Origin of the sequence: Moorena sp. SIO4A1 (assembly GCF_010672065.1) — a bacterium.
Lineage (GTDB): Bacteria > Cyanobacteriota > Cyanobacteriia > Cyanobacteriales > Coleofasciculaceae > Moorena.
In genome coordinates this window covers 1-45,426 of sequence record NZ_JAAHHX010000053.1, presented here as the reverse complement: position 1 = coordinate 45,426, position 45,426 = coordinate 1, and the positions used below count along the sequence as shown (strand labels likewise).

Sequence of the window (45,426 nt, the reverse complement as noted above, 5' to 3'; positions counted from 1 at the left end):
TACCTAGAGTCTGACGTATATAAACCGACTACACAGGATTTATAGGTTTGTTTTCCCTGGCGTTGAGAGGTCGTGCCTCTAGGTTGCTCAGAATCTTGTTCTGTCCTTTGCCGTACCGCTCAAGCTAGATTAATTATAACACAATTTGTCGTTCCTTGACCCCCACCTGAACGTTCGCGCAGCGTGGCCGTAGGCCAGGTGGGGGAATGCGTCACAAAATCTGTTCAAGATTCATAAAGTGGAAGAAATAAGTCGAATCTCTATCAAAACTAATGCACTTATTAGACCTCTTGCAAAAATATGTTTAGTTACAATAGACCTCTTGCAAAAGTATTTTTATAATAGTGTTCTTGATGCAGTCGCTCATGGGGGAAACCCCCAAGACCGCGCTGCATCGCTTTGCGCCAATTCTTGTCCACTGTTCCCTGTTCCCTGTTCCCTGTTCCCGACTTCTGCCGCGAAGTCTAATGTGTGATAAGACAACTATTTGCGGTGAAAGAATATTGTCTTAATCATCCATTTGTTAAGACACAACCGCTGCTGAAATAATGCCTTGCTCCTCAAGCACTGCAGCAACTCTAAGAATCATTGCTTCATGGTAGGGTGCAGCAATAATTTGTACCCCTAAGGGCATTTGACCAGGACGGTGAATTGGTACCGATAAGACCGGTAAGCCAATGAAGGATAAGGGTTGAGTAAATAATCCTAAGTTTGGACGAACCAACACTTCTTCCCCGGCAATGACCATTTTTTCTTGACCCAGTAGGGGAGCAACACAGGGTGTAGTGGGAGCAAGGATAATATCGACATCTTGGAAGACTTCCCGAATGCGATCGCGAAACCATTGTCGAAACCGTTGCGCTTGAATATACCAAGTCCCTGGAATTAGGGCACCTGCTAAAAAGCGATCGCGTGTAGCTGGATCAAAATCATCGGGACGTTTACGCAAATTGTCCAAATGCAGGTTTGACCCTTCATTAGCTGTAATAATATAAGCTGCTGCTCTGGCTCGCTTGGCTTCTGGGATAGTAACCGAGGCAGTTACATCCAAGCTACTAGCGACTTTAGCGACAGCATCCAAGACTTCTGGTTCTGCCCCTTGAGCAAAATAGCCATCCGCAACTCCAATCCGTAACCCGTCAATCCCCTGGTTAAGCTGGGGGACACAAAGTTCTGGGAGACGATTGGTACAAACTGGATCAGTGGGATCTGCTCCCTGAAGGATATCAAAGATAGTAGCAATATCCCGTACAGAACGAGCAAACGGACCGATATGATCCAAACTAGCAGAAAACAAGAAAACCCCTGCGCGAGACAATCGTCCGTAGGTAGGTTTGAAGCCAAAAGTACCACACAACGCAGCTGGTACCCGGATTGAACCATTGGTATCAGAACCGAGAGTGATTGGTACTAATCCCGCTGCCACTGCTGCTGCCGAGCCGCCAGAGGAACCACCAGCAATGCGAGTGAGATCATGGGGGTTATGAGTTGCACCGTAATGGCTATTTTCCGTTACAAAGCCATAGGCGTACTCATCCATATTTAATGCTCCGACTAGGATAGCACCCGCTTGTTTGAGTTTAGTTACAGCAGTAGCATCACGGGAAGCAGGAGGATTTTCAGCATTAATTTTTGACCCAGCTAATGTTATTAAGCCAGCGATATCATATAAGTTTTTAACCGCAAAAGGAACTCCTGCCAATGGACCGGGATTGTTCCCTTTAGCAATAGCATGATCAATGTGTTCAGCATCGGATAAGGCTTGGTCAGTGGTAACCGTTGTGAAACAGTTAAGGGATTGGTTACGGACAGTTATTTTTTCGAGACAGTTAGTAATGACTGTTTTGGCGGTGACTTGACCTTCTCGAATCGCAGTGGTAATTCCAATGGCATCAGTTGGGTTCACGGTTAGCATCCTAATTTCAACTATTATGATGATTGAGTAACGCTGATCAACCAATAAACTAGATAATTTGATAGTCAAAAATTATCAGCATCCTAAGGTTCAAATACAGGAGCAGCTGCGATATCATCAGGTAAGCTAAATTCTGTGACTAGAGATGCGATCGCATAAATTTTAGCGAAGTTTTTGATAACACCAGGACGGTGTTCGGGCTTAAGGTCTAAATCAATGAGTTGCGCCGTTGCTTCGACATAGGTAGCAGTTTCAAGTTTTTTGGGCATCATTACTAGTTATTCTTTAAGAATTTAGTAGTTAAAATTAATTATAATCTATAAATATAATATAATTTTAAAAGCTGTCGTTATTACTCAAAACTCAACCATCAAAAATCGGCAGTCTCTTCAAAACTATCTTCAAAAAAACAAAGTTAAGTTTTTCGTTACCTTAAGGATATAAAGACACCCGATATGGCTATGACTCAAACGAAAGCCGAAGCGATTATCCGATGGGAAAAACTCCCCGATGAATTTCAATTACCCGATGACCCAGTGGATGATATCTATCATCCCTTATTAGCGGCTATCCTCCGAGAGATTCTGGAATTAGCCGGATTTATCACTAAATCAATGTTGATTGCGTCCAACTTTGGACTCTGTGCCAATGTGGACGGTAAAACAGTAGTCAAAGCACCGGACTGGTTTTATGTACCTTCCGTGTTTCCAGTCTTACCAGGGGTGATTCGCCGGAGCTATACCCCTCACACGGAAGGAGAGTTACCAGCAGTGGTTATGGAGTTCTTATCCGAGAAGGAGCAAGGAGAATATTCCATGAACCCTCGTTACCCCTATGGCAAATGGTACTTTTACGAGCAAATCCTACAAGTACCAATTTATGTGATTTTTGACCCAGCCTCCGGAAGTTTGGAAATGCGATCGCTTAACTCAGGAAGCTATACCCTCCAACAACCCGATGCTAATGGACGCTACTGGATTGAATCCATGGGTTTGTTTCTGGGAGTATGGTATGGCAAAAAATCAGAAATCACTAACTATTGGTTACGGTGGTGGGATAGCTCTGGAAATTTATTACCTTGGGGAGAGGAGAAAGTCCAACAAAGTCTACAGCAAGGCTTACAGCAAGGCTTACAGCAAGGCTTACAGCAAGGAAAACTGGAGCTAATTATGCGTCAGTTGACACGCCAGGTTGGAACAATCGAGCCTAGTCTAGAATCACTCATCAACAACTTATCTGTTGCTGATTTAGATCAATTGAGTGAAGCATTGTTCGATTTTTCCGATGGGTCGGATTTATCCAGTTGGTTAGAGGGACTTAAAGGCTAATCAGATGTAAGCATATGCGCTACGCGCACGCTACGCGAACAGCCGTCAGCTGTCAGCTGTCAGCCCTTGGCTTAAAACAAGCTATCCGGCTTAGGAGTTCAACGGACTCAAAGCCAAATACAATGAATTCCTTGGCCGAAAGGCCAAGGAACTTAGATTAAACCAATGCTTACCTCTTTTATTCAAAAGCACCTCAAGTAGCACCTCAAGTAGCGCATAAGCTGATAGCTGATAGCTGATAACTGATAGCTGATAGCTGATAGCTGATAGCTGATAGCTGATAGCTGAATGCTTACAATCAGCAACGTCTACGAATCGGCTCAACTAAATAATCATACATCAGTTGATATTGAGCTTCTGGTTTTTGCTGCCATCTCATCACTAAACCTGATTTGATCAATAGCTCTAGGACAAAATCTAAGTTGTCAGTGGATAACTGTAACTCTGCTCCTAAGTCATGTTTTGTTCGGAATGGTCGAGTGCCATGCTTATCCGTTAACAAACCCAAAATTTTCCAAGCCGCGTTTTGGTTTTCTGAACCACAATCAGAAACAACCCCTTCCAAATAGCGCTCCACAAGCTTTTCTTTTGATCCCCTTTGTCGATAAGCCGCTAAAGTAGTGATTTGCTCAGTTTGCAGCTGCACTCCCACTATCTGTAATTCAATCGGGCTTACTTCTGCCACTGGTTCATTCTTAGCTAGGTCGTTTACCAACTCATCAAGTAATGCATCCTCTAGGTAAAATTTAGCTTTAGTGGTTAGATTAGAAATAATCGATTTTGCCTCGTCTGGAGAAAAATTACCGACATAATAAAGGATACCTTTATTAAGAATATCATTATTAATGGCATCCAAATCTACCTGACGAGCGCACTTTAATAATAGGTGTAGATAATCCTCCCGTAAACACAGGATAACTTTGAGATAGGGAATATTAAGACAGTCACGGAAAAACTCAAAGAAGCGTTTTTGTTCAGCTGGCTCTCGGCAAGCAAAGAAAAACTCTTCAAATTGGTCAAAAATCAGGATGTTTATCTGGTTTTGCCGTTGATTTTTTTGCAACTGATCTAGAAGATTAGCCGTTTTAAGGTTGTTTTTATAACCTTCAACCTTTAAACCTTCAACCTTTAAACCTTCAACCTTTAAACCTTCAACCTTCAAACTTTCACTCTTCGACTCTAGGATACGTTTACCCAACTCTTTTTCCCAGTCAGTGTAAACCTTCAACCTAATCGGGACTACATCACGCTTACCAATAGGTTGCTGTTTTAGGGCGGGGATTAGCCCAGCTTCTAGTAAGGAACTCTTGCCCACTCCAGCTTGACCATAAATTACAGTTAGTTTGTGCTGGGTACTGGCAATGCGTTGCACTAGCTCTTTTACTTTGTGTTGCCAATCGGAAGCAGTCATGGCCTGAGATACGGTAGCGCTACCTTTACTCTTGGTCTGTGGTAACGGATTCTGTGGTAACGGATTCTGTGGTAACGGATTCTGTTGGGAGGATTTGAGTTTAACTGCACCGATAAAAGCAAGTAAACCATTCTGTTGTGCGATCGCAAGCCGTTCTTGTTTTAATCTAAATGCTGCTTGATATCGTTTTTGTTGCCAGTAGAGGGTTCCTAGAGTTTCCAGGATTTCCAGGTACAGTTTCGGGTCATCACCAATGCCTAACTCCCTAGCCCGTTCCAGATGGCTAATCGCTTCGGAATGTTGACCCAAGTGTTGTTGCGCTTGAGCCAGAAGTAACAGATAGCGACCAACGGGAGATTTATTTGTATATTTCTGGCTAATCTTATCTATATTGACTACTCCATTGAGGCAATATAAAGCAGAATTTTCCTGATAGCTGGAGTACTGTTGCTGTTGTTGGGCTTGGATACTTGCGGGATAATAGGAAAATTTTTTACTTCCCCCTGTTCCCCCTGTTCCATAGGCCAACAAATCTTCCCTATCCTGTGCAACACCCTGTTCTTCTGTGACTTTTGTGATAATTACATTGGCATATTGAGCGTTTGTGTAAGCCTCCTGCCAGCGGGATTTGTGTAGCGCCACTTTTGCTATAAATCCATAATCCTGAGCGATTTGAACAGGAGCAGAGTAGTTTCTGTGTAGCGCTAGAGACTTTTTAGCTAGACTTTCCAAATCCTCCCAGGCTTGCAGAGATTGCAGTATCTCACCGAGCTGATTAATAAACTTAGCCACTAAATCCGGTCGTTGCTCTTGTTCGAACACCACCAGACACTGCTCTAAATACTCCTTAGCCTTGTGCCAATTTTCTCCATAGCTAGGGTCTCCCGCTGGATATTGCTTAGCCTGATCGCAATAGCACAATCCTAGGTGAAACAGGATAACTGCTTCTCGCTCCCGAGGTGGAGGGGTAATGGGTTTACGGGATCTGAAGGTAGGCACACCAAGTCCGGGGAGAATCTCACCGTTGTTTTCGGGCTTGCTCTGGTGCTTGCGGGGTTCCTGTTGCCAGAATTCTAAACTTTTCTGATAGTGGGTGATAGCAACATCAATCTTGCCCAATCCATACGCCTCTCGACCCCAGACAAAGTTTAGACTGGCTAGCAACTGTGGTGGCAACTCGTGGTTACCACTTTCCAAATCCCGTAAGGCAAACTTAATTTCCTGACTATAACCAGCACCTAAGATAGCATCATTGGGGCAAATTTCACTGGCACCTAATTCCAAGACTTTGCTAAATAAAGAATTGGCTTTTTGTTGTAGGTTGCTAATTAGGCTTGAGGTTGGGATTTGAAACATAACCGTTGTTGCCCAACTGTGGAAATCTGGTGTGATGCGAATCAGCTTACACAGCACCTCATCGTTAATCCACAACACTAATGGAAACTGGAAATTTTTGCGAAACTCTTCTCTAACTTGGTTAGTGGCGATTAACAGTTCATCAAGGTCCGTGACTGACTCTAAACCAAACACCATCAAGGCAGCTGGCTGTTCCTCCCCGATTTCCTGTCGGAGGGTGGTGTAGAGTGTACAAGCAGATTGGTCTAGGAATACTTCCCGGATTGGGACAGAAGAAATTTTGTGTAGCTTGCGCACCACTCGCTTACGCCACTTGGCATAATTACAGTGTGCTAACATCAGCAAAAACTGTCCCTCACTAGCAGCTATTGCCCAGGCTAGTTCTTCTACAGCATCCCGGTGGTGAGTAGCTACAGGGTCGAGTAGGGGTGAGTTAGTCATGATTTTAAGGATATTGCTTATGCCAGCAAGTACTTATGCCAGCCAGTGAGGTAATTATATTATCAGCAAATTAAATTCTATCCTGGTAGCAAAATGGCAATTTTTTGTGATTTTTTTGTGATTAGTCATGATATGATTAACTTTTAAGTAGTAACACTTAAATACCTAAAACTACTACAGACTACTTAGCAATACTACTTAAAACTTATTAAAATTGCCATAGTGGTTTCCAGTCCCATTCCAGACTGCTTCTGACGGAATCAGGACTTCAGCACTGACGCACTAACGACACCAACGAAGATCCCTCTTATTTACATTAGTATTGTGCTTCAGATAATCCTGTAGCCAATCGCAAGCAAGGGACTGCAGTTGATCAGGATGTCTGATAGTCTCTAAATTCCATATAATTACTCTAGCAGATGAATCTGAAGAAGCAATAGTCTGGCCATCGGGACTAAAACTGAGGCTAACTACAGCACCATCATGGCCAGAAAAGGTTTGAGGTTGTTTACCTTTGGTGTTCCAAAGCTTGACAGTTTTGTCAGCACTAGCGGTAGCAATGGTTTCACCATCGGGGCTAAACACCACACTCCAGACGGTATTGTCATGACCTTTAAGAGTTTTTAGTTCATTACCATCACTAACATTCCAGAGTTTAACCATCTTATCCCTGGTAGCAGAGGCCAGGGTTTTACCATCGGGGCTGAAACCGACACTCAGAACCCAATCCTTATGACCATCGAGGGTTTGCAGCTCCTTGCCATCACTAACATTCCAAAGTTTGGCAGTCTTGTCTGCACTAGCCGTAGCAATAGTCTCACCATCAGGACTGAACCTGACGCTGTTGATCCAATTTTCATGACCAGTCAGAGTTCTAATCAGGATACCATTCTGATTCCAGAGTTTAACTGTTTTGTCCCTACTAGCCGTAGCGATAATTTGGCCATCGGGACTGAAAGCGATACTCCTGACCACATCCTTATGGTCAGATAGGGTGTGCAGTAACTTACCATTCTTATTCCAGATTTTGGCAGTCTTGTCTGCACTAGCGCTAGCAATAGTCTTACCATCAGGGCTGAAGCTAACACCCCAAACCCAACCGGTATGACCAGTCAGAGTTCGCTGCAATTGACCGTTTAAGCTCCAGATTTGGATAGTGTTGTTCTTGCTAGCGGTAGCAATAGTCTGACCGTCGGGGCTATAACTGACGTTGTAAACGGTATTCTCATCCCCTGTGGGAATAGGGAGTTCATTACCGTATCGACTCCAAAGTTTAACCGTGTTGTCAGCACTAGCGCTAGCAAGGGTCTGGCTGTCGGGGCTGAAATTAACGCTCCATACCGTACTTTCATGACCGGTAAGGGTTTCGAGTAGCTGGCCATTTCGATTCCAAAGTTTGACGGTATTGTCAGCACTAGCGCTAGCAAGGGTCTGACCGTCGGGACTGAAACTGATGGTAGTCACAGTACTTTGATGACTTTCATGGTCATCGGTTCCCAATGTCTGATACCGAGTACCGTCAAGTTTCCAGAGTTTGACAGTTTTATCCTTACTACCAGTAGCAATCAGTTTACCTTTGGGACTGAAACTGACGCTGAAAACCGCATCCTCATGGGCTTGTATGGTTAGAGGCTTTCTCTTGTACAAGCCATTCCGGTCTCTACGCCAGAGTTTAACCGTTTTGTCAAAACTCCCGGTTGCCAGCACCTTGCTATCGGGGCTGAAACTAATACTGAGCACTGCTTTATCATGGGCTTTGAAGATTTGGGGTTTTTTGCCTTCGAGGCTCCAGATGATAACTTTTCCATCCTCGCTAGAAGCAGCAAGGCTTTTGCGATCAGGGCTAAAACGCACGCTCCAAACTAAATCAGTATGCCCTGTCAGGGTTTGAATATACTTACCATTCCGTTGCCAAACTTTAACAGTTTGATCTTTACTAGCGGTAGCAATCAACTTCCCATCAGGACTGAAGGTAACACTCTTGATTTCATCCTTATGTCCATGCTTTCCTGCTAACGTGTAGAGTTGTTTGCCTTCCTTGGACCAGATTTTGACAGTTTTGTCGGAACTAGCCGTAGCAATTAGCTCACCGTCGGGACTGAAACTAACAGTGTTGACTGTATTATCATGACCTTCTAAGCGATTGCGCTCTCTAACCCCATAAAAGGCTTGCTGTAGAGAACTCATCGCTATATCCTTAGTGTCAGAGCTGACCCGAACTGACCACTTGAGTTTTTTTCCTGCCTGTAAGGCATCTTTTAGTGGATCGAGGGCATGATTATTCGAACCGTAAAGGGCTTCTGAGGATTTAATCAAAGCTGTGATTTCGTTGTTTCTAGCAAGAGCCCAAAATATAGCAGCAGAAACGGTTGAGACCGCTAACATGCCAACTAGAACAATGGAGCCGGTCAGTGCTATCTTCGACTTCTGTAACCGGGCTTGAGAAAGCCGATGTTGCTCTTGGACTTCCTTAAGTTTGGCGAGTAATTCGCTATCTTGCTGCTGGCGAATCACAGAAACTAGATAATCATGAACCAGTTGATAGCGGTTAAGGGGACTTTCTCGTAAGAGCACCACTAATCCTGATTCGACTAGGATATTTAAGACTAAATCTAACTGGTCTATTTTTTCTATCGCTAAATCCACTGCCAAGGATTTTAAGTCTTTTTCCAAATCCTGGCGGGTCTTAGGCGGGCGGGTGTTATTTTCTTCAGTTAGTAAATACAAGATCAGTTCAGCAGCTTTTTCATTCTCGGAGCCACAATCTGCGATCACTTCTTGCAGGTAACGCTGCACCAATTTTTCTTTAGGACCTTTTCTCCGATAATGAGCTAGGGTAGTAATTCCTTCAGTCTGTAGTTGAGCTCCTACTATCTGTAATTCAATGGGACGAACTTCTCCTTCACTGCTACCTAGTTCCTGCACTAAGGTGTTTACTAAGGCTTCTTCTAAATAAACTTGAGAGCGCTCGGTTAGTCGTTGAATAATAGATTTAGCATCCTCTAGGGAGAAATTACCTAAATAATAAAGAATAGTTTTGTTGAGAATATTATTGTTGATTGAATCAAAATTTTTATGACGAATTCCCTGCAACAAAAAATACAAATCATTTTCCCGTAATGACAAGATAACCTTGACGAAAGGAATCTGAAGACACTCCCGGAAAAAATCAAAGAAGCGTTTTCTTTCAGTAGGATTATCCGAAATCAAGAAAAACTCTTCAAACTGGTCAAAAATCAGCACCGTTAGCAAATTGCTATGTTCATTTTGTCGCAATTGCTCTAAAAGGGTTGAATGTTGCAGGTTAGTTTGGGTTGAATGTTGCAGGTTAGTTTGGGTTGAATGTTGCAGGTTAGTTTGGGTTGAATGTTGCAGGTGAGAAGACTGCTGTGAACCTTGGCCTTTCGGCCACGCTTTCGCCGTAGGCGACGCTCCGCGAACGCGAACAACCTTCAACGGGTCAACCTTCAACCCAGAAAACCCTTCACCGTTCAACGGGTCAACTTCCAACTGAGAAGATGCTAAGGATTTCCAGACTTCCCTGACCCAATCGGTGTAAACCCTTACCAAAATTGGTACGACATCACGGGTTCCAATTACCTTAGTTTTGAGAGTGGGGACTAATCCAGCTTCTAGCAGGGAACTCTTACCTACCCCTGACTGACCGTAAATCACTGTCAGTTTGTGCTGGGTGCTGCCAATACGTTCCACTAAGCGCTCTACATCGTTCTGACGTACAGAAGCAGTGATTTCCTCCGCAGCAGTTTCCTGCTCTAGGAGTAAGGTAGAAGTTTGGCGTAGATGAGGTTTAAGCCGACCAGGTCCGATAAAGGCACGGAAACCGTACTGCTGCTCAACGGAGAATCGTTCTTGTTTGACCCGAAAGGCTTCTAGATACTGCTTTTGCCGGAAATAAAGCGTCCGCAATTTTTCCAAAATGCGAATATAAAGTTGTGGGGCATCCATTGGACCGGTTTCCTTAGCCCTTTCCAGGATAGTGATCGCCTCCTCCGACTGACCCAAATGCCCCTTCGCTTTAGCCAGAAGCAGTAGATAGGACATTTGATACTGTCCGGAGGTATTAGTTAACCGTGTTAGGAGTTCTAAAGCTTTCCTAGCTGCTTGCTGAGCGCCCATCCAACGGCAGTCTTGAAGGGCGACTGCAGCGATAAATCCATAATCTTGAGACAGTTGCAGTGAATTTCCATAGGTTCTGTGCAGTACCAGGGAGCGTTGCGCCAGACCTTGTAAGTCTTTCCAAGCTTCCAGTCGTTGTAGGGTTTCGCCAAGTTTAGTAATAAACTTGGCGATTAAATCTGGGCGTTTTGCTTGTTCAAATGTATCGATACATTTTTGAAAATACCCTCTGGCTGTGATCCAGTGGTGACGAGTTTGGGAGCGATTGAGTTCAGCCAGGTTCAGATAACACAAACCGATATGAAACAGCAGTAGAGCTTGACGTTCTACTGGTGAAGGGGTTGAGGGGTCTCTCGGCAACGTCCGGAGGGAAGTAGGTATTTGGGTAGTTCGACCCAGTCTGGAGGTAAAACTAGTCTGCTGTTGTGTTTTCTGCTGTTGTGTTTCGCAGCTCCTAGATTGCTGCTGCCAAAAGGCTAAACTTTGCTGATAATACTCTAACGCCTGTTCGATCTGACCATTAATATAAGCTTCTCGACCAAGGACAAATGGCAAACTAGCTTCTTGGGTTATGTCTAAGACATCTCCACGAGTTTGCAAATCCCTCAAAGCTGAGTCCAATTCTCGGCAATAGCTGGAACCGAAAATAGCGGTATTGGGTAGGAACTGATCCCCACCGGCATCCAAAATACGAGTAAATAAATAACTCTCTCGCTCTGCTAGAGCTTCAATCAATTGACTAGAGGAGAGGACAAAATCTGTGCTTGTTGCCCAACTCTCTAAATCTGGCACAAACCGAATCAGCGTTTGCAATACCTCGTCATTTACCCATAACACTAGAGGGAAGGGGCAATGCTTGCGAAACTCCTCCCGCACTTGGTTGGTAGTGATTAGTACTTGCGACCGGTTGCTCAGGGACTCTAAACCAAAGACCATCACCGCAGCTGGCTGTTGATCCCCTAGCTGCTCCAAGATAGTGGTATAGAGACTCTTAACCTTAACCGACTGGTTCAGGTATATTTCCTGGAACTCAACAGCACAGACTTGCCGCAACTTCCGGACAATGTACTCCTGTAAAGCTTCATAGTTGCGGCGGGCTAAAATCAGGGAAAACTCCCCTTGGGACGTCTCAATCGCCCAGGCGAGTTCCTGCATTGAATTAAAGTTGTAGGCATCCGCATCTTCTACGCGGTATAAGCTAGGCATGATTTGAATCCTTCCGCTTCTGCCAAAATGGGATTAACGTCAAACCAAGACCCATCTTGGTCTCGGTACTCATAGACGAACATGCTGCGGATCAAGACTTGGTAACCTTCATCTCCAACTACCTTCTTGTGTTTAGCAACATGACACAATAGTTCCCACTCATCGTCTGAGATGGGTAGGGTTAGTTCATTGCGGCGGTCTCGAATTACAGTTTCTAACATGCCTTGAGACAGAGGTAATCGTCTTTCTTTCTTGATCCAGGTACTGAGGAACCGGAGCAAATTCCGCACATGACCCCCGCTAGCGTAACACAGGCGGTCTAAAGTGTCAGGGGAGTCGAACACCTCTTTTACTCTAGCAAGACGCGACCCAGGCTCTAAATCAGGGAAGGCTCTAGCGAGTACCATTTGTCGCAGCAGAGCCATGCCCTGTTCATGGGGAGTGCCATCTCGTAACCTTACCGGTACCATTGGTAACACTTTGGGATCTACCACAAAGCGTTGAGTCAAGGCACTATAGTCATTAGAAAATCGTAGCGCTAGGGGCATGGTATAGACCACATGACAGTGTAACCCCTTTAACTGGGCTCCGCGATCCACAAATAGATATTCCGGCTGATCACGTCCCCAAGGCTTCTGGGAAGCATCCACCCGATCGAGGTTATCTACAATTACCACTAGCCCTTGTTTCCCCACTTGTTGGAGGTTTGCGATCGCAGGTTCGAGCAACTCTTGGTTAATCACTTCTAACAACCGATTGGTTTGAGGTTCGAGATATTGCCGTAACCGACTGCGCAGATCCGGGCTATCCTTAGCCTTAGCCGTAATCTCACCAATCCCAACGGCTAGGGAAACCGCCCCCTCCGTGTCTACTCCAACCTCACCAATCCCAGGAACTCCTACCCGACCGCTTAATTCAATTTCAGTGAGCAATAGTTTAGCCGCACCTGCCAGTAATTTTTTAAAGCCTTTCGGTTCACCTAGCTTAATTTTGTCTAAGCTTTCACTGACTCGACGAGCAATAGCGAGTAAAATGTCACCAACATCTACATCTCCCATTTCCAAGTCTTGAGAAGACTCAAAATAGACCACGTGAAAGTCAGCTTCTTCCAATTCCGCTTTCAGCCGCAGTAATTCCGTAGATTTACCACAACCAATATGTCCAGTAAATAGCTCACAGGTCGGCTCATCCATGGAGAAGAAGGTGATATTGTCCTTCAACTCTTCAATGATCTTGCCCCCTCGCACTGAGGAAAAATCGATATAATAATTAAGGTCTTCAGGCTGTTCTACCGTTAAGGTTTTGCTGGGATTACAGGCTTTATATAATTTTTGGATGTTTACTGTCATAGGTTTCCTTTCTCATTAGTCATTACTCATATTATCTGGCCCCAAGTTTAAAATTTACCTGTCAAGGTAGGGAATCGGGAATCGGAACCCACCCCTAACCCCTCCCAGGATGGTAACGGGAATCGGGAATCGGGAACAGGTAAAAGTCATAAAATTTGAGGATTTTATAACTGATTATATATCCAATACTATTAGTCATTAGTTAGTTTGGCTTAGTTTTTTTTTATTATGTTGTGACTAATTATGGGATTATGATTTACTTGTTATTCCCCATTCCAGTTTATCACTTCCTCTAGGTATCAGTGTAGGAATTGTGATAATTTTTGATGCCATATTCCCTGCTCCCTACTCCCTACTCCCTGCTCCCTACTCCCTGCTCCGCTGTTCCCTTTGCTATAACAATTTCAAACTGTAACTGATGGCTGTCTATAAAATCATGGGTAAAATGATCGACGACATTGGTATCAGCAAGTTCCAAATTGTAGAAATCTATAAATTCTTGGTCAAAATAGGGACCAGCATGCCAAGTTCCTACTTCTAATTTAATAAAGCAGTTACCTGGAATCCGAAAAGCGGCGATATCCTCTAAAACTGGTTGGTCATCCTGAGTGGGAGGAGCTACAGCCATGAACCAGTCTTTCCCTTCTAGAGAACCGAGACACTGAGTACATTGGACGTGGCGAGTAATTTTATCAAACTTACGACCTTTGTGGTGTAGCCGCATGATATAAAACCGGGATGTCCCATTGTCGAGGTTTAACTGAGCATCATCTTGATCATAGGGTTTGCCATCTTCACTGGCAAAGATGACTTGACCGTAGGGCTGAAAGTTCTCTGATGTCACCCATTCCGCGTGTAGTTTTTGAATCGTCTTGACTTTACTCATCCTTAGGCTCCAGCGTCAGTAGTTAAGAATTAACAGCTTATTGATTTTAGCTTGTGCAAGTGCCTTGCTGTTACTCTGGCAACTATTCTTTACTCTTTTTATATGATATCCTTTATAGGGGATTTAAAAAAATCATCAGTTTCATCTTTATGGTTAGGGTTGGCGTCCATTATTTATATTATAGTCGATTAATCTATCTCTATTAATCTCTAACTATAAAAATAGTATTGGATATAATATTTAATCAAGCCACTAATCGGACTTAATAAAAAAGGTTAAAATACCTTTATTTTCCCATTCAAAATGCCCTAACTATTAAGGTTAATTTATGACTTTTATTGGCTCAAACCAAGACAACGTGCTCTATCGCTTCTGGAAACTGGCGATCATCAATATTCTGTCTAATCTGACGGTACCCCTTGCGGGTTTAATCAGCGTGGCTTTCTTAGGTCATTTAGATCAAATCCGCCACTTAGCTGGAGTCGTTATCGCCACTATCCTGTTTAACTTCATCTACAAAAGTTTGGGGTTTTTACGGATGGGAACTACTGGAGTAACCGCTCAAGCCGTCGGACGAAATGACCGAGATGCTATGTTGCTGGTGGGACTTCGTAATGGCTTAATTGCTCTGATTTTAGGTGTAGTTATCTTAAGTTTACAGTATCCTATTAGAGAGCTGGGATTTGCTCTGTTAAGTGCTACACCAGATGTCAAATTTTCCGGTATTGCCTATTTTAACGCTCGGATTTGGGGAGCTCCGGCAACATTACTCAATTTTGTAGTCATTGGTTGGTTTCTCGGTAGAGAAATGAGTGGTAAGGTTTTGCTGTTGTCCATTATCGGTAACTGCGCTAATATAGTTTGCGATTACTTCACTATTGTTCGGTGGGGTTGGGAAAGCACTGGCGCTGGATTATCGGTAGCAGTTAGTCAATACGTGATGGTTTTAGTGGGACTAGTTTTAGTTAGCCAAGAAATCCAGTGGCAAGAGCTAAGAGCAGTAGCAAAACGAATTTGGAAATTGTCAGAAATAATAGCTACTTTTACCCTAAATAGTAATCTTTTTATTAGAACCTTAGCGATTATTTTTACCTTGTCTATTTTTACCAATATGAGCTCAGCTTTGGGTACCACAATCTTGGCGGAAAATGCTTTAATATTAGAGGTGTTCATGCTGGCTGCTTATTTTATTGATGGATTGGCATTTGCTACTGAAACTCTGACGGGTAATTTACAAGGTAAGGGAGCAAAAGAGCAGTTATTCCCTTTATTGAGAATGGCTGGAGGAAGCTGTTTGCTATTAGGAATTAACCTTGCTTTCCTGTTTATGCTGTTTCCCCAGACACTCTTTGGCCTGTTAACAAACCACACTGAGGTGATCGAATCTATTACTGTCTATGTTCCTTGGTTACTCCTGGTGTTAGGGTTTGGTTCCATTGCGTTTATGCTGGATGGTTATTTTCTGGGCTTAGCCGCAGGACAGACCTTACGTAATTCTACCGTAATCGCCTTGGTGGTGGGATTTGCACCTATGGCTGTGGCGTCTTGGCAGTTTCAAAGTGTTCATCTTCTTTGGTTAGCTTTATCCTTGTTTATGGCAGGAAGAGCGATATTACTGGGCGTAAAGTTACCAAGCACCTTGAAGTGAAATATAGGGTTTGTATTTGAGATGTAAACCTATAGCAATTATCATAGCTATGAGGTAAAATTTTATGGATTTTAGGGAACAGGGAACAGGGAACAGGGAACAGGGAAGAGAAAAGAGGGAACACGTAAAAAATCCTGTGTATCTCATTAGGTTAAAAACCGCTATATAGGGTTTGTATTTTAGATGTAACGTAAGCATTCAACTATCAGCCAATGGCTGAATGCTTAGGATGTAAACATAAATGAGATACACAGAATTTTTTCCCTACTCCCTACTCCCTACTCCCTACTCCCTACTCCCTACTCCCTACTCCCTACTCCCTACTCCCTAAAACCTGTGATGGAATAAGCAAACCTATGGCAAGAATTTAAAGAAGTATGAAGTATCAAGGATTAATTGTAAAGGATGAAGTATCAAGGATGAAGTATGAAGCATGAACTATCAAGATAGAGGGAATTGTAGATGGCTCGTCAACGTTGGGCTTCAAGAACAGTATTTCTCCTCGCAGCAGTAGGTTCTGCAGTTGGCTTAGGGAATGTGTGGCGCTTTCCTTACCTAGCTGGGAAATACGGTGGGGGAGCATTTTTAGTCCCTTACCTGATCGCTTTAGTCCTAATTGGGGTTCCACTGTTGATGCTGGAATTTGCGGTAGGACAAAAAATGCAACGGGGAGCCATAGGCTCATTTAGGAAATTACACCCCAATTTCGGCAGTCTCGGTCTGTTTGCCCTGATGTCAGCCTTTATCATTGTCTCCTATTATGCAGTTGTGATGGGCTGGAGCTTGATTTACTTTCTGGCATCCTTTGGGGTCAAGTGGTCGAGGGATGCTAAAAGCTACTTCTTTGATAGTGTTCTGCAAATCAGCGATGGGGTCAATGTATTAGGTGGTATCAACTGGCCAATCTTATGGTCCCTAGTTGTAGTCTGGGTCTTGATTTATTTCTGTGTTTGGAAAGGCACGACCAGTGTGGGCAAAGTCGTTGTCTACAGCGTTCCACTTCCAATTATTTTACTGGGGGTATTGCTATTACGAGCAGTAACTTTACCAGGTTTCCTCAATGGCTGGAAACTCTATCTTACTCCAGTTTGGAGTGCATTAGTTGACCCGGAAGTTTGGACAGCTGCATTCTCACAGATTTTCTTTACCTTATCTCTGGGATTTGGAATTATGGTGACTTATGCTAGCTACAAAAACTCAGAGGATGACATTGCTAAAGATACCTGGTTCACTGCCTTTATCAACAGTGGTATCAGCTTATTTGCGGGTTTTGTGGTGTTCGGAATCTTAGGATATATGGCTGGAGAAACTAACACCCCCTTGGCAGAGCTGGCTGCTTCTGGTCCAGGTCTAGCGTTTGTGGTTTTTCCGGAAGCTTTAAGCTTAATGCCCTTGCCTTGGCTGTTCAGTCTGCTGTTTTTTGTGATGCTGCTTTCCCTAGGCATCGACAGCGCCTTTTCCCTAGTAGAAGCTTTGAATGCGACTATCCTCGACAAACAACAACAGGGAAATGTTGCTAAGGTTTCAATTGGGGTTTGTCTAGGGGGATTTATTGCTGGAATTATTTACACTACCAGAGCTGGATTATATATTTTATATATCGTATATCATTTTGTTACTAACTATAACTTGATGTTGGTAGCTATTTTCCAATCCATCCTAGTGGGATGGCTGTATGGTGCTGAAAAGCTACGACGATACATCAACCAAGTTAGTGATTGGAAGGTTGGGAAATGGTGGAATTTTTATATAAAATACCTGATTCCTATGGCTTTAGTCGCTTTGCTAGCAACCCAGTTTTCAAAAGATATTAGGACTCCCTATGAAGGATACCCAGCCTGGGCTTTAGGAATTGGCTGGGCAATCGTGTTTTTGCCATTACTTATTTTCCTGTCTTTGCTGGTCACAGACAAAACATTGATCAATGGGAGAACAGATTAGTTTTAATGATTAGTTTGTAAGCCGTCAGCCGTCAGCTGTCAGCTGTCAGCTGTCAGCTTAAAATAATATCAAGTCCGCTTGAATACCCATCATAAAAGTATGGGGAGGGTGGGGCGTGTGGGGAGATGGGGAGATGGGGAGATGGGGAGATGGGGAGATGGGGAGATGGGGGAGATTTTTATAAAGCGATGCAGCGCGGTCTTGGGGGTTTCCCCCATGAGCGACTGCATCAAGACAGGGTAATTATCCTGACATGATATAAACATCAATATTGATAGATTAATGAGAATGCAATCAATTTGACAATCAATTTGACAATCAACGGCGACTCACCAGCACAAACCCCCGTGTCTTTTTAGATTCTGAATCCTTAGTCGCCATTGCTTGCCACAATTCTTCAGCCTTGACCCAGACCGGAGGATATTTGTAACGAGAGACATCTAGGATCAGAAAACGGTCTGCTTCTTGGTTGTAGGCAGCTAAAGGAGAAATATGTCCCCCAGTTTTCTGAGCAATGGCTTTGCGTAAGTAATTGACTAAGACAAAATTTCCCCCTTCTTGCAAATTCTTTACCACTATGTTGCGAAACTGATCCAGGGTCAAATCACCACCATGGTAAACCTCTGCTCTAACTGGATAAGTTTCCAATAATCCTGCTAATTGTTCCAAAGTCATGCCCCGACGAGCAATCACCTCAGCCATGCGCACTTGCTCAGTTTTGGCATTCAAAACATTCTTCTGGGTGAAGCGGTTAGTCCTAAATTCCGGTGCCTCTGGAGCTTGAATTGATAAAGCATTTAGCACCATGACCATACTAGCTACTCCACAGTAAGCCAGGTTTTCCTGAGTGACAAACTGAATACTTAGGGGCAAATAGTCTTCTCGGGCTTGGCTTGCCATCAGTAACCTTTCTCCGTGATCGGAATCGAGGTTAATCAGATTTTCGGTCAGTGGAATTGTCTGGGCTAAGCATCCTCCATTGATAAGGAAAAACCCAATTAAAGTAGCTTGTAGGGGTATACGGAATAGTTTTAGGCTACTTTTTTGAGCATATTTTTTAGCATTGTTTTTATTAATCATATATACTATTTCTCAATTGGATGAGGGACTTTACTCGGGTGGTTTTAGGGAGTAGGGAGTAGGGAGTAGGGAGTAGGGATGGATCGCTTTTGTCAAAATACGACCATTGAAGGCTATTATCATCTCAGGATAATTACCATTAATATAATAAAAATTTCCCCCATTTCCCTATCTCCCTACCCGTGAAATTTTAGTCGGACGCAAGAAACAGCCCTGCTATCCTTATCCACTCATCTCCTGATTAAGCCCAAATGCGTCCCCGACGGAAAGGGGGGTCATTGTCTGGCTTCTGGTCTTTAAACATAACCTTCCACCGTGCATAATCTTCTAGACCAGTAGCAAGTAACACTGATTTCTTTTCTTCATTAACCTCTGGTTGAACAGATGGAGAAGCAGCAGCAGGTTCTGCTTTTGGCTTGGCCTGGGTTTTTCTGCGACGACCGCGTCTGGGAGTTTTAGTTTCTTCTTCTGGCATAATTGTTTCTTATTGTTTCTTATGGTTTACGACATCTATTTAACCGTAAGCATTCAGCTATCAGCTATCAGCTATCAGCTATCAGCTATCAGCCCATAGGCTGACCCTTGACCTAGGGGCACGACCACATCAATACCATCCGCCCCAGCCAGAGGTTTTGAGTTGCTGATAACTAGGGTAAGCAAAGGGTGCTGGGTCATTGTAATTGGCACCATGGGTCAAGTCCATGCGAATAGTCACCAAGTCTTCGCCTCTACCATGAACCACATCCACTGCCCGATAGGGTTGAATCAGATCCGGTCTTTTGACTGGTGCTACTTGTTTGGGGTATCTCATCAAACACTCCTTTTCTGGTCAGTAGTGCTATAATACGAAGATTATTGCTTAGGTAGCAAGTTCTTTTTTGTTTCCAATTGGGTTTTTCCTTAGTTTATGCTTCCCTCTCGGTGAAGATTATCTCCTGTGAGAGGTTGAAGCAATTTTTTTGGCATTTTTCAGGTTAATCAATACTTTAAGCTAGGCTCGACGGGGTGACAAGCAGCCTTGTGAGCCTTACTGGGAGTAGGGTGTGGGGTGTAGGGTGTAGGGTGTAGGGTGTAGGGTGTGGGGTGTGGGGTATAGAGAAGCGATGCAGCGCCGACCTGAGGGGGTTTCCCCCATTAGCGACTGCATTGCTACTGCCATTAACCCAAGACGAGGTACCTCACCCAATTGAGAACTGCTATAGCGTTTGTATTTGAGTTGTAAACACACGTATTGCCAGAGAAGGCAAAATTCAAGAGGCAAAAGGCAAGAGGAGAAAGAGATTCGGAGTTTTCTTGGACAATAAAAAAAGACATCATAGGTTTACATTTCATTTATAAAGGCAATAAATGAATAAATGTGAAAGCCCTGCTTAACTGAAATTTTATAAAACTTGAGTGATACTTCATCAAAGCTTCACCTACATTGGCCGGATTGGTAGTTATGATATCTGAGGTTGCAAATATTATCCTAAATATCTGATTGGTAATTTGGGTTGAGAGTGTAATCAGTAAAACCCTGATTATCGAATGCTTGGTTCTGTTGGCAAATTGTCACGATTAGTAGGTGAATGGCAGCCACATACTAATACTAATGTGCAGGATGCTAACAGTAATCAATGGGATTTTAGAGGACTGCTGAGACTAGTAGCCATTTCACCAGTGGCTACTGTTACAAACCAACACATCATCAAGGGGCATTTTAGCATGTTTGATATCAAAAATGCTAGTTTTAACGAACTCGATAAGTCGTTGAACTTTGGGGAGACTGAGGTACACAAAACTCTGGTAAGTCACTCCAAAACCTCTAGCACTATTGTCTTTATTGACTCAGGGGTTGATGATTATCAGAGTTTAGTTAATGGTACGGTACCGGAAGCTGAGGTGATTGTCCTGGACTCTACACAGGATGGCGTTGAACAAATTACCAAGGCTCTGCAAGGACGCACTGATATTACTGCTATTCACATCGTTTCTCACGGTTCACCGGGGTGTTTGTATTTAGGAAATAGTCAACTTAGTCTAGATACTTTAAATCATTACACCCCTCAATTACAAACTTGGTCAACGACTGATTCACCCACTCCTATTCTCTTCTACGGCTGCAATGTTGCTACTGGAGATGCTGGTACAGAATTTTTGGAACGACTGCACCAAATAACTGGTACTGAGATTGCTGCTTCTGGGAACCGCACGGGTAATGCTGCCTTGGGTGGTGATTGGAATCTAGAATGTGGTACGGGTCAGATTGGTGTAGATTCAGCATTTTTGCCTGAATTGATCCAGGTATATCAAGGAATTTTTGCTGTTTCCTTTAGCAATGCTAACAACTTTGCAGTAGGAAATAGTCCTGCTGCTATTGCCACCGGAGACTTTGACCATGATGGTGATTTGGATTTAGTAACAGCGAACTTTAACTCTGATAACGTATCGGTGCTGTTAAATAATGGCGCAGGAAGCTATACCTTAAATGGGAACTTTGCCGTGGGACGTTTTCCCGTTGACGTTGCTGTGGGAGACTTCAACAAAGATGGTAAGCTGGATTTGGTGACGGCAGACCTAGGTCAGTTTTCCAGTGGAAACACTGTCTCGGTGCTGTTGGGTCAGGGGAACGGAAACTTTAACCCTGCCACTAGCTTTGTTACAGGCAAGGGACCCGCTGCTGTCGCTGTCGCAGACTTTGACGGCGATAACAACCAAGATTTAGCAGTAGTGACCCAAAACGACGTCAATACCCAGCTCTCGGTGTTGTTTGGTCAGGGGAACGGAAACTTTGACTCAGCCACCAATCTGAATACAGGCACAGGTGTTGCTGGTTCTATCTCTGTGGGGGACTTTAACAAAGATAGTAATCCAGATATAGTAATAGGATCTCGGGGATCAGTAATCTTCCTAGCGCTGAATAATGGGGCTGGGGGTTTCAACATTCCTGCCCAAGCGATTCCAACAGGTGTGTCTTTTGCCGCTGCTGGTGCTGTGGGAGACTTCGACAAAAATGGCAATCTAGACTTAGTCGTAGGTAGCGGTTCCGGTCGTGAGAGCGAAATCGCGGTGCTGTTGGGGAATGGAAATGGTACCTTTGGTTCTCCCATACCATTTACAACAGGTGGAGGTTCTGAAGTCGCCGTGGGGGACTTCAATGGTGATCACAACTTGGACATTGCAGCAGCAAGTGATGATCAAGTCTCACTGCTATTAGGGGATGGTGCAGGAGGCTTTACCCCTTCTGGTTCGTTTGGTGTGGGCACTAATCCCTCTTCCATCACTGTAGGGGATTTCAACAGTGATGGTAAACCAGACATTGCGACGGCCAACTCTGGCTCCGACAACGTGTCAGTACTGCTCAACACTACCTCTTTCTCAAGTTCCATTGTCGCAACCCCCAACGACGATAATCTGACCCTCACCCCAAAGAATGATATCATCAATCTGTTGACCGGTCAAGATATTGCCGAAGGTCTAGCAGGTGATGATTTTATTAACGGTGACGGCGGTGACGATAACTTATTTGGAGACGAGGGTAATGACACCCTCTTAGGTGGCAGTGGTCAGGATGAACTGTACGGTGGTAGCGGTGATGACAGCCTTGAGGGCGGTGATGGTGACGATAACTTATTTGGAGAGGCTGGCAATGACACCCTCTTAGGCGGTCAAGGCCAAGATAAACTCTTCGGCGGTAGCGGTGACGACCTTCTCAAGGGTGGTCAAGGAGATAACATCCTGACTGGTGGCGCTGGAGAAGACATGTTTGTCTTGTCCACAGCAGGCAAGAACACCATTGCTGACTTTGAAAATGGTGTAGATTTGTTGAAATTAGAGGGAGGGTTTACCTTTGACTCACTTTCTATCTTTGAACAAAATGGTGACACCTGGATCACAACTCAAAATAATCAACCGTTAGCTTTCTTGACTGATGTGGACGTCAATCTGATTACGGCTAACGATTTTATTTTTTAATCTAGCGTAAGCTATCAGCATTCAGCATTCAGCATTCAGCATTCAGCTATCAGCTATCAGCTATCAGCTAATGGGTGGCACAGGCTAGAAGCCTGTGCCACGGTACTTGATGTGCTTATGGGCATAGGATAAGCTACACCAAACAGCTTTTGAATAAGCGACTGGACAAGACAACAGGTAAGCAAAAGTTTAATCTGAGTTACGGAATGCTGACAGCTGACAGCTGACCGCTGAATGCTGACATATCAACCATGATCAAAAAAACTGCAAATACGCTCTTTCCCAGAATAAACATTAAACCGTTTTCCCCGCAGAAATCCCACAAGGGTAATCCCAAACTCTCTGGCTAGGGTTACCGCTAGACTGCTGGGAGCAGATACAGCGCAAACAATTGGAACCCTAGCCATGAGACATTTCTGTAAAATCTCAAAACTAGAGCGCCCACTGACCATGACAATGCGATCGCTTAAGGGCAGTTGATTAGTTAATAACGCTGAACCCACCAATTTATCCACAGCATTGTGACGTCCTACATCCTCTTGTAAACAGAGTAACTCTCCTTGGGAATTAAACAACCCAGCAGCATGGATTCCCCCAGTTGTGGAAAACACTGATTGAGCTGAACGCAGCTGTTCCGAGAGGCTGTAAATCACTTCAGTGCTGACTTCCATAGCATCAGACATCACTGGACACCCTCGCAACCGTAGTGCCTCAAGACTAGCTTTTCCACAAATTCCACAGGCGCTGGTGGTAAAAAAGTGGCGTTCCAGGGGCTGCAAATCTGGAGTCAGTTCTTCCCTCAAGGTCACATTCACAATATTATAGCGCTGCTCACCATCTCGATTAGAATCCACACAGTAGCTAATCCGTTGAATATCATCCCGATGCTTCACAATTCCTTCACTATAGAGGAACCCTGCTGCTAGTTCAAAATCTGCCCCTGGGGTGCGCATGGTCACCGCAACGGTTTTCTGGGCAGAGGTCAGGCGAATTTCCAAGGGTTCTTCTGTTGCCAGTTGATCTAAACGCGATCGCACTTGGCTGTTTTCCACTACCCAGACTTGGGATTTAGTTTTGCTACGGTGCTGATTCATACTTTATACTCAGAGCTTGCACCAAGTTTAAAATTATCTGTAAAGGCAGGGAGTAGGGAGTAGGGAGTAGGGAGTAGGGAGTAGGGAGTAGAACTGCATCGTTATGCCCTATTCCTTAAAATTAAAAATATACCTCACCCATTAGATAAATACTATAGATTTATCTAACTTTTTATGGTATTACTAAATTAAGCGATCGCTCTGCTATCAACAAACACAATAATTCCTAGCAACCAACCCTTTAAACCTCAGTTTTATTGACACCAATAAACCGTTATATTCCCTCCAACATTTCATCCTAAGCATTTCCTTAAATTAAGTTATTTATTATATAGTAATCCCTAGAGTAATTGTGATAATTTTTGTTCCCTATTCCCTATTCTCTATTCCCTATTCCCTATTCCCTATTCCCTGCTCCCTGCTCCCTGCTCCCTAAAATCCAGAAATTGTTTACCTCATAGCTATGATAATTGCTATAAGTTTATGGTAACGTAATCAAGTACCCAGATTTTAACGTTACTCCAAACTCATGCTGCGTCAACCCAAAAAAGGCTGGACTCCTTCCCACTGGGCAAACTGGAAACCATTCGGTATTGGTGAACAATACCCGAACAATTATTGGGAAGTCTTCAGAGCAGCTTGGGAAAACCGAGACCAGTTATCCTATGCTTGGGATATCTTAAATCAGGGAGTGTGCGACGGTTGCGCCCTTGGCACTACTGGTATGAAAGACTGGACTCTTGATGGCGTCCATGTCTGTAATGTCCGGCTGCGGCTGTTGCGGATGAATACCATGGCAGCATTTGACCCCGAAATCTTAGCAGATGTCTCTCAGCTTCAGAGGAAAAAAAGTATCCAACTGCGGGATTTAGGACGGCTTGCTTACCCCATGATGCGGCAACGAGGGGAGCAAGGATTTCGTCGAATTAGTTGGGATAAAGCACTGGAATTAATCAGTGATTCCCTAAGGAATAGTTTACCTTCACCCATTGATAGCAGCACTAACCGATTTAGCGTTTATCTAACCAGTAGAGGTACAGTAAATGAAACCTACTATGCTGCCCAAAAAGCAGTGCGGGCAATCGGAACTAATAATATAGATAATGCTGCTCGCATCTGCCATTCTCCGAGTACTGCTGGACTTAAAGCAGGATTAGGGGTAGCAGCTACTACTTGTTCTTATCAAGATTGGATTGGCACAGATTTATTAGTATTCATTGGCTCTAACGTTGCCAACAATCAACCAGTTACAGTTAAGTATCTCCACTGGGCTAAGAAGGCTGGTACCAAAATTGTGGTAATTAACACTTACCAAGAACCAGGTATGGAACGCTATTGGGTGCCTTCGATTCCCGAAAGTGCCTTATTTGGTACTAAATTTGCCGAAGACTTCTTTTTAATCAATATGGGTGGGGATATGGCATTCCTCAATGGCACCCTTAAGGAGATGATTGCTAACCATTGGGTAGACTTATCCTTCATCAAAAATCATACGACTAATTTTGAGCAATTAAAAGCAACCCTAGCTAACCAATCCTGGGAAGAACTAGAACAGCTTTCCGGTACCTCCCGTGAACATATGTACGCCTTTGCCAAGATGCTAGCTGAAGCTGATAAAGCTGTGTTTGTCTGGAGCATGGGTATTACCCAGCATCAGTGTGGCGAAGATAATGTGCGAGCCATCATTAACGTAGCCTTAGCAAAAGGGTTTGTTGGTCGAGAAGGCTGTGGGTTAATGCCGATTCGGGGTCACTCTGGGGTGCAAGGAGGAGCAGAAATGGGATGCTATGCCACGGTTTTTCCTGGTGGTAAGCCCATTACTCCAGAAAATGCGGCCAAGCTCAGCCAACAATGGCAGTTTGAAGTACCCACCACCAAAGGATTAACAGCAGCGGAAATGATTGATGCTGCCCATTCAGGGGAGTTGGATATAGTATTTTCCGTCGGAGGCAATTTCCTGGAGGTGTTGCCAGAACCAGATTATATCAAAGAGGCACTACAGCGAATCCCTCTGAGAGTCCATATGGATATTGTCCTCTCCAGTCAAATGTTAGTAGAACCTGGGGAAACCGTAGTCTTGTTACCCGCCACGACTCGCTACGAAATTCCAGGGGGAGTAACTGAAACCAGTACCGAGAGACGGGTGATTTTCAGTCCAGAAATTCCTGGCCCTCGGATTGGGGAAGCCCGTCCGGAGTGGGAAGTGTTTATGGAACTAGCACGGCGAGTGCGTCCGGATTTGGCAGATAAATTATACTTTGATAGCACAGCCGCCATTCGGGCAGAAATTGCCCAGGTTATCCCCCAGTATGCTGGTATCCAACATCTGAAGGAAGCTGGTGATCAGTTCCAGTATGGCGGTTCCCATCTCTGCTTTGGCTGGAATTTCCCCACACCGGATGGGTTAGCCCATTTTTCCCCCTTATCTCCACCCAAGTTAGAGCTGCCAGAAGGTCATTTCTTGGTAGCCACCAGGCGAGGTAAACAATTTAACAGCATGGTGCAAGAACAGAAAGATGCCATTACTGGGGCAAGGCGAAAGGCGGTGCTGATGAGTCGGGTGGATGCTAAAAAACTGAGATTAAACCATGGCGATGCCGTAATCCTGAGGAATCAACAGGGTCAATTCCAAGGAAACATCCATATCGCACCGATTACACCAGGAAATTTACAGGTACATTGGCCTGAAGGAAATGTGCTATTGGATAAACGCAAGCGATCGCCTGAAGTAGATATTCCAGACTACAATGCTTTGGTTCGACTGGAGAAGGTTTAACGATCAGAACTTGTGTGAACAGATAGTATCGAGTTCGGTTAATTACTTTGTATTCAGGTAATTTGTAATTTATACTTTTTAAGTTACAAGTTACAAGTTACAAGTTACAGGTGACAAGTTACAAGTTATAAGTTTTATAGGGCACCTCAATGAATTGTGATAATTTTTGTGCCCTACTCCCTACTCCCTACTCCCTGTTCCCTACTCCCTACTCCCTACTCCCTACTCCCTACTCCCTACTCCCTACTCCCTGTTCCCTTTGCTATATAAGTAGTCAACCGGACATAATATTAGTCAGCAACATATCGCCATCCTTGAGGTTCATATTCCCGTTGAATTCGCACCATCCAGCTACCTTGTGGAAGCTCTATGGGCTGATGCTCTTCGTGAGTTAAGGTTGCTATTTCTGAAACAACTTGTAGATAAAGGATGCCATTTTTTTCGTATAACTGAGCAACACCATCACTGATGCGATGGGAATGTCCAGTTACCTCTCCTTCTGCTAGGGTTAGGTGAGGTAACTGTTGTCCATTGATTTGCTCTACAGGAAGTAAAATAACGTCCCCTTGTCGAATAGGTTGCATAGGTTCTTTGATTAGTTGTTAGTTTGATTAGTTGTTAGTTTGATTAATTGTTAGTTTGATTAATTGTTATCTAGTTATCGATTAGTTGGGAAAGGTCATATATCATGTCGGGATAATTACCCTTAATAAAAATCTCCCCCATCTCCCCATCTCCCCATCTCCCCATCTCCCCATCTCCCCATCTCCCTATCTCCCTATCTCCCCACACTTCCCACCCTCCCCTCGCTCTCTAGAAAGATGGGTATTCAACCTGACTTGATAATAAGGGTTCTTTTTCCCCTTACTATAGCATTTATCCTAGTAATGATGTACAGTCAATTGGCTTATGCCTACTCCCTATTGCGTACTCCCTATTGCCTAAAACCTAGGACAAAGTACTTGATAAGTATGAAAAATTATAGGTTTTATAAACGAGTTGTGAAAATTCCGAAACCCAAAATCATTGTGAGTACGGGTATCCTGCCCCCGTGAAATTTCACAACCTATTTATAATTGCTATAGACAATCAAAACTCAAAAGTTTTCAATTAACAATAAACAATTAACGATTAACCGCTATATAATTAAATTTTGTAATTTTTTTTTATTAAACTTGATAGAAATTAATAATTTGTTACAATAAAAGATACTCATTATCTATAATAGAACTAATATGACACGCCAGCAATTGAAATCGAACCTGCCAACAAAAATTTGCCCTGTTTGTCAACGTTCCTTTACATGGCGCAAAAAATGGCAAGATTGTTGGGAGGAAGTCAAATATTGCTCAGAGCGCTGTCGCAGACGGAAATCTGGCGTGAAGCAGAGATGAGGTATCAAGGATAACCAGGGCTAGTTCCAAAGGTTTCGTCAGTGAACTTTTTGTGTTTTGTATATTTTCATACTTGACACAGCAGACTCTCATAATTCACACTATGTGTTCTAATCCTTAATCTTTTCTTCATTCTTGTGTATGTTTGTGAAGACGGTGTGTCCCAAAGTCATTATCCACGGTGGTGCTGGTAGTTCTATAAAAGGCAAAGGAGGGGCTGATGCGATTCGCAAGTCCCTCCACTCAATTATTGAGGAGATTTATGCCTTGTTAGTGAACGGTAGTAGTGCGACTGATGCTGTGGTCCGAGGCTGCCAACTGTTAGAAGATGACCCGCGCTTTAATGCTGGAACCGGTTCAGTGTTGCAATCAGATGGGCAAATCCGGATGAGTGCGTCCCTGATGGAAGGTCAATCTCAGCGCTTCAGCGGTGTGATTAATGTGTCGCGAGTGCAGCATCCGATTCAGCTGGCAGAAGCGTTGCAAGGCTCCGATGACCGCGTGCTGTCGGACTATGGAGCGGCAGAATTGTTACGAGACATGCAACTCCCGGTTTACAATCCTATGACGCAGCTGCGGTTACAAGAGTGGCTCAAAGAAAGGCAGGCCAATTTTAGCCATAAGATGGCGGGAGTGATTGCTGAGGACGAATTGGTGACCAGCTCTGAAGCTCGAAGGGGAACCATTGGTGTGGTTGTACTAGATAGCCGGGGTCATCTGGCAGCAGGGACCTCTACTGGTGGTAAGGGTTTTGAACGGATTGGTCGCGTCAGTGACTCGGCAATGCCAGCAGGAAATTACGCTACTGGTGATGCAGCAGTGAGCTGCACCGGTATCGGGGAAGACATTATGGAAGAGTGTCTAGCAGCACGGATTGTGGTGCGAGTCACTGATGGTTTATCCCTGGTGAATGCCATGGAGCGTTCATTTAAGGAAGCTCGGAAGAATCAGCGAGATTTTGCCGCTATTGCTCTAGATGCTAATGGTGCGATCGCATGGGGCAAAACTAGCGAAGTTCTGCTAGCGGCTTATCATACTGGCGAAAAGATTGTGGATACCTTGAATATGACTAAGGATGTGGAATTTTTGTCGATTTAAGTCGATTTAAATGTATCTGAACAATTACGCATACAGGATGCTGAAATCTTGATAGTCATTAGTAATGGCTTTTCGGTACCTGTTAGACTAAGCTGTTAACTTTAGTGGCCTCAAACTGCTATTGTGTATAGCTTTGATATTTTGATAATTGATTTTTTATACTAAATAGTATCTCAATGGCTAAAAGCGTTGCCTAGCAATACTTTGAGCCATTTTTTATGAGAATTAGCCTTGTGGTCAACCCCTCAGCTCCTACTCCCTACTCCCTACTCCCTACTCCCTACTCCCTACTCCCTACTCCCTTGTGGGATTTCCAAATTCCATAGAGCATCAATCCCACTACCCACATAGTCTGAGGCTTGGTGCAGCTCAATCCATTGTGCAAGAGCACTGGACACATAACTAGATGGTTTACCTAACTCAGCCAAGGTCTCAGCTGCTGAGGCACGTACACCAGACTCTTCATCTTTGAGGCACCCCAGCAAGGCAGTGATCACAACTTGAGAAGAATTACCCAACTGGCTTAAGGCATTAATAGTGGCACAACGTACATCAGAATCTTGATCATCTAGCTGGGGTAGTAGGGCACTGACAACTGTTTCAGAAAGGTTCCCTAACTGACCATTACCTAACTGACCTAAAGCAGTAGCGGCGGCACAACGGAGATCAGAATCTTGATCTTTGAGGGATGTGATTAAAGCACTGACTACGGTTTCACTACGCTGGTCTAATTTACCCAACACTGAAGCACTCAAGCAACGAACACGAGAATTTTGATCGTTTAGCCTTGTCAATAACGCACTCACAACGGTTTTACCACGCTGCTTCAATTTGCCCAATGCCCAGATACTGGAGTAACGAACACGAGAATTTTTATCGTTTAACCGCATCAACAAGCTATTCACGACTGGCTCAGAAACCTGAGCTAATTCACCTAATGCTAAAGCTGCTTCAGAACGAACCGTAGCATCGTCATCTTTTAGCCAGCTCAGCAATGTATTTACTAAGCTTTCTGAAGTATTGTCTAATCTGACAATAGCGCTTAGTGATAAGTTCTGAATATTTTTTGGAAGACTAGTGTGATGGAGAGTAGTCAGATAATAGTCAGGAGAGTCTAATTTATTTAAACTATCACTAGTTAATCTATCACTAGTTAATATCTCACTGGCCTGGTGACGCACGGTATTATTATTATCTTCTAGCCCTGCCAAAAAGGTTTTGAGGAATGTCGGGTTTTGCCCTAATTGGTTTTGCCCTAATTGGTTTTGCCCTAATTCCACTTGGCTTTCCTGGGATTGTGTATCTTTCTGAGAGTTTGCTCTATCTTTCAATAGTTGTAAAAGGTCAAGTTTAATCTCAGTCTGATTCAAGTCGGAAAGGGTTTGAAAGACTTGCTGATGGAGTTGGTAACCAACTCGCCGTGAATCACTGGCTGCTAGGGTAACTAATGCTGCTAAAATTTATTGCAGTAGGGAATTATCTGCTATCTTCAAGGGTTGAGTATTTTCGGTAAGGCAAGTGGCAGCAAATAATAAATCCCGATGTAACCAAGACTCATACTCACTGCCATGATTTAAAATTTCCTGAATTGCTTTAGCGGCTTTTTTTGGTTTAAGCTGAGCAATTAGTAGCAGCAACACGTCTTGCCAGTGGGAGTCATGGAGATAGTCTTGGATATGATTAAGGATAATCTCAAAATTTTCTTCATTATCGGCTTGATAGTTAATTTCTTGAGCACACAGATAGTCTTGAAAGATTTTATGGATAAAGGCGTAACCATCCAATCCTTGTTGTGTTAAAATGCCAGTGCGATGCTCCTTTGGAGCCGCTACGCTATCCCTAATCAAATTAACCAACCGTTTTGCCTCTGCCTTGGCCTCGTATAACTGAATCTGTTTCAGGTTTTTAATTTCTCTACCAAACCAAGCGATCAGTTCATCTCGATTAATTACTATCCTACCTTCTTTCTCCGTTTTACTCTCCTGGATATTCATCCAATACCCGAGACGTTCCATCAATCGTCTACAATCATTCAATCCCAGATATTTCAGCTTCTGATTATTACTAATATCTGGACTAATATCTGGTTTATTATCCCAGGAGGTTAATAACAGGTCTACTGCCTGGTCATAAAGCTGATAGCGCTCCAAAGGCAATCGGAAATGATAGCGGTGAATTAGGGTAATAATTGTCAACAATAGGGGGTTTCGTGCCAGGCGTCTAATCTGCTGATGCTCATATAGCACTTTGCTCAGGCTTTCTTTAAGTCGTTGTGCTTCTGCTTTGTATTGAATCTGACTATAGTACCAGCGCTGAATAAATTCCTCTATTTGACTGTCATCAAAGGACTGAATTTGATAGGGATAAAATTCTTCGTTCCTGTAAAACTCCCAGATAAAATTTGAGTTATGGTAACTGGAATTATCGCAGGTTATAATTACCCAATTGTTAGGAAATTGCTGGATAAAATCCTTAATTTTACCTACGACTTGCTCACCTTTTGCTGGTTCTGTGACTTGATCAAGCCCATCGAGCAAAATCAATGTTCGTCCATCCTCCAGCCAATGTTCAAAGAAACCTTTAGGCAGGGATTTCACCAATAGGGTTTTTTCAGCAAACTGCCGTGCATACTCTAGAATACTGATATCTGAATACTCGACCCAATCCCGAATATCAATTAAAATCGGCAGCCAGTCAAGATCTGGCGCTAACCCCATTGCTTCTGGTTGCTTCTGGGCTAACATGACAGCAACATAATTCATTAAGGTGGTTTTACCTGAACCAGGCGCACCCAGTAACATGACGTTTCGGGATTTAGCAGAGGTAACCTGCCAGGTTTTTACGGCTGATAAATATTGGGCAAGAGTTTTTTTAACCGTTTGCATGGGCAATGGTTGCCATTGCTTACCGGGTAATGCTACCTGAGGGTGAAAAACCCGCGACTCTACCGGTCGCTGACTACTGGGAGGATGTAACACTTCCACCTCAGGCATGACAAAAATTTGGTCAAGCTTAAGGGAATGGTTTCCATGCTGGGTCGCTACCAACATCCCAGCAAACTTAACATGATCAATCTTGTTGGAAATTTGCTGGAAATAGTTTTCCTTAGTTAGTTGAAATTGTAAATAAGTGCTGGTTTTCTCAGTATAAGTCTTGACAAAGGTTTCCATCCAGGGAAGGATAAAACTATCTTGTGGTTGAGTGGGGGCATAGTTTGAGGCTACCTGCTTAAATTTCTCCACAAGCAAAGAGGTTAATGGTGCTTTGTGCTCCTCTTGGAGGGGTTTGTGTAATTCCTCCTGTACTTCCCTATCTTGGAAAAAGTCTTCCAGAAAAAACGCGATCGCATCAGGAGCAGAGTAATAGAAAAGGCGCTGCTCTGGTGCCAAGGGTTCTTCTCGCACTAGGGCAGCTTTGAGTCCTTGCTCTACTGCTTTGTGGATGTCGGCAGGAGTTAGCCTAGTTTGAATTTTTCTCCCTAAAATAGGGGTAACAGATTTAGCAACAACAGAAGCAATTTCCCAGGTCATCAGGCTAGCTAAATTTTACCTCAACAATTATTATCGCAGTCTTTAGTCATTTGCTTCCCCTTCTTACTTCTGTTACCCCTATTGCCCCTCTTGAAACACCCAATTTAGGGAATTTAGCAACAACCTGATCAACTTACAGCCATCCCTATACTTGCTCAGCTGTTGGAATCTTCAGTGGTCTTTAATCGCCAACCGGGTTTAACTACCTGATTTCCACGAGCTATTACCAAGCTATCGTTTGGAACATCCTTGGTAACCACAGAACCAGCGGCCACAGTGACATCTTCTCCTAAGGTGAGTGGTGCCACCAAAACACTATTCGAGCCAGTCTTAGTGCGATCGCCTATCTGGGTTTTATGCTTTTTAACACCATCGTAATTGGCAGTAATCGTACCTGCGCCAATATTCACTCGGGACCCTAGGGTAGCATCTCCTAAATAAGATAGATGAGAGGCATTAGTGCGATCGCCAATCTGAGTATTTTTCAGTTCCACAAAATTTCCGATACGGCAGGATTCTCCTACTTGGGCATTACCCCGAAGATGGGAATAGGGACCAATACGGGTGCCATCTTGAACCACAGAATCACTGACCACTGAATATAGCACGGTCACCTTCTCACCCAACTGGCTATTTTCAATCAGACTCCCTGGGCCAATCCTGCTACCAGCACCAATCACGGTCTTACCCCGCAAATGAGTTTGGGGCTCAATGATGACATCAGGTTGCAATTGGACAGTGTCATCAATGGTGATACTGTTTGGGTTAATTAATGTCACCCCTGCCTTCATCCAGCTATCCTTAATCCGCTCTTGCAAAATCTGCTCAGCCATGGCCAGCTGTTTACGGTCATTAATCCCTAGAATTTCGTGGGTTACTTCCACATCCACTGCCATTACTGGATTAACCATGGTAACCGTATCCGTTAGGTAATACTCATTTTGGTCATTATCCGCAGAGAGTTTTGGTAAGACCAAAGCCAATTGAGACCAGTTGAAGCAATAGACACCAGCATTGATGCGGTTATTTTGCTTTTGAGCATCAGTGCAATCCCGGTGTTCCACAATCTGTTGCAGCTGATTGTTACTATCACAGAAAACCCGTCCATAACCGGTGGGATTGGGCACATGGGCAGTTAGGATCGTAGCGCCATTGTTATGGGCTTGATGGCTTTCTAATAGTTGTTTAATGGTGTCGGGACGCAACAAGGGAACATCACCATTTAAGACCAGTAAGTCTCCGGTATCGTCTGCCAAGTGGGGCAACAGTTGCTGGACGGCATGACCAGTACCCAATTGCTCTTTCTGTTCAACGAATTCTACATTGGTGTAGGCGCTCAGACTTTCTTTTACCCGTTCACTCTGATAGCCACAAATCACCATCACTCTGGAGGGGTTAATAGAAACACAACTGTTGAGCACTCGCTCCACTAGAGTTTGTGAACCCAAACGGTGACAGACTTTGGGCAGGTCAGATTTCATGCGAGTTCCGCGTCCTGCCGCTAGAATTGCTACTGCAACCATAGATTAGCTTTTTGCTTCCATCTTTGCATCCCTATCATACTCACACTTGACCTCAGTTTGATGTCATAAATTGGCAGTTTTGTTAAAGATGCACGAGAGAGAATTAATAATTCCGGAGAAGCATGATTACTATATTGGGAGAATAAATAGTGTTATTCCCTATTTAATTTGATTAATTGCTAATTAAGTCAATAATTACCGTATTATTACTATAAAAGGGGAATCGGGAATCGGGAATCGGGAATCGGGAATCGGGAATCGGGACTGCATCCGTTAAAACCGTCTTGACTATTGCCTATTGCCTATTGCCTGGCGTTGCGTCAGTCTTTGAATGAATAGGAGTAGAGTGGGCATCCTGCCCGCGCGAAAATAAGCATGAAACTGGCAAGATGCCAGTTCTACACAAGATGCCAGTTCCACACAAGATGCCCATTCCAGGAAACTGGCAAGATGCCAGTTCCACACAAGATGCCCATTCCAGGAAACTGGCAAGATGCCAGTTCCACACAAGATGCCCATTCCAGGAAACTGGCAAGATGCCAGTTCTACACAAGATGCCAGTTCCACACAAGATGCCCATTCCACCTCACTCTTAAAATCATTCAATTATTAAGCAACACGTTTGGCCTTTTGCTACTCCCTACTCCCTACTCCCTACTCCCTACTCCCTACTCCCTACTCCCTACTCCCTACTCCCTACTCCCTACTCCCTACTCCCTACTCCCTACTCCCTGTTCCCTATTCCCTATTCCCTGTTCCCTATTCCCTTTGCTCTCTCAACCAACGCTTTTTCCAATGGGAGGTTGCTTCAAGTAAAGAGTTTTGCTGCTCATGGCGGCGTCGGTGTAGAATGTCTGAGGCTGAGTCTGATAAATTCGGGTCTCGGTAAGGTACAGCGGCACGAGTTTGCAAATGTTCTTGTTCTCGGATTGATAAGCTAGGTAAATCAGCTTCAGTAAAGCTAGCGACAGTACCGGGTTGCCGATTTCCCACTTCAATGGTAGAGCCAATAGTAAACCCAGCTGTGATCAGGGCAATTCTCACTGCTGCGGCACAAGAGTAGGTGGCTAGTCTACCGGTGTCTGAGCAACATTGGGCTAAGTGTTGAATAAATTCGAGAGTCCATAATTGGGGACAGTTGGGTGGGGAAAAGGGGTCAAGAAAGATAGCATCAGCTTGGAAGTTAGCTTGTTGCACCTGTTGGATAGTTTTTCTGGCATCACCGAGATAGAGTTGAGCTTGCAATTGCTGGGTTTCAACCAGTCCAGTAGTTGCCAGAGCCTCTAATAGTTGGGGGATAGGATTGGGAAAGTGATTAAGCCAACCCTGAGCGATCGCAGCTTGTGGTACGGTAGAGTGTAATTCTAGGGCAACTAGTTGGACATGGCAGTGGGGATTGTGTGTCCAAATTTCCGCTAGGGCAGCAGCGCTGTTGTAACCTAGACCATAACAGATATCTAATAACCGTAGCACTGGCTGTTGGGCTTTTTCAGCTATTTGGCAGGGTTTGACAAACTTCAGCTGGGCTTCTTCTATGGCACCTTGTCGGCTGTGATAGGATTCACCAATTTCTGAACAAAAGAAGGTGAATGAGCCATCAGCAGTCATTTCGGGTGTGAATACCTTTTTATCGGGCATTAGGGAGTAGGGAGTAGGGAGTAGGGAGTAGGGGTAACAGGGAACAGTTAATGTAGGGTGGGCAGTGCATCAGACAGATTCACCAAGCTGGTTATAGGGTTACTCGGCACTGCCCACCATCTGCCCACCATAGAAGGTTATGTGGTTGTTCGCCTTTGGCGTTCCCGTGGGGTAGGTTATTTGCCCAACATGCAACATGTAACCTGCTAACTTTCAACCCTTCTAGGGGAAGAGTTGATGCTGGAATTTATAATAATTAATGGCAAAATCCCCCAAGCTACCAAAACCCTAGTCTATGACACATCCTTTTCAAACACCCCACAGCGGATATCACTGGGACGGTAAGAGCGATCGCTTTTTTGAAGGTTGGTACTATCGGGTGACGTTACCCAGTTGTGGTCAGACGTTTGCGTTTATGTATTCCATTGAAGACCCCATTGGTGGTCAACCCTATAGTGGGGGTTCAGCCCAAATTCTAGGCCCTGATGATCAGTATCTGTGTCGTACCTTCCCCCATCCGGAACAGTTTTGGGGGTCATCGGAATCCTTAGGTCTAGGACATTGGGGTAAAACTAAATTACAAATTACTCCTCAATACCTTGACCCGGATAAATTTGAGTATCAAATCAAGGAAGGATATCAGGCTACAGCTACCTTGAATCAAGGGTTTATTCGGGACCCAGCCAGCGGAAACTATTGTGATTGGCGCTATGAAATTAAACCGATTTATGGCTGGGGAGATCAGGGAAAACCCCAGCAATCAACCGCTGGCTGGCTTTCGTTTTTACAGATATTTGAACCAGGATGGCAAATCTTGATGGCCCACGGTTTAGCCACTGGCTGGATTGATTGGAATGGTAGGCTATATGACTTTACCAATGTCCCGGCCTATGGGGAAAAAAATTGGGGTCGTGCTTTTCCTAAGAAGTGGTTTTGGCTTAATTGCAACAGTTTTACCGATCAACCAGACCTGGCTCTAACTGCTGGTGGTGGTAGACGGGAAGTAATGGGGTTGGCAGAAGCAGCTGCATTGATTGGCATTCACTACGAAGGTAAATTTTATGAATTCGTGCCGTGGAATTCAGAAGTAAGCTGGCAGATTGAGCCTTGGGGAAATTGGCAGATGCAAGGGCGCAATGGGGAGTATGAAGTAGAGTTAACTGGTACAACTGACTATCCTGGTACACCTCTACGAGCTCCGACGGAACAGGGGTTAGATTTCATTTGCCGGGATACTATGCAAGGTCACCTGAGGTTGGAACTTAAACAACGACGTGGGGATAACGTTGAACCGATTTTGATAGCTGAAAGTAAGTTATGTGGATTAGAAGTTGGTGGTATTCCTTGGGAGAAACCCTGGAATTCTTCTGCTAAATTGCCTTGGGTTTTGTGATATAGTTCTACGCCTAAGGCAAGAGGCATGCATGCTAAAGTTTACTACCACAGCTTTTCAGATTTTATCTTCATTGGCTTTTATGTTATTAAACAGGAATTCTTGATAATAACTAGACAGCTTGATTAGTCATCAGACTTATATTTTATCTTCATAACATAATTTGTTTTACCTTTGCTTCCGAATGTCACATCGACACCTTTTATACCATCTACATTAATTCCCAAAGCAACATCACGGCTCATCTGAATCTCCATTTCATCAACGTTTTGCTTGCGCCCCTCCTCAATGACTGACCTTATGATTGCACTATCATCTTGAGAAAGATTACCTGGTGATTTCACTAGATCTACTACATATCTAATAAGTGCCCATGCAGTTTTATAAGTGGAAAATGGATCGATAAAGGTTTCCCATGTAAATTGAAATTCAAGCTTCTTTGTTTTCTCGTTATAAACTAGTTTCATAGAATCATTTAGTTTTTAACAATACCTTCGCCAATCTAGGATATGAAAAATTGCAATTAGTCAACAGGGCTTTGGTAGGATACTTGGTATTACCCCTAATACAGTATCTCAAAAGCCCATTTTTGAGCGATTTACACCGATTGAGTATCAATCTTAACCATTTGTACAGCCTCACAGTAAATTACTTAATGCTTATCAGCCTTAGTAATAATATAGCGGTTTTCAATTCGGTGAGGTAGACAATTTTGGGATTTTAGGGAACAGGGAACTTCGCAATTGGGAACTTCGGAATTGGTAAAAAATCCTGTCTAAATCATAAGTATGGAAAACGCTATATAAGAGATTGACAGGGAGCATGTCACTTATGCAGAGCATTTGTACTAAAGCTATAGCCCCCTCATGGGTTTTAGCTTGCTCTAATACTAGATAGTTCATCAACTTTGACCTGCTCCCGATTGAAACTCCTCAAGGCTATAAGCCGGGGGAGTTTCAAAATACTACAGTTTGAAGTGCAGAAGGTGGGCGGAAACATTGGCAAAACATAGGGAAATGCGATGCTCCTTGGCCTTTGGGCCACGCTACGCGAATGGAGCCGCTACGCGATCGCAAAAACCAAAATCCCCAGAAACGTCACCCCAGATACCATTGTTCAAGATCAAAAAAAAACCCCAGCGGGTAGCTGAGGGATTAGTCAGGGTGCATCTACTATTTCTGAATCCAAGGGAGTTCTACCTATATCCGGAAATATTTCCAAAACCTAGGAAAATGCGATATAGCGTTTTTCATAGCTATGAGGTAAACAGTATTTTTTCCCACTTCCGACTTCCCTGCTCCCTGCTCCCTGCTCCCTGCTCCCTAAAATCCACCGGCGTAAGTACCTCACCCAATTTCAAAATACTACATCAACCCAAAGACCGCAGAAAATTACCTAATCCTACACCAATAAACGTAGCTACTGCATAACCCAGAGTACCGCAAAGAATAGCAGGAGTAACAAGTTTATCCCACTGCCGTGCTGTCGCCATAGCCGCTGCTGTAGTTGGCCCACCCATATTAGCATTGGACGCAATCAGCAATTCAGCTAAATCCAAACCCAGCAATCGACCAACTCCCAGTAGCACTAACAAATGGATGGCGAGAATTAATCCAGCAAAGATAAACAGAACTGATCCGACTCGTAGCACTATTTCCACATTAGCGCTGGCTCCAATTACAGCAAAAAATACCTGCATCAGCAGATAGCCAATTTTTTCTGCTGCGGTTATCCTACCTAAATAACTTGGAAATACTGTCGCTAGCATCACAATTAAAACCGTTACCACCAGAATTCCCCCTTTGTTGAAGCCCAACCAGCTAGCGAGACCATAACCTACAGCACAAGTGGTCATACTAATGGCTAATGCCAAAGTGATATCGATAACAGAGAGTCCTTGTCGAGACTGGGAATCAAAGACACTAAACTGGCTAGAATTAGTATTCTCATGGGAACGTTGGTTAGGGAAAATTCCCCGTAGCCACTTCATTGAAGGTAAAGCAAACAACAGTAAAAAGTACAAGGTCATAACTAAATTATCTGCTGCTACCCCGGCACTGAGTAAATCTCCTGCTCGTAACCCAGTGCTTTCAGCGGTTGCCGCAAAATTAACAGAACCACCAATATAAGTAGCACAAAAAATTGCTGCCAACTTCCAACCTTCTTCTCCTAAAGGAATGAGATAGTAAGCCACTACTGTTCCTAGGATTGTTCCCACTGCACCAATGACATAGGCAATTAAGATAGACCCAGCCTCCCACACAATCCGAAACAAGTCAGCTTGGAATAGTAGCAAAGGAATCGCTAAAGGAACTAAGTAAGACCAGACCACCCCATAGGTGGGAGCATCCGGTGGGATAATCCTAAGATTAGATAGGATGAAGGTTACCAAAATGGTCACAACAGCCCCAGATAGTTTAGCTCCCCAAGGAGTACGTTCTGCCCACAATCCAATTGTTGCTGCTGACAGCAGCACAGCCCATAAAGCGAAATCTTGATCAGGATTTATTAGAGAGGTTGCCATTTTGCTTATCTAAAAGCTTTTGAAAATAGATTGTCAAGGATTTTGCGATCTTCGTCTAGGTCAGCTTCGGTGTAGGGAAGGTAAGCTTTTTCCTCCTTGAGGAATTGGTAGGTTTCCCAGCGAGAAGAGAAGTTAAGGATTCTGCGGACTTGGGCAGCGCCAAGCTGACCTTGACGATAGTGATCAGCCACGATCAATTCAAGGATTCTGCGGGAGAGGTCACCTACTTGGAGTTGACTAGCGATTTCATCGGGGAGTTGGATGGTAATTTCCATAGGGGTGATCCGAGTCTGTCCATAGATGCAGTGTAACTCCAAAGTTAGGGAGCAGGGAGCAGGGAGTAGGGAGTAGGGAAGAGAGAATAGGGAACTTCAGATCAGGAAAAAAATCCTGTGTACCTTATAGCTATGAGAACCGCTATATAAATAGGTTATCGAATAGGGGAGTTTGTTCGCGTAGCGTGGCCAAAGGCCAGGGGAAAAGAATACCCCGTCCTCTTAGGTCTTAAAGTTACCGTAAGGAGAGTGGAGCCTTAATCAATAAGTTTTAACCTTTTTATGCATAGCCTGCCAACCATAAAGGCTCCACTCTCCTAAGGTTTCGTCTCCAGGGATGAATTTTCCCTTCAAATACCGATCACTCAGGTAGCACACCAGTCTTTCCCAAAAATTCCAGATACTCCGATAGACTTAACTCCGAAGAAGCTGCTAGGTATTTCAATCCATTCCAAGCCGTTTGTGTGGCCTTGATGCTATGGGTTGTTTTAGGTTCGTCATAAAGTCGGGGTCTTCCTACTTTTTTTTATTTTTGTTTAGGCATCCTCTTGTCAATATAATTTCGGAAATATATAATTAAGATAGCACGGATGGAGAGGTCGAGCCATGCAGCTTGGATACGTCTATAAACTAAGACCCAATCATCAGCAACAAGCCACAATGAACCGATGGCTAGATATGCTGTTAGCTCAGTACAATTACTTATTGAGAGACAGAAATGAGTCTTATGATCAAGTTAGATCTCCAAGACTAGGTAATTACTGTGATTTTAAAAGTAAGGGAGAAGCGTGTCCATTGACCTGTTCCGTGAACAAGTCACATTCTATCGGATATCCTTGGAAAAAAAGTCAAAAGAACCCTCGTAGGAATGCTTACGAAGCTCAGAGCTCAAGTCTCCCAACTCTCAAAAAAGAGCGACCTTGGTACAAAACTATCAATTCAACTGTCTTGCAACAGACGTTAAGGCAGTTAGATGTGGCTTTTTCAAAGTTTTTCAAAGGAGAGACAGAACACCCTAAACCTAAGAGACGTTCGCGATTTAGAAGCTTCAAATATGCTCCAGGACAGGTAAAGCTGGATGGCAATCAAATCTATCTACCAGGGATAGGATGGATGCGTTTCCACAAGTCTCGCCCTATCCCTGATGGATTTACAGTGAAGTCCGTAACCGTTCGTCGAAAAGCACGGGGATGGTTTGTAAGTCTCCAGATTGAGGACAAATCGGTACCAGATCCATCTGTAAAAACTAAAGGCGAAATTGATGCATCTCGTGTCAAAGGTTGCGACCTGGGTATTAAAAAGCTCGTTAGTATTTCTAATGGAGAGATAATCAGCAATCCAGCTAACGACAAAAAATCAAAACGTCAAGCGAGACGTCTGAGATTAAGGCAAAGATCTGCGAGTAGGAAAAAGAAAGGCTCAAAAAACCGCAAAAAATCCTTCTCTAGAGTGGCTTCATTGCATGATCGAATCACTGATAAACGTCGTGCATATCACTGGGAAACTGCTAAAACCCTAACAAATGAAGCCGATGCCCTGATATTTGAGGACTTGAATATGTGCGGCTCGTTCTAGCTAGGAGCCTCCCGTAGTAGGGAGGGGTATAAGCTAGGGGCGCGAGGAATAAACCTCAAACCTAACTGTCTGATTGGATGGTGGTGCAAACCCAACCCCATGAGAAGATATGTGACTCCTTATCTGGCCACACCGAGATGGGCGGCAACCCACCAGAGTGACGCTGGCATCAGGGCGGAATCAGAGGTAAATCAGATGTGCCACACTGCCGCTAAAAGGGAGGCGACACGGGTAGATTAACAAAAGTCCTTAAAAAGTGTCTTAAGTCCAAGCCGCAATCTGACCAGTATATGCGAGACTTCATTCCTTACATTCTCACGGAGCTATATATTTGGTATCCGTAATCTTCGAGAAGGGAATAGGCAAAGTGGACTGCCCTAAATCGCCAAATAAATCTAACAGACGGAACGAGTAAAAACGACAGCAACATTGAGTCTAGAGAAAGGTCGAACCTCTAGTAAGTTATGCCAAACTTAATCCTCACTGTCGGGTAAGATGCAGCCAAATAACTGGCTGCGGGTATCCAGAAAACACAAACCTTAGGAGAGTATAGGTAGACGCATGTCTAATAATCGATATAGCGACCTTTGGAAAAGTCAAAAGTGGAAGAAAATCCGCCAAGACCTTTTCCGCCTACAAAAGAGAGTGTTCAAAGCAGTTCGAGATGGTGACTTGAAGAAAGCACGGTCTTTACAGAAGCTAATACTGAAATCCCGCGCAGCTCAGCTTTTGGCAGTACGTCAAGTGACACAGCTAAACAAAGGAAAGAAAACGGCTGGAGTTGATGGAAAGTCAAGCCTCAACTACAGAGAACGCATGGAACTGGTTGAAACATTGAACCTCTATGGCCACGACTGGAAACATAGCGGACTTCGTGAAATTCCAATCCCTAAGAAGAATGGAAAAGTAAGAATGTTAAAGATACCAACCATTGCTGACAGAGCCTGGCAATGTCTAATTAAGTTTGCCTTAGAACCAGCTCATGAAGCTTTGTTCAGCGCCGACAGCTACGGGTTTAGGACAGGAAGATGCGCACAAGATGTGCAAAAACGCCTGTACAATCACCTAAAAGCAAATAAAAGCGGCTCTAATAAAACAAAAAGGATAATAGAATTAGACATCAAAAAATGCTTTGACCGTATCTCCCACAACTCCATAATGAAACGAGTTATTGCTCCGGCAACTATTAAAAAGGGAATATTCCGATGCCTTAAAGCAGGAGTAGACCCTGAGTTTCCAGAGCAAGGCACGCCCCAGGGAGGAGTGGTAAGTCCCTTGTTAGCTAACATCGCACTAGACGGAATAGAAGATATACACACCAGTCTAAGGTACGCCGACGACATGGTGGTCATTCTGAAGCCAAAAGATAACGCCACGAAGATACTAGACTCTATCAAAGCATTCCTGGTTGAGAGAGGGATGGAAATAAGCGTTGAAAAGACCAAGTTAACCAAAGCGACAGAAGGATTTGATTTCCTGGGCTGGTATTTCCGAGTCCAGAAAAACGGAAAATTTCGGTCAATTCCCTCAGAGGAAAACCACCGAAACATACGTAAGAAAATCAAAGCCATAGTCAACAGCTCGAATTATGGTGCCGAAGTAAAAGCCAGAAAATTGGCACCCATTGTGCGCGGTTGGCGGAACTACCATAACAGCTGCAATATGAGCAGCGCTCGGGATTCTTTGTGGTTCATGAACAACACTGCCCACCGAAAGTTCCGAAAGGAAAAGAAAGTAGGTCGGTATAGAGCTGATGAACTATGTAAAAAGGCATTCCCAAAAGTTGGGTATAAACAAAACCAACACGTGAACGTAAGGGGAACCAAGTCACCCTACGACGGTGACCTGGTGTACTGGAGCAATCGAAATTCGCGATTATACTCCGATGCTACCTCTGAAGCCTTGAAAAAGCAAAACCATTCCTGTGGATATTGTGGGTTGAGGTTCATGGAAGACGAGGATGTACATCTTCATCACATAGATGGAAACCACGACAACTGGTCTAAAAAGAACCTACTAGCAGTCCATCAGAGCTGCCACCAACAAATACACTGGAGCAAAACCGAAAGGTAAGGATATCTAGGAGCCGTGTGAGGCGAAAGTTTCATGCACGGTTCTGTTCGCGCAGCGTCGGCCTTAGCCGAAAGGAGAGGTGCCCCAGGTAATACTGGGCATCGACTCTAATCAAAGGTATGAAGTCCCGTTGCAAACCTAAACCCAATGAAAATGGCGGCTACGAACGCAATGGGCAATCGGCCAAAAGAGGATTAAACCGTGCAATATCTAATGCTGCTTGGGGCGAGCTAGTTAAAAAGGTTGAAGTTGTGGCTGCAAAGTCAGGCATTCCAGTAATTAAAATCAACCCAAAACATACGTCTCAGCGATGTCCAAAGTGTCACCACACTAGTGGGAGTAATCGAAAAAAAGAAAAATTCGTTTGCACTGAGTGTGGGTATCACGATGATGCTGATGTAAATGGTGCAGTAAACATTAAAATGCGAGGTCTTAAAAAACTGGGTATTGACCCTACCCAGCTACCTTCGGTTCGAGGGAAAGTTACGCCCACGGAGTTAACAGCCATTTAGGTTGTGCCTGGGAATCCCCATCCTCTTAGGATGGGGAGGTTCAAGAACAATAGTGCTAATTTATCACAACATTAAAAACTCTTTCGAGCTCTTTCCTACTCCCTGCTCCCTACTCCCTGCTCCCTATTCCCTATTCCCTACTCCCTATTCCCTATTCCCTGTTCCCTTTCTCCCAATCACTCAAACTGCCAAATCTTAATAGTATTATCTTGAGAACTACTAGCAATGGTAGCACCATCATGGCTAATAGCAACGGTAGTAACAGCGCTTAAATGATCCGTGAGAGTATAGAGCAATTCACCACTACCAGGATGCCATATTTTGACAGTCTTATCGGCACTACCACTAATTAATGTATTACCTTGAGGGCTAATGGCAATAGATTTAACAGCATGCCCATGTCCTGTGAGAGTAAGCAACGGTTTCTTTGGTATTTGTAAATACCGATCCCTCTTGAGCAACCAAATCTTAATGGTTTTATCAGCACTGCCACTAATTAAGATTTGACCACTAGGGCTAAAGGTGAGTGACTCTACCGATGCCGAATGTCCAGTAATCGTTGCGGTGAGCTTACCAGTTACTAAATTCCAAAGCTTAATGGTTTTGTCAGCACTACCACTAGCTAGCAGTTGTCCATCTTTACTAATAGCTACAGCATTAACTGTTCCTAAATGGCCAAAGAAAGTTGTCTGTAATGATGCCTTCTTCAGCATCCAAAGCTTAATGGTTTGATCAGCACTACCGCTAGCTAGAAGTTGCCCATTGTGACTAATTGCCAGACACTTTACCCAACCTGAATGTCCAGAAAGGGTATGAATTAAATTTCCCGTATACTCATGCCATAGTTTAATGGTATTATCCCAACTGCTACTAGCGATAATTTCTCCATCTGGACTAAAGCCAACTGCCTCAATCACATTTAAATGTCCTGAAAGTTTGGCGACAACTGTTTTAGCTTGCCAGTTAAAAAGCGTGATAGTTTTATCTGTACTACCACTAACTATAGTTTCTCCATTCGGGCTAAAGGCGATAGAATTAATTCCACTAGATTCTTCAGAAAAGGTATGTACACATTTCCAAGTAGGAGTCTCAAACTTAGGGGTAACTGTTGTAGATAAAGACGTTACTGGTATAGCAGCGAAATTCTCTGGTAAACCCAGTGATCCGAGTACTTGAGTAGCAGATTGGTAGCGTTGGTTTGGTAAATTCTCTACCATTTTGTTCAGAATGCGAATAAGCTGATCACTGACAGGTTGCCTGAGGTAATCGATCCAAACCCACTTCCCTTCTAGACTATTAAACATATCAAAGGGGTGAACGTTGGTAAGCAGATGAATACAGGTCACCCCTAAACTGTACAAATCGCTGG

Annotated in this window: 40 protein-coding genes; 18 read left to right on the top strand and 22 right to left on the bottom strand. The window is 43.9% G+C overall.

The window, feature by feature from the left end:
* Window positions 1-322 precede the first annotated feature (322 nt).
* Entirely contained in the window at window positions 323-475 is a 153-nt protein-coding gene (locus F6K53_RS26810; protein WP_293074854.1) for a hypothetical protein, read from the top strand.
* Window positions 476-523: 48 nt separating this feature from the next.
* Here F6K53_RS26810 and F6K53_RS26805 read toward each other — a convergent pair whose 3' ends face one another.
* Window positions 524-1,915: an AtzE family amidohydrolase gene (locus tag F6K53_RS26805; protein ID WP_293074857.1), complete on the bottom strand. Its 1,392-nt coding sequence runs from the start codon at window positions 1,913-1,915 to the stop codon at window positions 524-526.
* Window positions 1,916-1,998: 83 nt separating this feature from the next.
* Window positions 1,999-2,187 (bottom strand): DUF4089 domain-containing protein, encoded by a 189-nt coding sequence (locus tag F6K53_RS26800; protein ID WP_293042592.1) that lies wholly within the window; start codon window positions 2,185-2,187, stop codon window positions 1,999-2,001.
* 189 nt (window positions 2,188-2,376) lie between these two features.
* On the opposite strand from F6K53_RS26800, the gene F6K53_RS26795 reads away from it, so the two are divergent.
* Window positions 2,377-3,243 carry a DUF4351 domain-containing protein gene (locus F6K53_RS26795; protein WP_366511369.1) on the top strand — a complete coding sequence of 289 codons (867 nt, stop codon included), beginning with the start codon at window positions 2,377-2,379 and terminating at the stop codon, window positions 3,241-3,243.
* 298 nt (window positions 3,244-3,541) lie between these two features.
* On the opposite strand, the gene F6K53_RS26790 is transcribed toward F6K53_RS26795, so the two are convergent.
* The 4 genes from F6K53_RS26790 to F6K53_RS26775 form a co-directional block, all read right to left on the bottom strand.
* Window positions 3,542-6,451, bottom strand: coding sequence for a tetratricopeptide repeat protein (locus F6K53_RS26790; protein WP_293073264.1), 2,910 nt, complete (start codon window positions 6,449-6,451; stop codon window positions 3,542-3,544).
* Between the two features lie 282 nt (window positions 6,452-6,733).
* The gene (locus F6K53_RS26785) at window positions 6,734-11,794 is read right to left on the bottom strand and encodes a hypothetical protein (RefSeq protein WP_293082721.1); all 5,061 of its coding nucleotides are present in this window, start codon (window positions 11,792-11,794) and stop codon (window positions 6,734-6,736) included.
* Window positions 11,773-13,143, bottom strand: a complete 1,371-nt coding sequence (locus tag F6K53_RS26780; RefSeq protein ID WP_293017972.1) for an AAA family ATPase — start codon at window positions 13,141-13,143, stop codon at window positions 11,773-11,775. The genes F6K53_RS26785 and F6K53_RS26780 overlap by 22 nt, the downstream gene beginning before the upstream one ends.
* 352 nt (window positions 13,144-13,495) lie before the next feature.
* Window positions 13,496-14,029, bottom strand: a complete 534-nt coding sequence (locus F6K53_RS26775) for an ureidoglycolate lyase (RefSeq protein WP_075903997.1) — start codon at window positions 14,027-14,029, stop codon at window positions 13,496-13,498.
* A gap of 328 nt (window positions 14,030-14,357) precedes the next feature.
* Between F6K53_RS26775 and gntT the strand changes: the two genes are divergently transcribed.
* Window positions 14,358-15,677: a guanitoxin biosynthesis MATE family efflux transporter GntT gene (gene gntT, locus F6K53_RS26770; RefSeq protein ID WP_293082718.1), complete on the top strand. Its 1,320-nt coding sequence runs from the start codon at window positions 14,358-14,360 to the stop codon at window positions 15,675-15,677.
* On the opposite strand, the gene F6K53_RS26765 is transcribed toward gntT, so the two are convergent.
* Entirely contained in the window at window positions 15,657-15,824 is a 168-nt protein-coding gene (locus F6K53_RS26765; protein ID WP_293037561.1) for a hypothetical protein, read from the bottom strand. The two genes, gntT and F6K53_RS26765, sit on opposite strands and share 21 nt — an antisense overlap.
* Before the next feature lie 315 nt (window positions 15,825-16,139).
* Between F6K53_RS26765 and F6K53_RS26760 the strand changes: the two genes are divergently transcribed.
* Together F6K53_RS26760 and F6K53_RS26755 are read left to right on the top strand one after the other, a co-directional pair.
* Complete coding sequence (locus F6K53_RS26760; protein ID WP_293071940.1) at window positions 16,140-17,618, top strand: sodium-dependent transporter; 1,479 nt, start codon at window positions 16,140-16,142, stop codon at window positions 17,616-17,618.
* A 125-nt stretch (window positions 17,619-17,743) separates the two neighbouring features.
* Entirely contained in the window at window positions 17,744-17,875 is a 132-nt protein-coding gene (locus tag F6K53_RS26755) for a hypothetical protein (RefSeq protein WP_293037553.1), read from the top strand.
* Between the two features lie 61 nt (window positions 17,876-17,936).
* Here F6K53_RS26755 and F6K53_RS26750 read toward each other — a convergent pair whose 3' ends face one another.
* The 4 genes from F6K53_RS26750 to F6K53_RS26735 all read right to left on the bottom strand — a co-directional run bounded on the left by F6K53_RS26750 (window position 17,937) and on the right by F6K53_RS26735 (window position 19,959).
* A complete protein-coding gene (locus F6K53_RS26750; RefSeq protein ID WP_293082715.1) occupies window positions 17,937-18,698 on the bottom strand; it encodes a phytochelatin synthase family protein in 762 nt (253 codons plus the stop codon).
* A gap of 241 nt (window positions 18,699-18,939) precedes the next feature.
* Entirely contained in the window at window positions 18,940-19,173 is a 234-nt protein-coding gene (locus tag F6K53_RS26745) for a cyanobactin biosynthesis PatC/TenC/TruC family protein (RefSeq protein ID WP_293017980.1), read from the bottom strand.
* A 129-nt stretch (window positions 19,174-19,302) separates the two neighbouring features.
* Entirely contained in the window at window positions 19,303-19,509 is a 207-nt protein-coding gene (locus F6K53_RS26740) for a cyanobactin biosynthesis system PatB/AcyB/McaB family protein (protein ID WP_293067827.1), read from the bottom strand.
* A 216-nt stretch (window positions 19,510-19,725) separates the two neighbouring features.
* Window positions 19,726-19,959 carry a hypothetical protein gene (locus F6K53_RS26735; protein WP_293067830.1) on the bottom strand — a complete coding sequence of 78 codons (234 nt, stop codon included), beginning with the start codon at window positions 19,957-19,959 and terminating at the stop codon, window positions 19,726-19,728.
* 287 nt (window positions 19,960-20,246) lie between these two features.
* On the opposite strand from F6K53_RS26735, the gene F6K53_RS26730 reads away from it, so the two are divergent.
* A complete protein-coding gene (locus tag F6K53_RS26730; protein WP_293067833.1) occupies window positions 20,247-22,652 on the top strand; it encodes a DUF4347 domain-containing protein in 2,406 nt (801 codons plus the stop codon).
* A 245-nt stretch (window positions 22,653-22,897) separates the two neighbouring features.
* Here F6K53_RS26730 and fdhD read toward each other — a convergent pair whose 3' ends face one another.
* The gene (gene fdhD, locus F6K53_RS26725; protein WP_293067836.1) at window positions 22,898-23,746 is read right to left on the bottom strand and encodes a formate dehydrogenase accessory sulfurtransferase FdhD; all 849 of its coding nucleotides are present in this window, start codon (window positions 23,744-23,746) and stop codon (window positions 22,898-22,900) included.
* A gap of 529 nt (window positions 23,747-24,275) precedes the next feature.
* Here fdhD and F6K53_RS26720 point away from each other — a divergent pair.
* Window positions 24,276-26,522, top strand: a complete 2,247-nt coding sequence (locus tag F6K53_RS26720) for an FdhF/YdeP family oxidoreductase (protein ID WP_293067839.1) — start codon at window positions 24,276-24,278, stop codon at window positions 26,520-26,522.
* A gap of 290 nt (window positions 26,523-26,812) precedes the next feature.
* On the opposite strand, the gene F6K53_RS26715 is transcribed toward F6K53_RS26720, so the two are convergent.
* A complete protein-coding gene (locus F6K53_RS26715) occupies window positions 26,813-27,106 on the bottom strand; it encodes a hypothetical protein (protein ID WP_293067842.1) in 294 nt (97 codons plus the stop codon).
* Window positions 27,107-27,409: 303 nt separating this feature from the next.
* On the opposite strand from F6K53_RS26715, the gene F6K53_RS26710 reads away from it, so the two are divergent.
* From F6K53_RS26710 to F6K53_RS26700, 3 genes are all read left to right on the top strand, one after another.
* The gene (locus tag F6K53_RS26710) at window positions 27,410-27,577 is read left to right on the top strand and encodes a hypothetical protein (protein WP_293037507.1); all 168 of its coding nucleotides are present in this window, start codon (window positions 27,410-27,412) and stop codon (window positions 27,575-27,577) included.
* 180 nt (window positions 27,578-27,757) lie between these two features.
* Window positions 27,758-27,916 (top strand): DUF2256 domain-containing protein, encoded by a 159-nt coding sequence (locus F6K53_RS26705; RefSeq protein WP_075904077.1) that lies wholly within the window; start codon window positions 27,758-27,760, stop codon window positions 27,914-27,916.
* A gap of 141 nt (window positions 27,917-28,057) precedes the next feature.
* Window positions 28,058-29,014, top strand: coding sequence for an isoaspartyl peptidase/L-asparaginase (locus tag F6K53_RS26700; protein WP_293037504.1), 957 nt, complete (start codon window positions 28,058-28,060; stop codon window positions 29,012-29,014).
* Between the two features lie 287 nt (window positions 29,015-29,301).
* On the opposite strand, the gene F6K53_RS26695 is transcribed toward F6K53_RS26700, so the two are convergent.
* The 4 genes from F6K53_RS26695 to F6K53_RS26680 all read right to left on the bottom strand — a co-directional run bounded on the left by F6K53_RS26695 (window position 29,302) and on the right by F6K53_RS26680 (window position 34,532).
* Entirely contained in the window at window positions 29,302-30,345 is a 1,044-nt protein-coding gene (locus F6K53_RS26695; RefSeq protein WP_293067847.1) for a sister chromatid cohesion protein PDS5, read from the bottom strand.
* A gap of 129 nt (window positions 30,346-30,474) precedes the next feature.
* Window positions 30,475-32,544, bottom strand: coding sequence for an NACHT domain-containing protein (locus F6K53_RS26690; protein ID WP_293067850.1), 2,070 nt, complete (start codon window positions 32,542-32,544; stop codon window positions 30,475-30,477).
* A 155-nt stretch (window positions 32,545-32,699) separates the two neighbouring features.
* Window positions 32,700-34,067 (bottom strand): bifunctional UDP-N-acetylglucosamine diphosphorylase/glucosamine-1-phosphate N-acetyltransferase GlmU, encoded by a 1,368-nt coding sequence (glmU, locus tag F6K53_RS26685; RefSeq protein ID WP_293082712.1) that lies wholly within the window; start codon window positions 34,065-34,067, stop codon window positions 32,700-32,702.
* A gap of 288 nt (window positions 34,068-34,355) precedes the next feature.
* Complete coding sequence (locus F6K53_RS26680; protein ID WP_293082709.1) at window positions 34,356-34,532, bottom strand: hypothetical protein; 177 nt, start codon at window positions 34,530-34,532, stop codon at window positions 34,356-34,358.
* Here F6K53_RS26680 and F6K53_RS26675 point away from each other — a divergent pair.
* Complete coding sequence (locus F6K53_RS26675) at window positions 34,518-34,883, top strand: hypothetical protein (RefSeq protein WP_293082706.1); 366 nt, start codon at window positions 34,518-34,520, stop codon at window positions 34,881-34,883. The two genes, F6K53_RS26680 and F6K53_RS26675, sit on opposite strands and share 15 nt — an antisense overlap.
* Here the strand turns inward: F6K53_RS26675 and F6K53_RS26670 are convergent.
* Complete coding sequence (locus tag F6K53_RS26670) at window positions 34,827-35,705, bottom strand: MnmC family methyltransferase (protein ID WP_293037490.1); 879 nt, start codon at window positions 35,703-35,705, stop codon at window positions 34,827-34,829. The two genes, F6K53_RS26675 and F6K53_RS26670, sit on opposite strands and share 57 nt — an antisense overlap.
* Before the next feature lie 295 nt (window positions 35,706-36,000).
* Here F6K53_RS26670 and F6K53_RS26665 point away from each other — a divergent pair, with 295 nt between their 5' ends.
* The gene (locus tag F6K53_RS26665) at window positions 36,001-37,098 is read left to right on the top strand and encodes a tocopherol cyclase family protein (protein ID WP_293037488.1); all 1,098 of its coding nucleotides are present in this window, start codon (window positions 36,001-36,003) and stop codon (window positions 37,096-37,098) included.
* Between the two features lie 125 nt (window positions 37,099-37,223).
* On the opposite strand, the gene F6K53_RS26660 is transcribed toward F6K53_RS26665, so the two are convergent.
* Entirely contained in the window at window positions 37,224-37,565 is a 342-nt protein-coding gene (locus F6K53_RS26660; RefSeq protein WP_293067862.1) for a hypothetical protein, read from the bottom strand.
* 531 nt (window positions 37,566-38,096) lie between these two features.
* On the opposite strand from F6K53_RS26660, the gene F6K53_RS26655 reads away from it, so the two are divergent.
* Window positions 38,097-38,528 (top strand): hypothetical protein, encoded by a 432-nt coding sequence (locus F6K53_RS26655; protein WP_293082704.1) that lies wholly within the window; start codon window positions 38,097-38,099, stop codon window positions 38,526-38,528.
* On the opposite strand, the gene F6K53_RS26650 is transcribed toward F6K53_RS26655, so the two are convergent.
* Both F6K53_RS26650 and F6K53_RS26645 read right to left on the bottom strand, forming a co-directional pair.
* On the bottom strand, window positions 38,468-39,622 hold the full coding sequence (locus F6K53_RS26650; RefSeq protein WP_293067865.1) for a DUF819 family protein: 1,155 nt from the start codon (window positions 39,620-39,622) through the stop codon (window positions 38,468-38,470). The two genes, F6K53_RS26655 and F6K53_RS26650, sit on opposite strands and share 61 nt — an antisense overlap.
* A 5-nt stretch (window positions 39,623-39,627) precedes the next feature.
* Complete coding sequence (locus tag F6K53_RS26645) at window positions 39,628-39,897, bottom strand: UPF0175 family protein (RefSeq protein ID WP_293026349.1); 270 nt, start codon at window positions 39,895-39,897, stop codon at window positions 39,628-39,630.
* Between the two features lie 606 nt (window positions 39,898-40,503).
* Between F6K53_RS26645 and F6K53_RS26640 the strand changes: the two genes are divergently transcribed.
* From F6K53_RS26640 to F6K53_RS26620, 5 genes are all read left to right on the top strand, one after another.
* Window positions 40,504-41,472 (top strand): transposase, encoded by a 969-nt coding sequence (locus F6K53_RS26640; protein ID WP_293026345.1) that lies wholly within the window; start codon window positions 40,504-40,506, stop codon window positions 41,470-41,472.
* A 99-nt stretch (window positions 41,473-41,571) separates the two neighbouring features.
* The gene (locus tag F6K53_RS26635) at window positions 41,572-41,712 is read left to right on the top strand and encodes a hypothetical protein (protein ID WP_293030707.1); all 141 of its coding nucleotides are present in this window, start codon (window positions 41,572-41,574) and stop codon (window positions 41,710-41,712) included.
* Between the two features lie 321 nt (window positions 41,713-42,033).
* Window positions 42,034-43,545: a reverse transcriptase domain-containing protein gene (locus tag F6K53_RS26630; protein WP_293030709.1), complete on the top strand. Its 1,512-nt coding sequence runs from the start codon at window positions 42,034-42,036 to the stop codon at window positions 43,543-43,545.
* Between the two features lie 119 nt (window positions 43,546-43,664).
* Entirely contained in the window at window positions 43,665-44,057 is a 393-nt protein-coding gene (locus F6K53_RS26625; protein WP_293025608.1) for a transposase, read from the top strand.
* A gap of 52 nt (window positions 44,058-44,109) precedes the next feature.
* Window positions 44,110-44,256, top strand: coding sequence for a hypothetical protein (locus F6K53_RS26620; RefSeq protein WP_293025610.1), 147 nt, complete (start codon window positions 44,110-44,112; stop codon window positions 44,254-44,256).
* On the opposite strand, the gene F6K53_RS26615 is transcribed toward F6K53_RS26620, so the two are convergent.
* A partial coding sequence (locus F6K53_RS26615) for a WD40 repeat domain-containing serine/threonine-protein kinase (protein WP_293082701.1) occupies window positions 44,234-45,426 on the bottom strand: 1,193 nt, incomplete at its 5' end. The genes F6K53_RS26620 and F6K53_RS26615 overlap by 23 nt on opposite strands.

Excerpts from the sequence above, each read along its gene's own strand:
- F6K53_RS26805 (WP_293074857.1), bottom strand. The coding sequence starts at position 1,915 with ATGCTAACCGTGAACCCAACTGATGCCATTGGAATTACCACTGCGATT.
- F6K53_RS26800 (WP_293042592.1), bottom strand. The coding sequence starts at position 2,187 with ATGATGCCCAAAAAACTTGAAACTGCTACCTATGTCGAAGCAACGGCG.
- F6K53_RS26795 (WP_366511369.1), top strand. The coding sequence starts at position 2,377 with ATGACTCAAACGAAAGCCGAAGCGATTATCCGATGGGAAAAACTCCCC.
- F6K53_RS26790 (WP_293073264.1), bottom strand. The coding sequence starts at position 6,451 with ATGACTAACTCACCCCTACTCGACCCTGTAGCTACTCACCACCGGGAT.
- F6K53_RS26785 (WP_293082721.1), bottom strand. The coding sequence starts at position 11,794 with ATGCCTAGCTTATACCGCGTAGAAGATGCGGATGCCTACAACTTTAAT.
- F6K53_RS26780 (WP_293017972.1), bottom strand. The coding sequence starts at position 13,143 with ATGACAGTAAACATCCAAAAATTATATAAAGCCTGTAATCCCAGCAAA.
- F6K53_RS26775 (WP_075903997.1), bottom strand. The coding sequence starts at position 14,029 with ATGAGTAAAGTCAAGACGATTCAAAAACTACACGCGGAATGGGTGACA.
- gntT (WP_293082718.1), top strand. The coding sequence starts at position 14,358 with ATGACTTTTATTGGCTCAAACCAAGACAACGTGCTCTATCGCTTCTGG.
- F6K53_RS26765 (WP_293037561.1), bottom strand. The coding sequence starts at position 15,824 with ATGAGATACACAGGATTTTTTACGTGTTCCCTCTTTTCTCTTCCCTGT.
- F6K53_RS26760 (WP_293071940.1), top strand. The coding sequence starts at position 16,140 with ATGGCTCGTCAACGTTGGGCTTCAAGAACAGTATTTCTCCTCGCAGCA.
- F6K53_RS26755 (WP_293037553.1), top strand. The coding sequence starts at position 17,744 with ATGGGGAGATGGGGAGATGGGGAGATGGGGAGATGGGGAGATGGGGGA.
- F6K53_RS26750 (WP_293082715.1), bottom strand. The coding sequence starts at position 18,698 with ATGATTAATAAAAACAATGCTAAAAAATATGCTCAAAAAAGTAGCCTA.
- F6K53_RS26745 (WP_293017980.1), bottom strand. The coding sequence starts at position 19,173 with ATGCCAGAAGAAGAAACTAAAACTCCCAGACGCGGTCGTCGCAGAAAA.
- F6K53_RS26740 (WP_293067827.1), bottom strand. The coding sequence starts at position 19,509 with ATGAGATACCCCAAACAAGTAGCACCAGTCAAAAGACCGGATCTGATT.
- fdhD (WP_293067836.1), bottom strand. The coding sequence starts at position 23,746 with ATGAATCAGCACCGTAGCAAAACTAAATCCCAAGTCTGGGTAGTGGAA.
- F6K53_RS26720 (WP_293067839.1), top strand. The coding sequence starts at position 24,276 with ATGCTGCGTCAACCCAAAAAAGGCTGGACTCCTTCCCACTGGGCAAAC.
- F6K53_RS26715 (WP_293067842.1), bottom strand. The coding sequence starts at position 27,106 with ATGCAACCTATTCGACAAGGGGACGTTATTTTACTTCCTGTAGAGCAA.
- F6K53_RS26710 (WP_293037507.1), top strand. The coding sequence starts at position 27,410 with ATGATGTACAGTCAATTGGCTTATGCCTACTCCCTATTGCGTACTCCC.
- F6K53_RS26705 (WP_075904077.1), top strand. The coding sequence starts at position 27,758 with ATGACACGCCAGCAATTGAAATCGAACCTGCCAACAAAAATTTGCCCT.
- F6K53_RS26700 (WP_293037504.1), top strand. The coding sequence starts at position 28,058 with ATGTTTGTGAAGACGGTGTGTCCCAAAGTCATTATCCACGGTGGTGCT.
- F6K53_RS26690 (WP_293067850.1), bottom strand. The coding sequence starts at position 32,544 with ATGACCTGGGAAATTGCTTCTGTTGTTGCTAAATCTGTTACCCCTATT.
- glmU (WP_293082712.1), bottom strand. The coding sequence starts at position 34,067 with ATGGTTGCAGTAGCAATTCTAGCGGCAGGACGCGGAACTCGCATGAAA.
- F6K53_RS26675 (WP_293082706.1), top strand. The coding sequence starts at position 34,518 with ATGCCAGTTCCACACAAGATGCCCATTCCAGGAAACTGGCAAGATGCC.
- F6K53_RS26670 (WP_293037490.1), bottom strand. The coding sequence starts at position 35,705 with ATGCCCGATAAAAAGGTATTCACACCCGAAATGACTGCTGATGGCTCA.
- F6K53_RS26665 (WP_293037488.1), top strand. The coding sequence starts at position 36,001 with ATGACACATCCTTTTCAAACACCCCACAGCGGATATCACTGGGACGGT.
- F6K53_RS26660 (WP_293067862.1), bottom strand. The coding sequence starts at position 37,565 with ATGAAACTAGTTTATAACGAGAAAACAAAGAAGCTTGAATTTCAATTT.
- F6K53_RS26650 (WP_293067865.1), bottom strand. The coding sequence starts at position 39,622 with ATGGCAACCTCTCTAATAAATCCTGATCAAGATTTCGCTTTATGGGCT.
- F6K53_RS26645 (WP_293026349.1), bottom strand. The coding sequence starts at position 39,897 with ATGGAAATTACCATCCAACTCCCCGATGAAATCGCTAGTCAACTCCAA.
- F6K53_RS26640 (WP_293026345.1), top strand. The coding sequence starts at position 40,504 with ATGCAGCTTGGATACGTCTATAAACTAAGACCCAATCATCAGCAACAA.
- F6K53_RS26635 (WP_293030707.1), top strand. The coding sequence starts at position 41,572 with ATGAGAAGATATGTGACTCCTTATCTGGCCACACCGAGATGGGCGGCA.
- F6K53_RS26630 (WP_293030709.1), top strand. The coding sequence starts at position 42,034 with ATGTCTAATAATCGATATAGCGACCTTTGGAAAAGTCAAAAGTGGAAG.
- F6K53_RS26625 (WP_293025608.1), top strand. The coding sequence starts at position 43,665 with ATGAAGTCCCGTTGCAAACCTAAACCCAATGAAAATGGCGGCTACGAA.